The organism is Ruegeria sp. MALMAid1280 (assembly GCF_049195285.1).
Lineage (GTDB): Bacteria > Pseudomonadota > Alphaproteobacteria > Rhodobacterales > Rhodobacteraceae > Ruegeria.
Window position 1 is genome coordinate 670,268 of the sequence record NZ_JBMIRT010000059.1, and the last position, 56,708, is coordinate 726,975.

A 56,708-nucleotide genomic window follows, 5' to 3' on the forward strand; every position below is an offset into this window, starting at 1 on the left:
CCAATGAACATCAAAGGCGTTCTGAACGAATTCGAACGGGCAGGCGAGCAGGTCGATCCGCCCAAGGCGGTGGACCGGCGCGACATGAGCGAGTTTGAGCTGGTCATCGACAACCCTTACGCCATCGACGAAACTTGGGAGCAGGAGCGACCGCGTCTGCCTGCTCCGCATCAGGTGGCCGAGGAGTTGTGGGACACAACGGTTGAGAAGAAGATTACCTCAAAGAGGTCGTTGATCTATCACTCTTGGGTAACACTCAGCGCGACGATGCTAGGTTTTGCGATTGGTACCGGGCTGGGCATTTTGCTGGCGGTCGGGATCGTGCACAGCCGGGTCATGGACCTGTCGGTGATGCCCTGGGCCATTGTCAGTCAGACCATTCCGATCATCGCGCTGGCGCCGATGATCATCGTGGTGCTTTACTCGGTGGGTATTCAGGGGATCATTCCCAAGGCAATCATTTCGGCTTATCTCAGCTTTTTCCCGGTCGTCGTTGGCATGGTCAAAGGCTTGCGTAGCCCGGATGCGATGCAGCTGGATTTGCTGCGGACTTACAATGCCAGCCGGTCTCAGGGATTTTGGAAACTGCGTTTGCCAGCGTCGATGCCGTACCTGTTCACCTCGCTGAAGATCGGTATCGCGGCGTCCCTCGTTGGGGCCATTGTCGGCGAATTGCCGACAGGGGCGGTCGCTGGTCTGGGCGCGCGCCTGCTTGCGGGCAGCTATTACGGCCAGACGGTGCAAATCTGGTCGGCCTTGTTTGCCGCAGCCATTCTGGCGGCCTGCCTGGTCGGGTTGCTGGGATTGGTCGAGCGAACGGTGCTCAAGCGGATGGGGATGGCGCAATGATCCTTGTTTTCTGTGCAATCCTTCTTTGGCTGTTCGGCTGGTGGCTGAACGGGCGTCTGGCCAGCGGTCCTTGTGCTGGTACCCGGATGGTGCGGTTCATAGCGCCGCTGGTGTTTGGCCTGACCGTGATTGGCATCTGGGAGCTGGTGGTGCGGGGCCTCGAAGTGCCTTTGGTCATCCTGCCAGCACCCTCGGTGATCGCGGTGCGCTTTGGCGACAGCCTGCCGACCCTGTGGGCCGATTTCGTGCAGACCATCATCAAGGGCGCGCTGAGCGGCTATGTCATCGGCTGCGGGTCGGCCTTTCTGATGGCGATCGCGGTGGACCGCTGGGATTTCCTGCGCCTCGGGCTGCTGCCGGTCGGAAACTTCGTCGCAGCGCTGCCGATTGTGGGCACGGCCCCAATTCTGGTGATGTGGTTTGGGTTCGATTGGCACTCCAAAGCGGCCGTGGTTGTGGTGATGGTGTTCTTCCCGATGCTGGTAAACACCGTGGCCGGATTGCGCGAGGCCACGGCCATGCAGCGCGACCTGATGGAGACCTACGCGGCGACCTATTGGCAGAGCTTTCTGAAACTCCGCCTGCCTGCTGCGATGCCGTTTGTTTTCAATGGCCTAAAGATTTCTACCACTCTGGCGCTGATCGGCGCTATCGTGGCCGAGTTCTTTGGTTCGCCAACCCTGGGCATGGGGTTCCGGATCTCGACCAGCGTCGGGCAACTCTCGCTGGATATGGTCTGGGCCGAGATCGTCGTGGCCGCATTGGCCGGGACGGCATTCTACGGGGTTGTCGCCATGATCGAAAAGGCGGTGACATACTGGCACCCGTCGCAACGCGGATAACAAGATTTCAACAGACCCCGAAAAGGGGCAGCAACAGCAACTAGGAGATATGAAGATGAACAAGCTACTCAGCGGGGCGGTTGCCGCCTTCAGTCTGGCAGCCAGCGCGGCGCTTGCGGCGGATGAGGTGACCTTGCAGCTGAAATGGGTCACGCAGGCGCAGTTTGCGGGCTATTACGTGGCCAAGGACAAAGGGTTCTACGCAGAAGAGGGGCTGGACGTCACCATTCTGCCCGGTGGCCCCGACATTGCCCCGACGCAGGTGATCGCAGGTGGCGGCGCCGACGTAACGGTCGAATGGATGCCTGCCGCACTGGCCGCGCGGGAAAAGGGCCTGCCACTGGTGAACATCGCGCAGCCGTTCAAAAGCTCGGGCATGATGCTGACCTGCTGGAAGGACGCCGGGATTTCCTCGCCCGAGGATCTGAAGAACCGCACGTTGGGCGTCTGGTTCTTTGGCAACGAATTTCCGTTCATGAGCTGGATGAGCCAGTTGGGTATCGACACTGGTGGCAAAAGCGAAAGCGGCGTCGAGGTTCTGAAGCAAGGCTTCAACGTCGATCCTCTGCTGCAGCGTCAGGCTGACTGCATCAGTACCATGACCTATAACGAATACTGGCAGGTCATCGACGCAGGCGTAAACCCCGATGAACTGGTGACCTTCAAGTACGAAGATCAGGGCGTCGCCACGCTGGAAGACGGTCTGTACGTTCTGGAAGAAAACCTCAGCGATGCGGCCTTCACCGACAAGATGGAGCGCTTTGTTCGCGCCTCGATGAAAGGCTGGAAATACGCCGAGGAAAACCCGGACGAAGCTGCCGATATCGTGCTGGAAAATGATGCCACAGGTGCCCAGACAGAAGAGCATCAGAAGCGCATGATGGGTGAAATCGCCAAGCTGACCGCCGGTTCGAACGGTGCGCTAGACCCGGCGGATTTTGAACGCACGGTTGGTACTCTGCTGGCTGGTGGGTCTGATCCGGTAATCACCAAACAGCCCGAAGGCGCCTGGACGCATCAGATCACGGATGCGGCTCTGAACTGATCCCTTCGCAATCCTTGAACACGCGCGGTCCCATTCGGGGCCGCGTTTTCTTTTTCAAATGTCGGAAACGTGTCTGTACTTGGTGCGCAGGAAAGTTAGTATTATCCTGTAATTAGCGGCATTTCATGCGGAATGCCTATCATTAGGGATAAAATGCAGAATTTTGCATCAGAATTCAATTTGGCCTTGTCTCTGATCTTCCAAGGGGATGCAGAGCTGTGGGCGATTGTACTGTTGTCCCTGAAAGTTTCCATCCTCGCGGTCCTGATCTCTGCGATGATCGGTATGCCGATTGGGGCTGCCCTGGCGGTTGCCCGGTTTCCGGGGCGGCGGGCATTGATCGTTCTGATGAACGCCTTGATGGGGTTCCCACCAGTTGTTGTGGGTTTGCTGGTCTATCTGATGCTGTCGCGCTCGGGGCCGCTGGGCGTTCTGGAACTGCTTTATACGCCGACCGCGATGATCATTGCACAGGTGGTGCTGGTCACACCGATTATCGCCGCGCTGACCCGCCAGGTGGTCGAGATGCTGGCCGAGGAGTATTCGGAACAGTTGCGTTCGTTGGGCGTGTCGCGGCTGGCCTCTGTGCCGGTGCTGCTGTGGGATGCGCGTTTGGCGCTGGTTACGGCATTGCTGGCCGGGTTTGGCCGCGCGATTGCCGAGGTCGGGGCGGTCATCATCGTCGGCGGCAACATCAACCACGTGACGCGGGTGATGACCACGACCATCGCGCTTGAGACGTCCAAGGGCAATCTGGCGCTGGCCTTGGCGCTTGGGGCCATCCTGATTGGCATCGCCGTGGCCGTGAACGCCATGGTAAGCACGCTCAGCCTGCGGGCCGAGCAGGAGGGGTTGCGCCATGCGTGATCTGGTCCATGAAATGGCAAGCTGTCTTTCGGTCGACGGAGTGCGGATCACCCGCAAGGGTAAGGCATTGCTGGAAGTGCCGCATCTTGCGCTTGATGGGCCGGGGCCAAGCTTGATCCTTGGGCCGAACGGCTCGGGCAAAAGTCTGCTTTTGCGCTGCCTGCACGGGCTAATCATGCCCGATCGCGGGCAGGTCCGGCAGGACGGAGTGGTCCTGAATGCCGAACACAAGGCACGTCAAGCGATGGTGTTTCAGCAGCCTGTGTTGCTACGCCGGTCGGTTGCGGCCAATCTGGACTTTGTGCTGAAACGGCAGGGCTTGCCCCGCAGCACCCGCAAATCCCGTATCGAGGAACTGCTGGCCGAAGGCGGGCTGGACGGTAAGGCCCGGCAATCCGCGCGGTCCTTGTCCGGCGGAGAGGCGCAACGGCTGGCCATCCTGCGCGCCCTCGCGTTGAATCCCGAAACGCTGTTTCTGGACGAACCCACCAGCGCGCTTGATCCCAGTGCTACGCAGGTGATTGAACGGATGATCCTGCGCGCCTCGACCCGTGGGGTTCGCATTGTCATGGTCACGCATGATATTGGGCAGGCTCGACGATTGGCTGCCGATATCGTGATGATGCAGGGTGGCCAAGTGGTTGAACATGGGGCCGCCAAACAGATACTGGATGCCCCCGAAAGTGACGCGTTGCGTCGGTATTTGGCCGGTGGGCTGGTTACTTAGTCAAAATAGTGGAGATCGAAATGATCCGGAAAATTGTTCGGGCAGCAGTGGTAGCTCTTGGCCTGACGGCAACGTCAGTCAGCGCCGAAGAGCCGTTTATCGTCGTGCAATCGACCACATCAACCCAGAACTCGGGCCTGCTGGATTACATCCTGCCCGGGTTCGAGGCCGAGACAGGCATTGACGTACGCGTCGTTGCGGTCGGCACCGGGCAGGCGATCCGCAATGCCATCAACGGGGATGGTGATGTGTTGCTGGTGCACGCCAAGGACGCAGAAGAGAAGTTCGTCGCGGATGGTTGGGGCGTTGAGCGGTTTGACGTAATGTATAACGATTTCGTCCTGGTCGGGCCGAAATCGGACCCGGCCAAGATTAAGGGTGGCGCGGATATCGTGGCTGCCCTGAGTGCCGTGGCCAAGGCCCAGGTGCCCTTTGCCTCGCGCGGGGATGACAGCGGCACCCACAAGGCCGAGATGCGCCTGTGGGGTGCTGCCGGTTCCGATCCGACCGAGGCGTCGGGCGAATGGTACCGAGAGACGGGCTCAGGCATGGGGGCGACACTCAACGTGGCCAGCGGGATGGAAGCCTACGTTTTGACGGATCGCGCCACGTGGCAGTCCTTCGGGAACAAAGGCAAACTCGAAGTTCTGGTCGAAGGCGATCCGCGGTTGTTCAATCAGTACGGTGTCATCCTTGTGAACGCCGAAAAACACCCGCGTGTGCGGACTGCTGCGGGGCAGAGGTTCGTCGATTGGCTCATCGGGCCCGACGGGCAGGCGGCGATTGCGTCCTATGAACTGGAAGGCCAGCAGCTGTTCTTTCCCAACGCCAAGTGACCGGGATTAACCGCTTGCGCCGTTGTGGTGGATCGTGCCCAGACCGGACAGATCATATCCGCCAAACTCGGCGGCGCGGGTGGTAAAGCGGTCCGATTGCACGAACCCAAGCAGTTTGAGCATCGGGTCATCGAAATAGGCCCTTCGCCAGATTGCCAGATCCAGACGTTCGGAATGGGTCGGGACAAAGCCCAGATCATAAAGACCCGCCAAAGCGCCCAATCCGAACCCGGCCTCGGCCTTGCTGTCATGCAAGGCTATGGCCAGTTCTTCCTCGGTGCGGGCGCAAGTGGGCAGAGCGTCCAGATCCTCGCGCGTCAGGTCCTGGGTTTCGAGTTGCATGTCGAACAGCCGTTGGCTGGCGGCGCTGTCCTGACGCAGGATCACCCGTCGGCCTTTGAGGTCGGCAAAGTCAGAAATACCGGTGACACCGGAGGCCAGCAGCAGCCCGCGTCGCCGTTGTGCGATTTCGTACAGAACAATCGGTGCCTCGCCTAACTTGTCGTGCAGGGCCTGCGTGTTGAACCCATCTTTTTCGTGGATATGCAATACGGCAGCTTGCGCGCTGCGAACCTTCAGGCGGTTCAGACCATCGAATGAGCCGTCGTAATAGGTTGCCAGACCCGAGCCGCTTTCGCGCAAGGCCCAGTCCAGCAGCGGGTCGTGACTGCCGGCGACAATCGGGGGCAGAGGTGGTTCCGCCACCTGTGGCCCCGTACGAGAGGCGCTCAGCCACGCGATGACCTCGGCGCGGGGGAACAATAGCTTGCCCATGGCGCGCACACAGGGAACTTCGCCTGAGGAAGCGAGGTCATAGGCCTTACGCTCGCCAATGCGTAGCAGGTCGGCCAGCTCTTTGGTCGTCAGGTATTCGGGCATTCAGTCGAGCCGCACCGCCGAACCAGAGCCCGCATCCGCAGCGCTGAACCCGATCTGTTGCAGTGCGAAGGGTGCCGCAACAGTGATAACGACCATTGCGGCCAAAGCGGCAAGAAAGGCTTTCATTGGTCTCCTCCGGTTTCGTTTTCCGGTGCTGTCGCACGGCGCAGAAAGGCGATCATGTCGTTGCGGTCCTGGGCCTGCGTGATCCGCTGCATCGGCATCTTTGATCCCGGAATGTAGTGGTCAGGCCCCTGATCGAAAAGGGCATTTATCGTTTCGTCATTCCAAACGATATCAGAGTCCTGCAGCGTGTCCGAGTAGAAATATCCCGGCAATGTACCCGCCTTGCGTCCAAAGATACCATACAGGGTCGGGCCCGCGCGCCGTTGCCCATCAGGCGTCAGGCTATGGCAGATCGAGCATTTGCGGGCGAACTGACGTTCTCCGTTGCTCATCTCGGCGGGGGTCTTCAGAAAGCTGGGTTCGGCGGCGGCCATCTGCGCCTGATCGCCAAGCGCGGTGACGGGCCAGCTGTACATCGCCTCATCAAGGCCGCCAGCGTGGAGATTCTGGCCGTCGGCAGAAAAGGCCAATGCCCAGACCGGCCCGCGCAGGGTGGCGCGAAAATCCTGCGCGATACGCCACTCGGCGGTGTCGATCACCATGATGTATCCCTGACCATCGCCTACTGCCAACAGGTTGCGATCCGGGCTGAGCGCCAACGCCAGAATCGGACGGCGGTCGAGGGTAAAGTCGCGCACCTCGCCGGTGGCCAGATCCAGAATGCGGGTGACGCCGTCCACCGCGCCATAGGCGATCCAATTGTCCCGGGCGTTCAGAACCAGTTCGTTGATCCCAAAACCGTGTTCGATCAGCCGTCCGGTCTCCTGCCCAGTGTCCACATCCCAAACCCGCAGCGTTCCGTCCATGCCCGCCGAATACAGCGTGGCGCCGTCCGGAGAAAACGTCACCGCGTTCACGCCGCTGCCCGCCTCAAGCACTTGCGGGGCCGAGCCATCCTCGGGCCACAGTCCGATGGTGCCGTCCCAGCTGGCGGTAGCCACATGGGTTTTCGAGGCCGCAAGTCCCACGATTTTGCCCTTGTGCTGGCCGACAACCTCTCCGCCCGGCCAGCGGCGCAGGGTGAAATCATCCCCTGCCGAATAGATCGCGCGCCCGTTGAAGGCGACAGAGTTGACGGCGGCCTCGTGCCCTTGCAGCCATTCCGGCTTGCGGTCCGACCACAGGCCAACCGAATTGTCGAAACTGGCCGTCGCAATCCGCCCATCGGGCGCAGCGGCGATCCCCATGATCGGCCCGCCGTGACCCTTGAGCGTGAAAAACTCGCCCAAGGCGGGCAGGGGCACCAGCGCCAATGCCAGAACCAGCCGGTGCATCTATTCAGCGGGAGAGGCCGCAGCCTTGTCGGCCTCTTTGTCCTGCACCTCTTCCAGCCACAGCGAATGGTGCTCGCGCGCCCATTGCTCTTCGACCTCACCCGAGCCCATCGCGTCAAAGGCGCCTTCCATCCCGACCGATCCCAGGTAGATATGGGCGATGATGATGGCGATGAACACATAGGCGACCATCACGTGCCAGACTTGCGCGTATTGCATCTCTTCTTGCGGTGACATCTGCGTTGGCAGGTTCAGACCGAACATCTGAGGAATGCCGGTGGAGTTGGCGACGTCGAAAGTCTTTGCGAACATCGGCAGCTCGAACGGGAAAAGCAGGGACAGGCCTGACAGGCTGATCGAGACGCCCAGCAGGATGCAGGCCCAGAAGATCACCTTTTGGCCTGCGTTGAACTTCTTGGCGGGCGGGTGGCTGCCCTTGGTGAACAGGCCCCCTCCGGCGGCCAGCCATTTAACGTCTATCCGGTTGGGGATGTTGTGGGCGATCCAGTTCACGGTGACGATGATCAGCCCCAGCATGAAGGACCAGGCAAGGTTGTTGTGTAGCCACTTGCAGCCCTGCGCGATGGTTGCGAAGCCTTCTTTTCCGAAGATCGGGATCAGGAAGTCGCGGCCATAAAGGGTCAGCAGCCCGGTTACCCCGAGCACCAGGAAAGACCCGGCGAACAGCCAGTGGCCAAAGCGTTCAAAGCCATTGAAACGGGTGACAGTACGGCCGGTTTTTTCTCCGTCAATGCGGATTTTCCCGCGGATCAGGAAGAACAGAACGATGATGGCGACCATCCCGCCCAAGATGTAAGTGCCATATTTGCGCAGCGGCCCGGTGCGGAAGTTCAGCCACCACATGCCGCCGTCTTGGATCAGAATGCCCGCTGCGGGGCCTTTGGATGAAACGGTGGTGTCTGCCGAGCCGTATCGTATCGCGCGATAAACGTCGCTGTCCGAGGCAACGCCGCGTGTCCCCAACTGACCCAACAACCCTTCGGCATTGCCCTGACCGGTGTTACCCGAGCGATAGCTGTTGTCCACTTTCTCACCGCGTTGTCGGGCAAGAATATCCTCAAGCGTGGTCGCTCCACCGGTTTGGGCGCGTTCTTCGGTTGTTTTTGCGTCCTCGGTGGACTGCGCCAAGGCGGCGCCGGTTAACCCCAGAGCGAACAGGAATGCGATGAATAAGCGGAACATCTGAACCTCAGTCAAAATTCCAAAGCAGGCGACCCGCGCGGGCGGGTCGCCTGTTTTTCAAACAGACGGGTCAGCCGTCTTTCTGGTCGTAGGCGGTGCCCCAACCCCACGCGCCCGAACCAAACCCGCGCGCGACGACACGCTCGCGGTAGATGGCAGACACCACGTCACCGTCACCGGCAAGCAGGGCCTTGGTGGAACACATCTCGGCGCAGAGGGGCAGTTTGCCCTCGGCGATCCGGTTGCGACCATACTTTGCGAACTCTGCGGTCGAGTGCGTTTCCTCGGGGCCGCCGGCGCAGAAGGTACATTTGTCCATCTTGCCGCGCGATCCGAAGTTGCCCGCCTGCGGATATTGCGGCGCGCCGAACGGGCACGCATAGAAGCAATAGCCGCAGCCGATGCACAGGTCCTTGGAGTGCAGGACGACCCCTTCTTCGTTCTGATAGAAGCAGTCGACCGGGCACACCGCCATACAAGGCGCATCCGAGCAATGCATACAGGCCACCGAGATCGAGCGTTCGCCCGGGTTGCCATCATTGATCGTCACCACCCTGCGGCGGTTGATGCCCCATGGGACCTCGTGCTCGTTCTTGCACGCGGTGACGCAGGCGTTGCACTCGATGCAGCGTTCAGCGTCGCAGAGAAACTTTGCTCTAGCCATTATCGTCCTCCTTACGCTGCCGAGATTTTGCAGAGAGTCGCTTTGGTCTCCTGCATCTGGGTTACTGAATCGTAGCCATAGGTCTGGGCGGTGTTGGAACTTTCACCCAGAACGTAGGGATCGGCGCCTGCGGGGTATTTCTCCCGCAAATCCTGACCCTGGAAATGGCCGCCAAAGTGAAAGGGCATAAAGGCCACCCCGGCACCGACCCTGTTAGTCAGCATCGCCATCACCTTGACCTTGCCGCCTTCGGGACCTTCGACCCAGACCTGTTGCCCGTCCCGGATACCAAGGTTGTTGGCATCTCGCGGGTTGATCTCGACGAACATGTCCTGTTGCAACTCGGCCAGCCACGGGTTCGACCGGGTTTCCTCGCCGCCGCCTTCATATTCGACCAGACGACCTGACGTCAGGATTATCGGGTAATCCTTTGAAAAGTCGTTCTTCTGGATCGACGCATACAGGGTGGGCAGGCGATAGGCCTGACGGTCCTCATAGGTCGGATAATCCTCCACCAGATCCCGCCGGTTGGTATAGAGCGGCTCGCGATGCAGTGGGATCGGATCCGGGAAGGTCCAGACGACCGCGCGGGCTTTGGCGTTCCCGAAGGGTGCACAGCCATGCTCGATCGCGACCCGCTGGATGCCGCCGGACAGGTCGGTCTTCCAGTTGGTCTCGGGCCCCGCGACGGCGTCGATGGCCGCGCGTTCCTCGGAGGTCAGGTCACCGTCCCAGCCAAGGTCCATCAGCATCTGCATCGTGAATTCAGGGTATCCATCCTGAATTTCCGACCCGACGCTATAGACCCCTTCGGCCAGCAGGTTGTCGCCATCGCGTTCCACGCCGAAACGGGCACGGAAAGTCAGGCCACCTTCCGCCACCGGTATGGACATGTCATACAGGTTCGGTGTCCCCGTATGGCCCATCTCAGCCGTTCCCCAACAGGGCCAGGGCAGACCGTAGTACTCGCCGTCATTGGGTCCGCCAATGGCTTGCAGCGTGGTTCTGTCGAACGTGTGTTGGTTGGCCATGTGGCTTTTCAGACGTTCCGGCGACTGACCGGTATAGCCGATGGTCCAGAGGCCCTTGTTGAACTCACGCGTGATGCTTTCAACATTGGGAGTTTCAGGGTCTTCCATCTCGATATTGCGGAAGAACCGATCTGCCCAGCCGAACTTGTTGGCGAACTTGGCCATGATGACCTCGTCCGGCAGGCTTTCGAACAGGGGCTCGACCACGCGATCCCGCCACTGCAACGACCGGTTCGAGGCCGTGACCGAGCCACGGGTTTCGAACTGCGTACAGGCTGGCAACAGGTAGACGCCATCGGTGCGGTCATGCAGAACGGCCGAGACGGTAGGATACGGGTCGATCACGACCAGCATGTCCAGCTTCTCCATCGCCGTCTTCATTTCCGGCCCGCGTGTTTGCGAGTTCGGAGCGTGCCCCCACAGAACCATGGCGCGGACGTTGTTGTCCTGATCCATGTTGGCCGGATCCTCCAGAACACCGTCGATCCAACGAGAGACCGGGATGCCGCGCTCATTCTGCAGCGGTTTGTCCTTGCCGTCCTTGTCCTTGATCGTGGCGAACTGGCCAGCCAGCCATTCGGGTTCTTCACCCCAGACACGTGCCCAGTGGCCCCAGGCACCTGCGGACAGGCCGTAATAGCCGGGCAGGGTGTGGGACAGAACACCAAGATCGGTCGCGCCCTGCACGTTGTCATGGCCGCGGAAGATGTTGGTGCCACCACCCGATGTGCCCATGTTACCAAGCGCTAGCTGCAACACGCAGTAGGCGCGGGTGTTGTTGTTACCGTTGGTGTGCTGCGTGCCACCCATGCACCAGATCACCGTGCCGGGGCGGTTGTTGGCCATGGTACGGGCAACGCGGCGCAGTTGCGAGCCGGGCGTACCGGTGACGCGCTCGACTTCGTCCGGGTTCCACTTGGCAACTTCTTCGCGGATCTGGTCCATGCCCCAGACACGGGTGCGGATGAACTCTTTGTCCTCCCATCCATTGTCGAAGATGTGCCACAGGATACCCCAGATCAGCGCAACGTCTGTACCGGGACGGAAGCGGACATATTCATCCGCATGGGCCGCGGTGCGCGTAAAGCGTGGGTCGCAGACGATCAGCGGCGCGTTGTTCTGCTCTTTCGCGCGCAGAACATGCAGCAACGAGACGGGGTGCGCCTCGGCCGGGTTGCCACCGATGATGAAGATGGCTCGGGAATTGTGGATGTCGTTGTACGAATTGGTCATGGCGCCGTAGCCCCATGTATTCGCAACACCCGCAACCGTGGTTGAGTGGCAGATACGGGCCTGATGGTCCACGTTGTTCGTGCCCCAGTAGGCGGCGAATTTGCGGAACAGATAGGCCTGTTCGTTGTTATGCTTCGCTGAACCCAGCCAGTACACGCTGTCCGGCCCGGATTCCTCGCGGATGCTCATCATGCCGTCGCCGATCTCGTTGATCGCCTCTTCCCAACTGATCCGCTTCCACTCGCCGCCTTCCTTTTTCATCGGATACTTCAGGCGGCGTTCGCCATGGGCGTGCTCGCGGACCGAGGCCCCTTTGGCGCAATGCGCACCCAGATTGAACGGGCTGTCCCAACCGGGCTCTTGCCCGATCCAGACGCCGTTCTGCACTTCGGCAACGACGGTACAGCCGACCGAGCAGTGGGTGCATACGGATTTGATGTTCTCGACGGCCTGATTAGCCGCGGTCTGGGCGCTGGCTTGCGTCACGGTTCCACCCGTGGCGCTGATCGCGGCAAGGCCGCCGATCGTCAGGCCCGAGCCACGCAGGAATGCGCGGCGATCGACGGTTTTTTCGCCGACCTGGGACAGGATACTTGTCCGCTGGGGGCGTCTCGCAACCCCGTTGGTCTTTTTCCTAAGCATTTCTTTCCTCCCTTGCGCGCCGTGTCAGCCACGGCTGGCTTGGTACTGCTGATCCCGACGTCAGGGCCAATCGCAACCGTCAGTCAGGTTTGAAAACGTCCGATTTTAGAACCGGGCGCTTTCCAGATAGGCGCGGGTATGCGCGGTATCCTGCATCCGGGTTTCGTCCGTCGGCAGCTCGGCTGCCTCGGCTTTCCCGGTCACGCTGGCGGCGGCGACGGCAGCGGGGGCTGCGGTCCCGGCCAGTTTGAGGAAGTCGCGGCGCGTGGCGCCTTCTTCCTTGGTCTTGCTCATGGGGTCCTCCTGTCCCAATTGCGGTCTGGCACCCAATGGGCACCGGCGAGTGGCGGTTTACGCCGTCATTCGGAACGCCTCGCGCTCGATCTCCATGAACACTCGACCGGCGGTGCCGACGGAGGCATAGAGAACCGAGTTTTCAGCAGCTTCCAAATCCGAATAGAAATGCGTGGCCCAGGGGCCGATATGTTTGCTCCAGAACGCTTTCTGATCTTCCAACGTGGCAGGCGCCCCAAAGCGGCCGACGATCATACCCGCCATCATCTCCATAAGAGACGCGATGTTGTCTTCGGGTTCGAACACGTTCTGCGCCCGGGTGATCCCGCGGGCGATCATGTCGTTGCGCAGCTGGGCCAGCGGTTTTTCGTTCAGGAAGCCGGTCAGGTAGAAACTGGCGTAAGGCAGCAACTCACCACGCCCCAGTCCGATGAACAAAGCGTTGAACTCACGCTCGGCTGCGGCGGGTTTGGTCACCTTGGCCACCCGCGCCATGGCCCGAATGGCCTGACCCAGATCGGTGTCGTCCCCGGTCAGACCGGCGACCTGGTTCAACAGCATCTGATCCGGCGGAGCTGCCAGCAGTAACCCGAGAAAATTGTAGAAATCCGCGCGCAGGCGATCCTCGGCCGAGACATCGATTTTTTGCGCTTCGCTTGCGGTCATGGGGTTATCCTTCAAACTCAAATTTCATGCGGCGCGGGGTGGGGGGCAGGTCAACCTCTTCGGGGTCTTCCACCTCTGCCATGATAACCGGTTCAGTCATTGGCTCATCCACCGCCTCTGGCTCTGGTTCCTCAGTGAGAGGTTCTGGTTCGATCTCTTCGGCTTCTGCCGCCAGCGCCTCGATATGGGCTAACATGCCCTTGCCGACCTGATAGGCGGTGGGGATGTTTTCAATCACGCAGGCGGCGTCGGTATAATCCTCACCGTAATCGACCAGCCCGTCCACATTGGCCAATACCGGGTTCAGCCGCCACAAACGCCGCAGTGCACGCCGGCGCAGACGGTCGGGCACCGCCTTGGCCATAAAGCCCGAGACATCGTCTCCGGCTTGCAACTTTTCGGGATCGGGCAGGTCGAACTCGGCCAGTATCTCGGCATCCGACTTTTCGTCCAGCTCGGCCCGCTGCGCGGCGATAGCCTGTTCCTCGGTGGCGATGGCCTCAGCCTCGGCTTCGGCCTGAACGGCGGCTTTGCGGCGGGACCAGAAATTGCGGGCCTGGGTCATTGCACGATCCTCCGCGGGGCGCGGTAGACGTCCGAGGTTTGACGGATACGCGCATCGCCCTTGCCGTCCTCGACCAGATCGGTGCGTTTCTTGTCGCGGCGGCGTTTGACAAAGACCTCGTCGCGGTGATGTTCCAATGCGAAATCCCGAACCCAGGCAACCAGCCCTTCGGTCATCGGGATTTTTTCGACGATCTCTTCGCCGGTATCCGCATAATCCTGCCCCTCGAATGGCGACGCCGTGACCAGCACCGCATCCATCGGCCGTTCACCATCCAGAGCGTCGCGCAAAATCAGGTAGATCGAGGGCTGACCGTCTGAGAGGTTGACCATGTAGGCTTCGGTCTCATCGGCCCACAAGGTCAGGGGAAGGGTGGCGGCGTGATACTCCACAGCCTCGCCTTCGCGGCGCAGTTCCTGCCAGTCGGCAGGCCCCGCACCGGGCAACACTGCAACGGCGCGCCAGTTCCACTTCGCCCAGCGGGTGACACCGGGTGTTTTGCGCACGACGACGCCGATTGGCATTTCAATCTGGCTTGCGGCCTTGGCCACTTAGTCCTCCCCGGAAAGCTCTCCCCTGCCTTCCACTGCGTCTACTATGGTACACAAGTTAGCTTTCTGCCAAGCCTGAACTTTTTGGCCACGGACGCGATCACCATTTGTTTATGGGTCCGCGCCAATTCTCTGACCCCGTACGCAGGTAGTTTGACTTGCAGGGATTGCCACTTTTTGCAGACACCCTAATCTGAACCCAACAAGGGAAGGACGTCGGGGAGGGGAGGCCATGGGCACAAAATTTCTGTTATGCGACTGCGCGGGGACGCAGGAACTGGATGCCGAGAAAATTGCATCCGCCTGCGGTACGGCGTGTTCGCGGGTTCATTCGGCCCTGTGTACTTCTGAGCTGGAGGCTGCGGCTTCGTTGATGCGGGACGGGGATACGGTGGTGGCCTGCGGGCAGGAGCAGGAAGTGTTCCGCGCGCTTGCCGAAGAGCTGAATATAGAAACGCCGGGCTTTGTAGACCTGCGCGACCGTGCTGGTTGGTCCGACCAGGGGGCGGATGCCGCACCCAAGATGGCGGCCTTGGCCGCTGAGGCCTTGTTGCCGCAGCCGATCACACCCAGCGTCGACGTGTTCAGCGAGGGCACCTGTTTCATCATCGGACCGGGTGAGCCGTGTTTCGATCTGGCCGAGCGTCTGGCGACCTCGCTGGCGGTTACGGTGCTGGTCACCGATGATGCCCAACCGATCTCGCGGGCCTTTGATGTAGTGCGCGGGAGGGTACGCTCTTTGACCGGCGCGCTCGGAGGGTTCTCGCTGCGGCTGGACGCCCTGCAGCAGATCGAACCGGGCGGGCGCGGCACCTTTGCGTGGTCCGATCCGCGCGACGGCGCGAAATCGGCCTGTGATATCGTGATCGACCTGACTGGAGGAACCCCATTTGTGCTGGCCCCGGCCAAGCGCGAGGGGTACTTGCGCGCCGACCCCAAGGATGCAATCGCGGTGGAACGTCTGACCTATGAGGCAGTGCAACTTGTCGGGACCTTCGAAAAACCGCTCTACGTGCGGATGGAAGAGACGCTCTGCGCCCATTCCCGCGCCGAACAGGTGGCCTGCACCAATTGCCTGGATATCTGCCCGACAGGCGCGATCACTCCGGCTGGCGAGCATGTGACCATTGACCCGATGATCTGCGCCGGGTGCGGGGAATGCGCGGCGGTGTGCCCGTCAACCGCGATCACTTACGAGGATCCGCCGGCCTCGGCCCTGTTGTCTCGGATGCACATTCTTGCGCGCACCTATCGGCGTGCGGGGGGCAGTGCGCCCCGGTTGTTGGTGCATGACGCCCACGGGGCCGAGATGATCCGGTTAGCCGCCCGGTTCGGGCGCGGTTTGCCTGCGGATGTCATTCCGTTGGAGTTGAACGTGATCTCGGGCTTTGGACACTCCGAGATGCTGGCTGCGCTGGCCCATGGTTTTGCGCGGGTCGATGTGCTGCTTGCTCCGACCACCGAACGCGACGCGCTGGAGCGGGAGTTGGAACTGGCGCGGGCGATTGCCGGAGCGGATGCAATTGGGTTGATGGATGAGGCCGACCCGGACGCGATGGCGGATCTACTTTACGCGCAGGATGTTTCGCCGCCTCTGGCCGACCCGGTGCTGCCTTTGGGCAACCGCAGACAAATCGCGCGGTTGTCGGCGCAGGCGCTGAACCCACAGGCAGAAGCTCCGTTGCCCTTGCCCGAGAACGCACCCTACGGGGCCGTGGCGGTGAATACGGATGCCTGCACACTGTGCCTCAGCTGTGTATCGCTCTGCCCTTCGGGTGCTTTGGTTGATAACCCGGACAAGCCGCAGTTGAGCTTTCAGCAGGACGCTTGCCTGCAATGTGGGCTGTGTAGGGGTATTTGTCCCGAGAGCGCGATTGAACTAATCCCACAGCTTGATCTCAGCGATGCGGCCCTGTCGCAGCAGGTGCTGAATGAAGAGGAACCGTTCGCCTGTGTCGAATGCGGCGCCCTGTTCGGCGTGAAATCCACGGTCGAGCGGATCATGGAGAAACTCTCGGGCACGCATCCGATGTTTGCCACATCGGACAAGGCGCGGATGATCCAAATGTGCGACAATTGCCGTGTGAACGCGCAGTTTCAACTGCAGGACAATCCGTTCCAATCCAATCCCAAGCCCAAGGTAGTTACGACCGAGGACTATTTCTCAAAACGAAAGGATCACTGAAGCTGTAGTGGCGCACCCAGATCGGCCGCCTTGATGACCGAGACGAAAGCCAGAATGGCGTCCAATTCTTCCACGGTCATCTCGACCGGATGAATGGGCGAGGGGCGCGCGGGATCAAAAGGCGGGGTCAGCCCGTCGATCTGGGTGAAGGCGGGATGGGGGTTCAGTGCAAAGAAGGCCTCGAATCGTTCCGACCAGTCGGGCATCGCACGCAGCACGGCGAACGAGGGTGTCGAGCCCAATCCGTTCATGCGGTTCTTTGGCCCGACCACGTGGCAGCGCCCGCAATGGGTCATCGACAGCTGTTCGCCACGGGCGGTGTCGCCATCGATCACCGTGTCGGTTTGCGCTGTTGTGGTCTCGAAACGGGCAGAGAAAGGTGGACCTTGTTCCGGGGTAAAGCTCTCAACCGTGTTTTTGCCGATATCGGACAAGAGCCAGTCGCGGAACCGTTCGTGTCTGGCGCCATCTCCGACCCGCAGGTGATAGACGACCCCGTTGCGGGTAAAGACGGGATCGCCGGGCGGCGCGGTTTCCAGCACCAAAACACCCCCATCATCCGCAATAACGCGTATCCCGGTCTTGAGAGAGAAGCGCGGAAGGATATGTTGCAACAGACCAGAGTCTGTAATCTCGGCCGGGGCCGCAAGGCCCAGCGTCTCCTGCGACCAAGTGGGGGTGGCAGAGAGCGTCAGGCTCAGGCACAAGAGGACAAAGCGCATGGCCCAACCTAACGACCCGGCCCCGATTGCGTCAAATGAACTGAATGAGACGGAGACACATGCAATGAAACGCAACCTCGTGGTGGGGCAAGTCAAAGGGGTAATGGCATGAGTGTTCGTGACGCGGTTCTGGCGAACCTTAAGAAGATCACCGACCCTGTGTCCGGTCAGGATATCGTCAGTGCGGGTGTTGTGCGCGCGTTGAACGTCGAAGGCGACACGGTGCGATTTGTGCTGGAGATTGACCCCAAATACGCCGAACAGATGGAGCCGGTGCGCGAGACCGCTGAAAAAGCGGCGCAGATGGTGGACGGGGTGGCCAAGGTCTCGGCCATGTTGACCGCGCATTCCGACAAGGCGCCGCCGGATTTGAAGCCCAAGCCGAAGCCCTCGCAAACCGGGCCGCAGGCCGTTCCGGGCGTGGATCGGATCATTGCCGTGGCTTCGGGTAAGGGTGGTGTCGGCAAATCCACCGTTTCGGCCAACCTCGCCTGTGCGCTGGCGGCTGAAGGCCGTCGTGTCGGTCTGTTGGACGCCGATGTTTATGGCCCGTCGCAGCCCCGGATGCTGGGTGTTTCGGGCCGTCCTGCCAGCCCCGACGGCAAAACCATCCTGCCGCTGCGCAATCACGGCGTCACCATGATGTCGATGGGATTGATGACCAACGAAGGGCAGGCGGTTGTCTGGCGTGGTCCGATGCTGATGGGCGCGCTGCAGCAAATGATGAGCCAGGTGCAATGGGGCGCGCTGGACGTGTTGATCGTCGATCTGCCGCCCGGAACTGGGGATGTGCAACTGACGTTAAGCCAGAAGTTTCAGGTAGATGGCGCCATTGTTGTTTCCACCCCGCAGGACGTGGCTCTGATCGACGCCCGCAAGGGGATCGACATGTTCAACCAGCTCAAGACGCCGATCGTCGGAATGATCGAGAACATGTCCACTCATATCTGTTCCAATTGCGGACACGAGGAACATGTGTTCGGTCATGGCGGTGTCGTGTCCGAGGCCGAGGCGCTGGGCGTTCCGCTGCTGGGGGAAGTTCCTCTGCATCTGGATATCCGGGTGGCGGCGGATGGCGGTGCCCCCATCGTTGTCAGCAAACCCGACAGCCCGCAGGCCGAGGCGTTCCGCAAGATCGCCCGCGACATGATCGCCAAGGGCAACGCATGACCCAGCCGGTCTTTCCCCCCTTGTTGTCAGGCCACCCGGTGCAGGGTGGGGAAGACCCGTTCGAGCGTGCGCAAGCCATGGCAGCGCTGGGCTGTGACGCCGGGTTGGTCGTGTACAACATTCAGGCCGACCGGCTGCGGGTGGCGATCATCTTTGCGCCCGAAGTTCCTTTGCGGGATGCCATGGCGATGTTGCCCCTGTGCGCCGTCGGGTTTCAAAATGCGCTGGGCGCGCTGGCCCCGCCCGAGGTCGCGGTGCATCTGGGGTGGGACGGGCTGATCTGCGTGAACGGTGCGAAATGCGGTGAGTTCCGCGTTGTGGCGTCGTCTGGTGACGCTGAGGCCGAACCGGACTGGCTGGTGGTCGGCTGGGACTTGGCGTTGCTGCAAACCAGCGAGGCACCGGGCAAAACGCCGGATGTCACGGCACTGTATGACGAGGGCTGCGCCGAGGTTTCTTCGGTGCAACTGGTCGAAAGCTGGTCGCGGCACATGCTGACCTGGCTCAACCGCTGGCAGGAGGATGGCAATGCGCCCCTGCACGGCGAATGGATGGGCCTGCTGCGCGGTGTCGGCGAACCCTGCGAGACCGGCGTATTTCTGGGCACGGATGAACGGTTCGGGATGCTGACCCGCGATGGGGCCGAAACCCGCCTGCGCCCCCTGACCGAACTGTTGGAGAACGGATGATGAAACTGGCCCGCGCGATCCATTTCGACGAAAGTGACATCAATGTCTTCCATTCCCCGGCCCGGACCGGAGAATGGTGCATCTCGGGCGGGTTTGAGTTTTCAAACTGGGGGCAGGCCGATCTGGAGGGCAAGGCGCGGCAGGCCTTTTCGAACGGCTGGCTGGGGGTCGAGACCTTCGGGCGGGTGACCTTCGTTGCCGTCACCCAGATCGAACAGGCCGAGATGGACCATATCACGCAGAACCTGGCTGAGCATTTCGTACAATTCTACGGCGCACCTTCGGTAGAGGCTGCGTTAGGTGTTGCGCAGACCGAGCTCGCCCATATGGCCGAGCTGTGTGAGGAGCACGCGCCCAATACCCTGCTGACCGTCGCGCGCGAATTGTCCGACACCGGCGTGCATGAGGCGTTTCGCATCATCACACCGCAGGAAACGCAGCTTGAGGCGCTGGCCGTTCACGGCTCGTTGGATGACTAAAGCAGGTCCGCGAATCCGCCGAATTGCCCACGCTTGAAGATCAGGCCCTTGCCGGTGCGGTACATCACCTGTTCGACCTCACCAACCAGGATCAGGTGATCCCCGGCCTCGTGTTTGGCATGAAGCTGGCAGTCGAACCGCGCCAGACAATTGGCCAACTGAGGTCGGCCCTTGTGATCGGTTTCCCAAACGGCATGTGAGAAATCCAACCCGTCGCGCGCAAAACGCAACGCCTGATCTTGCTGTTCCTCGGCCATTACGTGAATGGAATAGTGCTGGCAGGCATTGAAGGAACCGAACCGGTGTGAATCCTTGGCCAGGCACCACAACACCAGCGGCGGGTCCAGCGACACGGATGAAAACGAATTGACGGTAATCGCACGCGGTCCGTTTGCCGAACTGGTCGTGACGACCGTGACCCCGGTTCCGAAACACCCCAGTGCTTCGCGAAACGCGGGGCTTTGATCCGGGGTGGGGGTGAAGGTCTTTTCCGTCATGACGCGCTCGTGCAGTGGCCGGGCATCAGGTGCCACGGCCAACCGGGATTGTCCATGAAAAGCTGAATTCTGTCTGAATATTTTGCGGTTAGTTCAGATCTTCCAGCAGGCGGCCATGCTGCCGCGTGGCCTCAATGACGGCGCCAAAGGTCGTCATGCCGCGTGCCTGCAGCATCGGCAGCATCTTTACCAGCGCCTGCGCAGTAGCAACCGCATCCCCAAGCGCCGTGTGGCGCAGCTCGTGCGGGATGGTGATTTCCAATCGGTCGCACAGAGCATCCAGCGTGTGTTTGTCGCTGGCGCCGAACAGAACGGCGGACAACAGGACTGTGTCCAGAATGGGGTGATCCCATTCTACATCCATACGTTTGGCGTGGCGCCGCAGAAAGGCCATGTCGAAGGGTGCATTATGCGCGACGATCACCGCATCCCGTGCGAACTGGTGAAAGGTGCGCCCGGCCTCGGCAATATCCGGAGCGCCTTCAACCATGCGGTCGCTGACCTTGTGAACCTTGGTCGAGGCCGGTGGGATCGGCATTCCGGGATTGACCAGCATGTCCAGTTTCTCGCCATCGATAATCCTGCCGTTCACCACCCGAACTGCGCCAATCTGGACAATCTCGTCCTTGTGCGGCAGCAACCCGGTGGTTTCGGTGTCAAAGACGACAAAGCACAGATCCTGCAGGGCAAGAGTTTCGAATTGCCCACCGGTCGCGCTGTTCAGCAGGTCGAAATCATAGACCAGAGGCCGCGCGGCCTCGGGTTCGATATTGGCGGCGCTTTCGTCGAAAATCAGCAGGTAACCGGGCGCGTCGCCCAGTGGTTTCATCCGGGCGGAATAGGTTTGCGCGCCGTCGATGCTGATCAGGGTACAGGTGACTTCCAGCCCTGTTTTGCCCAGTTTTTCATAGGCGTCTTGCAGGGCTGTCGGCTGCAGATATTCGAAGAGAGAGGCATTCAGGCGGGGATGTGCGATCTGGGCCAGAACCCCGGCAGCCTGACCGTCGTAGAGAACGATTTTATGGGTCGGACTGGCAAGAACCATCGCCACCGGGATCTCGGTCAACAGTGCCGTCAGCCTTTGCTTCTCGGCGGCCAGATGCGCGGTTTCCGCCGCTACGGCCTCGGCAACGTCCATCGTCTTGCCCGACAATTGATCGGCCAACCCTGCTGCGGCCGGGGCCAGATCGCCCAGATAGCGCGCAGCCTGCATGTCGACATCGGTGCTGACCCCGGCATGAGCGCGGGCGCGCAACTGGGCCGACAAACGTTCGATCGGTTTGGCGACATTATCGTCAAACAGCAGCCACACGCCGACGATCAAACCGACAATACCGAATGCCATGAGGATTTCGGCAAAGATGAAGGCATTTGCCAGAGCCGGATCCGCCGCGCGCCTGTAGCTGATCCACAGCGCCAGAGAGCTGACCGCGACACCCCCAAGGGCCAGCAGGCAGAAGAACAGGAAAATACGTATGCGCAGGCTTAGCCGAGTCAGCATGTCACACTCCGCAGGTTGCCTCGATGATTGGGTCACCGTCACTGACGCTCAGCCAGTCGACATTCAGCAGATGGCCGTCATCGCCGAACTCAACACCGTCGGCCAGGCTGGCGCGGCTGTTCGCGTCGCAATCGACGGCCACCGGAAGTTTCGAAATCGGTGCCCAGCGGCCAAAGAAATACAAGTCCACAAGACGTTGCTGGGGAACCTGTTCGTTGGTGCGGACCGACACCGTATCAATGGCCGCAAACCGGTCGATGAAAGGCACCGCATACGTCCACGGACGATAGAAGGCCCGGCTTTCGACCTCTTGCACGATCTCCATGCCTTCGGGCAGGGTTTCGACGGTGCGGTCATACCAGGAATATTCGCTGGCGATGGTCATGCCGATCATGCCCAGCCCGGCGGCGACCGGGGCCGCCCAGCGGGGCAGGCGGCCGCCTGACAGTTTGTTCACTACCATCACCACACCTGCAAAGGCGAAGCCTGCAAAGATGGTGCCGATCAGTTCCAGAAACATGTGTCTCTCCGAATTTCAGACGTTTGCGTCCGTTTAGCTTTTTTTTTCTGACTTAGCCGAGCATACCTTTGTCATGGCCCACCGCCGATTGCATCGTTTTTACGACAACGAAGGCGTCGCGCAGGTGGCTTCGCTCAAAGTCCGACAAGGCGGATGGAGGAAGGTAATTGTCGGGCTTTTCACCGGATTTGACCAACCTTACCTGATGTTCCAGCCGGGTTTCGGCAATCAGGTCATAGGCGTCAAGAATATCCCGCGCGCCTGCGGGGCTGAGCACTCCGGCGGCTTCGGCGGCTTTCAGGCGGGCGCGGGTGTTGGCCTCGGTCAACTGGCCCTGCAGGCTGTAGACGCGGGCCAGATCGACCACTGGAACCACGCCGTTGTGCTTGAGGTCCAGCGTGTTGCGGTGCTCACCCGAGCGGATGGTGGCGAAGCCGCGCAACAGGCCAAGCGGCGGCGTGTGTTTCAGCGAGTTCGAGATCATATGCGCCACAAAGATCGAATTCGCATTGGCGGCAGCCAGCGTATCGGCCTGAAGATCGGTAAACAGCTCGAATGCGCCGCCGATCGGGCGCAGGTCGAACATGACCGAGGCCAGCATCTGTGCTTCGGGGTTTGGTTTGGCGATCCAGCCCTTGAAATAGTCGCGCCAGACGCGCACCGGCTGACACCAGCGCGGATTGGTCGCCATCATGTCGCCGGGGCAATAGAAGTATCCGCAGGTGTCCAGCCCGTCTGACACGAATTTCGCCAGCTCTGTGAAATAGGCCCTATCCGCGTCGGTTACCCTGTCATCCAGCACCAGACAATTGTCTTGATCCGACACGCCGGTCTGTTCCTGACGCCCTTGCGAGCCGCAGGCCAGCCAAAGATAGGGCACCGGTGGCGGGCCCAGCTTCTTTTCCGCCAATGCCAGCAGTCGCCGGGTGGCGGTGTCGGCAATGTCGGTGATCAGACGGGTTACGATTTCGTGCCGGTTGCCAGCTGCAACCAGCTGCACCAGCAATTGCGGAATTTCGGCGGTGACCTTTGCCATTTCAGCCGCCGAATTGGCAAGGGCGATCTGACGGACCAACTCGGCCGAACTGACGGCCTGATAATGGGTCAGGTCGGTTTGTGTCACGATGCCGACAAGCTTGCCGCCTTCGGCTATTGGGATGTGGCCAATCCCGCGCTCCATCATCACATGCAGCACATCCGAACCGATGTCAGACGGAGACAGAGTGATCGGATCAGCGGTCATGATCGCGGAAACCGGCGTGGTCTCGGGCATGGCATCCGCCACGTATTTGCCCGAGATGTCGCGCAGCGTGGCGATGCCCAGCAGGGTCTCGCCCTCGGTCACGCACAGGCTTGAGATATGCCGGTCACGCATCAGCCGCGCGGCCTCCTGAACTGGCATCGCCGCGGGGCAGGTGGCCGGGTTGCGGGCCATCAGGACATCGATCGAGCTGGTGGCCAGGCTTTGCGGGCCGGGACGCTCGCCGCGCGTGCGGTCAAAGAACCTGGCGACGAAGTCATGGTTGTCGATCAGGTTGCGCACCACAGCCGGAGGCAGAACAAAAAGAACAGCCGGAGTACCGGCGTGCGCATGCGTTGCGGCTTTTCCGTCTTTCAGCAGGCCGCGCTCGCCAAAAGAGTTTCTGAGCCCGAGATGAGAGACTACTGCGCCATTTTCATCGGTGATTTCGACCTGACCTTCGTAGATCAGGAAAACGCCGGGCAGGGTGTGGCCAAGCTGGTAAACGGCAGAACCCTCGTCCACCTCCCAGACCTCGATCTGTTTGGCCAGATCGTCCAGCGTTTCGGGGGGCAGGGCGTCATAGGGGTGTACGGATTTCAGAAACCGGGTGATCTGGTCATGTGAAAGGGGCATCACGAAATCCTGGGTCTTTGGTTGAAAAATCCCGCCCGGTGGTGTGCCGGACGGGAGTAGTAGATCGAAAAATGCGGCACATGGAAGTTAGCCAGATGCCGCATCATGCTCATTTGTTCTGAGCTGCGCCCGCGCCACGGGGAATACGAACGCTTTCGACCAGTTCCACGATCTCCGGCGGGGTCTCTTTTGTCATACCGGCGACAACATATGCGACTGCAAAGTTGATCATCGCACCGATGGCACCGAACGAGGTCGACTTGATCGGACCCAGCAGCGGGTCAGCATCGGTGAACGAGTTGGTGCCCGGAATGAACAGCCAGCCCTTGTGCAGGAAGATGTAGACCAGAGTAACGGTCAGACCTGCCAGCATACCAGCAACCGCGCCGGTGTTGTTGATGCGGGTCGAGAAGATCCCCATCATCAGCGCCGGGAAGATCGAGGCAGCCGCCAGACCGAAGGCCAAGGCCACGGTTTGCGCCGCAAAGCCCGGTGGGTTCAGACCCAGATAGGTTGCAACAACGATTGCTACGGCCATTGCGACCCGTGCCGCCATCAGCTCGCCTTTTTCCGAGATCGACGGGTTGATCGCGCCTTTGACAAGGTCATGGGACACAGCCGACGAAATCGCCAGCAACAGGCCCGCAGCGGTCGACAGGGCAGCCGCAAGACCACCGGCAGCGACCAGACCGATCACCCAACCCGGCAGGTTGGCAATCTCGGGGTTGGCCAAAACCAGGATGTCGCGGTTGAACTTAGTCAGCTCGTTGCCAACCCAGCCTTTTTCTTCCGCGATGACCTGCATGGCTTCGGACTTGTCGTTGTAGTACTGGATCTTGCCGTCGCCGTTCTTGTCTTCCCAATCCAGAAGACCGGTTTTCTGCCAGGTTTTCATCCAGTCGTAACGCGGATCTGTGTCGATTTCCTCGACCGAGACAGCGCCACCTTCGATGCCGCCGTTGGGCCACATCATGTCGGTGATGTTCAGACGGGCCATTGCGCCAACCGCAGGGGCGGTCAGGTACAGCAGAGCGATGAAGACCAGCGTCCAGCCAGCCGACCAACGTGCGTCAGACACTTTCGGCACGGTGAAGAAGCGCATGATCACGTGCGGCAGACCGGCGGTACCGATCATCAGCGACAGCGTGAACAGCACCATGTTCAGCGTGTTCGAGTGGTGCGCCGTATAGTCGGCAAAGCCCAGCTCGGTGACGATCGCGTCCAGCTTGGTCAGCAGGGGTTCACCGCTGGCGGTGTCGCCGAACAGACCCAGGGCCGGGATCGGCGTGCCGGTCAGCTGCAGCGAGATGAAGATCGCCGGGATGGTGTAGGCCGTGATCAGCACGCAGTACTGAGCAACCTGGGTGTAGGTCACACCCTTCATCCCGCCGAACACCGCGTAGGCAAACACGACACAGGCACCGATCAGCAGACCGGATGTGTTCGAGACCTCGAGGAAGCGGCCAAAGGCCACGCCCACGCCGGTCATCTGACCGATAACGTAGGTTACCGACGCGACGATCAGACAGATCACAGCAACGATACGTGCGGTCTGGCTGTAGAAGCGGTCGCCGATGAATTCCGAGACGGTGTATTTGCCGAACTTACGCAGGTAAGGCGCAAGCAGCAGAGCCAGCAGCACGTAACCACCGGTCCAACCCATCAGGAAGGTCGAGTTGTCATAGCCCGTAAAGGCAATCAGGCCCGCCATCGAGATGAACGAGGCCGCAGACATCCAGTCCGCCGCTGTCGCCATGCCGTTGGTGACCGGGTGAACGCCGCGACCGGCGGCGTAGAATTCAGATGTGGAACCCGCGCGGGCCCAGATCGCGATGCCGATGTATAGCGCGAAGGATGCGCCAACAAACAGCAGGTTGATGGTAAACTGATCCATTATCCCCGCTCTCCCTTACTCTTCGTCCACGCCGTGTTCGGCGTCCAGCTTGTTCATGCGCCAGGCGTAGTTGAAGATCAGCACCAGAAAGACCAGAATCGATCCCTGCTGAGCGAACCAAAAGCCCAGATCGGTACCGCCTACGGCGATGCCCGACAGTAGCGGACGCAGCAGGATGCCGAATCCAAACGACACCAGCGCCCAGATCGCGAGGCTGATGTAGATAAGGCGCAGGTTGGCCTGCCAATAGCCCTTGTCGGCTTCGGCAGTCTGCGCGGAGTTTGTTGAATGATCCGCCATTGCGGGTTCCTCCTTGCTTCCTCGTTGGGCGGCCCGTCACCCAACTCCTCCAGTGCGTCGGGCCGCTTCTCGATTGTGCCGAACACCGGTTGGCGTCAGGCAAAACTTCACCGGTCCGCCAAGGCGGGTCCTTTGAAGTATTCCGTTGTAGGATCAAAGCCCTGGGGGGCTTATCTCCTCCCCTTAATTCATGACTTCGCGCACGAGCCCTTGCAGGTCGATTGCGATGTCGTCGATCTGGCCCATGGCGTCGATGCCTTTCAGCACGCCCTGGGTCCGATAGTAGTCAATCAGCGGCGCCGTCTGCGCGTGGTACGCGGCAAGGCGCGAGGCCACGGTTTCCGCATTGTCATCCGCGCGACGCTTGAATTCGGTGTGGCCACACTTGTCGCACTTGCCCTCCTCGGCAGGTTGCTTGAACTGGTCGTGATAGCCTTCACCGCAGCCGGCGCAGGTGTAACGGCCCGAAATACGGATCACCATTTCGGCGTCCTGAACTTCAAGGCTGATCGCGGCGCTGATCTTTTGACCGGCCGATGCCAGCAAACCATCCAGCGCCTCGGCCTGAACCGTGGTGCGGGGAAAGCCGTCCAGAATGACGCCCTTGGCGCAATCTGGTTGGGCCATGCGGTCCCGCAGGATGGCGATGACGATCTCATCACTGACCAGTTCACCGGCTTCCATGACAGCCTTGGCGGCCAGGCCAGCTTCGGTGCCTGCAGCAACTGCTTCGCGCAGCAGGTCACCAGTGCTGAGCTGAACCAGCCCGAACTGGTCTTCCAGCATACGCGCTTGCGTGCCCTTCCCGGCGCCCGGAGGGCCGAGAAGGATCAGAACGGCGGGGGTAGTGGTAGCGGCAGCGTCCATCACATCCTCACTCACTTGTTCGCGCGGTTTGCGATCAGGTCATCGACCACCGACGGATCGGCCAGGGTCGAGGTGTCACCCAGCGAGCCAAAGTCGTTCTCGGCGATCTTGCGCAGGATACGGCGCATGATCTTGCCCGAGCGGGTCTTGGGCAGGCCCGGGGCCCACTGAATTACATCCGGTGAAGCGATCGGACCAATCTCGGTCCGGACCCAGGTGCGCAGCTCTTTCAGCAGCTCATCCGAGGGCTCGCGGTCATTCATCAGAGTGACATAGCAATAGATGCCTTGCCCTTTGATTTCATGGGGATAGCCCACCACGGCGGCCTCGGCCACGGCGGCGTGCGCCACCAGTGCGCTTTCCACCTCGGCCGTGCCCATACGGTGACCCGAGACGTTGATCACGTCATCAACACGGCCGGTGATCCAGTAGTCGCCATCCTCGTCGCGACGGCAGCCGTCGCCGGTGAAGTAATAGCCTTTGTAATCCGAGAAATAGGTCTTCTCGAACCGCTCATGATCGCCCCAGACGGTGCGCATCTGACCGGGCCAGCTGTCCTTGATGCACAGAACGCCTTCGACGCCGTTACCATTAATCTCGACACCCGATTGCGGGTCCAGAACCACGGGTTGAACACCAAAGAAGGGTTTCTGGGCCGAGCCTGGCTTGAGCGCATGGGCGCCGGGCAGAGGAGTCATCATGTGGCCACCGGTTTCGGTCTGCCACCATGTGTCGACGATGGGGCAATTGCCCTTGCCAACCACCTCATTGTACCAGTTCCAGGCTTCAGGGTTGATCGGCTCACCGACTGTACCCAGCAGGCGCAGGTCACTCAGATCGTGCTTTTCCACCCATTCGTTGCCCTGACCCATCAGGGCGCGAATGGCGGTCGGAGCGGTGTAGAACTGGTTGACTTTGTGCTTGGCGCAGACTTCCCAGAAACGACCGGCATCCGGATAGGTCGGGACGCCTTCGAACATGACCGTAGTCGCGCCATTGGCCAGCGGGCCGTAGACGATATAGCTGTGCCCGGTGACCCAGCCTACGTCAGCCGTACACCAGTACACGTCACCTTCGTGGTAGTCGAACGTGATTTCGTGGGTCAGCGCGGCATAAACCAGATAACCGCCAGTGGAGTGAACAACACCTTTCGGCTGACCAGTCGAGCCCGAGGTATAGAGGATGAACAGAGGGTCTTCGGCATTCATCTCAGCGGGTGCGCAATAGTCATCCGCTTCCAGCGCCATTTCGTTGTAATCGTAGTCCCGGCCGGACACCCAGGTGGTTTGACCGCCCGTCCGTTTGACGACCAGGCATTTCACCGTGTCCTTGCAGTGCAGCAGTGCGGCATCCGCATTGGATTTCAACGGCGTTTTGCGGCCACCGCGCGGCGCTTCGTCGGCGGTGATGATAACTTTGGCGTCGCTTCCGTTTACACGTGCGGCAAGAGCATCAGGAGAGAAGCCGGCGAACACGATCGAATGGATCGCACCAATGCGTGCACAGGCCAGCATCGCATAAGCGGCTTCGGGGATCATCGGCAAATAGATGACGACCCGGTCACCTTTGCGCACGCCCATTGATTCCAGAATGTTGGCCATCCGGCAGGTACGGCGGTGCAGTTCGGCATAGGAGATGTGCTGCGCCGCGTCAGACGGATTATCCGGTTCCCAGATGATGGCGGTCTGATCGCCACGTGTTTTCAGGTGCCGGTCCAGACAGTTGGCGGAAACGTTCAGCGTGCCGTCGGCGTACCAGTTGATATTGACCGATCCGACGTCATAGTTGACATCTTTGACCTGGGTGTACGGCTTGATCCAGTCGATCCGCTTGCCTTGCTCATCCCAGAACGCGACGGAATCTTCGATCGAGGCCGTGTACATTTCGTTGTACTTGTCGGCATCGACATGCGCGCGCGCAACGGTTTCGGCGGACGGCGGATAAACGTTGGCATCTGCCTGGGCAGCGGTTGTCATACTGAGGCTCCTCCCTCTGGACTGAAATTTCTGGACCAATACTTGCCCGCGGTACGAGCGCTATTGATCCGTTTCCTCCCCAAGCTGGATAATACGGAGAACTGAAAACAATGAAATAAATTACCGAAATCTCAGCATTTGTTTGTAAAAAAATTTTACCGCCTTGAGCAAATCGGTAAATTTTGGTGACGATGAGTTGAAAAAAGTAATATATAACAAAATTATAGATGTCACGAATATGTCAGGCGCCTCGATGGAGTGGTTTTACATTTTTCTGCACAATCGATTCATCTTTCGGTTGTTAGCGCTTGCGGGCTGCGATGCGGTGGCCTGTCCGGGGTTGGCACATTTCAATGTTGGCGCTAGCTTGAAACTCAAGCGCTTGAACAAGAAGCGCAGCAAAGGGAGAACTCATCATGAAAAAGATATTGAGCGGCGCTGCCGTCGCCGCCTTGGGTGTTGCCTTCGTCTCAGAGGCCGCAGCAACCGAATGGAATGCGTCTGTTTGGGGCAAGCGGCGCGCCTTTACCGAACATGTGGAAAAGTTGGCTGAACTGGTCAGTGAAAAGACCGGTGGCGAGTTCACCATCAATGTCAGCTATGGTGGCCTGTCCAAGCCCAAGGAAAATCTTGACGGGATCGAGATCGGCGCTTTTGAGATGGCCCAGTTCTGCGCCGGCTACCACCGCGACAAGAACCGCGCCATCACGGTGCTTGAACTGCCGTTTTTGGGCGTGAACACTTTGGAAGAAGAGGTGGCCGTCAGCCACGCCGTTTATGATCACCCGGCGGTCAAGGACGAAATGGCGCAGTGGAACGCGCGCATTATCATGACTTCGCCCATGCCGCAGTACAATATCGTTGGCACCGGTGAACCGCGCGATGAACTGGCCGAGTTTGATGGAATGCGCGTCCGCGCCACGGGCGGTCTGGGCCAGGCATTCGAAGCGGTCGGCGGGGTGCCGACCTCGGTTCCTGCAACCGAAGCCTTCAATGCAATGGAATCCGGCGTTGTCGATACGGTCGCCTTTGCCCAGCACGCCCACCTGTCCTTTGGCACCATCAACGAGGCCGATTGGTGGACCGCCAACCTGAACCCCGGCACGGTCAACTGCCCGGTTGTGGTCAATATCGAAGCCTATGAGGCTTTGCCCGCCGAACATCGCGAGGCGCTGAACAGCTCGATCAGCGAAGCGATTGACCACTACCTCGCCAACTACGGCGGGCTGCTTGAGAAATGGGACAGCGTTCTGGACGAAAAGGGTGTTCAGAAAGTTGAGATCGACGACGCCGTGATCGAAGAGTTCCGCACCAAGGCTGCCGATCCGATCCGCGAACAGTGGATTGCGGACATGTCCGCCCAGGGTCTTCCGGCTCAGGATCTTTATGATCTGGTTCAGACAACGCTGAAGCAGCAGCGCGGCGGCAACTGAATGCCAGATCCGGGTGCCTGACCGGGCACCCGGACACCAATACCAAAACAGGGGATCACCGGAATGGCAGGACAGGCCACGGTGCTAGAGGATGGCAGCCACCTCAGTCGGCTGGACCGCCATCTGTTGAAGTTAGAGCGGTTTCTGGCGCTGATCAGCGGTCTGGCAGTTTTCGGGCTGATGGTGCTGGCCGTGATCTCGGTCAGCGGGCGCAACGCGATAAATGCGCCACTGCCGGGCTATGTGGATTGGATCGAGCAGGCCATGCCTTTGATCGCCTTTCTGGGCATTTCCTACGTGCAGCGCAGCGGTGGTCATATTCGCATGGACATCGTCATCTCGCGCCTGCATGGCCGGGCGCTTTGGTTGTTCGAACTGATCTCGGTGATCCTGATCCTTGTGCTGATGCTGGCGCTGGTCTGGGGCGGTTGGTCCCATTTCCTTCGCTCCTTCAGTTTTGACGCGCCAAGGTGGAGCCTGGACAGTTCGATTGACATCAATATTCCGCTGTGGCCTGCCAAGCTGCTGGTGCCGATAGCATTTTCCGTACTGTGCACGCGGCTGGTGCTGCAGGTCTGGGGATATGGACGCGCCTTTGTGTTGGGGCTGGAACACCCGGTGGCGGTACCCCTGATCCAGGACGCGGCCGCTCAGGCCGCCGCCGAAGCCGAGCAATTCGAAGGGCAGGACTAGCGCATGGACTCGATAGACATCGGCCTGTGGGTCACGGGTGGCCTGCTGCTTTTGGTCGTTACGGGAATGCGCGTGGCCTTTGCTGCGGGTCTTGCGGGGTTGGTGGGGCTGATCTGGATTTTCTGGGCCAAGTCCGGGTACGATCCCAGCCGTTTTGGAAAGGCGTTGACGGTCGCGGTCAAAACAGCCGGGCAGGTGCCGCATTCCAAAGTGGCCGCCCATACGCTCAGTCTGATCCCAACCTTCATCCTGATCGGTTATCTGGCCTATTACGCGGGCCTTACCCGCGCGCTGTTCGAAGCTGCCAAACGCTGGGTGGCGTGGGTGCCAGGTGGGCTGGCGGTCTCGACCGTGTTTGCAACCGCCGGGTTTGCCGCAGTGTCGGGCGCGTCGGTCGCCACCTCTGCAGTTTTTGCCCGCATCGCCATCCCCGAGATGCTGAGCGTCGGCTACAACAAGCAATTCGCTGCCGGCGTGGTCGCCGCCGGGGGTACGCTGGCTTCGCTGATCCCACCATCGGCCATCCTTGTGATCTACGCCATCATCGTTGAACAGGACGTGGGCAAGTTGCTGTTGGCTGGTTTCATTCCGGGCGCATTCTCGGCGGTGATTTATGGTTTGCTAATCGTCGGCATCGCTGTGTTCTTTAAATCCGTCGGCCCTCCGGTCACGGGTTTTACCTGGAAACAGCGCTTCGCCTCTTTGCCCGGAGCTTTCCCCATCGTTGCGGTGATCCTGATCATCATCTGCTTTGTCTATAACCCGTTTGGCGAAAAAGCCTGGGGCACGCCGACCGAAGGCGGTGCTATCGGAGCATTCATCGTGTTCTGCTTTGCCCTGTTTCACGGAATGCGGTGGGCCGAGTTGAAATCCGCACTTCTGGAAACCGCCAAGCTGACGGCGATGATCTTTACGATCATCTGGGGCGTTTTGATCTATGTTCGGTTTCTTGGATTCGCCGACCTGCCGGGGGCGTTTTCGGACTGGATCACTTCTTTGGATATGTCCCCGATGCTGATCCTGATCTGCATCCTGCTGGCCTATGCTGTGCTGGGCATGTTCATGGACGCGATTGGAATGCTGTTGCTGACATTGCCCGTGGTCTACCCAGCGGTAATGGCCCTCAACGGAGGGGAAGCGGTCAGCGCCGCAGAGAGCACATTCGGAATGTCCGGCCCGATGTGCGCGATCTGGTTTGGGATATTGGTGGTCAAAATGGCCGAGTTCTGTCTGATCACGCCGCCCATCGGTCTGAACTGCTTTGTGGTCGCTGGTGTGCGCCCGGACCTGAGCGTTCAGGACGTGTTCAAAGGTGTAACCCCGTTCTTCATCGCGGACGGAGTAACCATTGCGCTGCTTGTGGCGTTCCCAGGCATCGTTCTTTACCTGCCGTCCCTGGCCGGATAGAAAAAGCCCCCGGGGTTAACCGGGGGCGAGGTACTGCTATTTGCGGGTTCTTTAGCTTGCCCGCATCAGCATCCCATACAGATCGCGCGGGTCATCCGGGTCTGCCAGCATGTCCAAAGGTTCAAAGAAGTCAGTGCTTTCGATGGCAGTCTTTATGTACCGCAGAGCCGAGAAGTCCTCGATCGCAAAGCCCACGCTGTCGAACAAGGTGATCTGACGATCGTCGCGGCGACCCTCGGCCTGTCCGGTCATGACCTGCCACATCTCGGTCACAGGGTGGTCGTCATCCAGCGCCTGAATTTCACCTTCGACCCGAGTTTGTTCCGGGTATTCAACAAAAATGTCCGAGCGCAAGAGGATATCGCGGTGCAGTTCCGTCTTGCCCGGGCAGTCGCCGCCAATGGCGTTGATGTGCACGCCGGGGCCAACCATGTTGTCGGTCAGGATCGTGGCATTTTTCTTGTCAGCCGTGCAGGTTGTGATGATGTGCGCGCCTTCAATGGCCTCTTCGGGGGTTGAGCAGGGTACGATGGTCAGACCGGCTCCCTGCAGGTTGGCGGCGCATTTCCTGGTGGCGTTGCTGTCAGTGTCATAAAGACGCACAGTGGTGATCCCGCACATTGCCTTGAAAGCCAAACATTGGAATTCAGACTGTGCGCCGTTGCCGATCATGGCCATGACCGAGGATGACTTGGGCGCCAGATAGCTGCCGACCAGCGCCGAGGTTGCCGCTGTTCGCAGCGCGGTCAGCATCGTCATTTCGGTCAGCAGGGTGGGGTATCCGGTGTAGACATCCGCCAGCAGACCAAAGGCGGTCACCGTCTGTAATCCTTCGGACGTGTTCTTGGGGTGGCCGTTGACGTATTTGAAGCCGTAAGCCTCACCATCCGAGGTCGGCATCAGTTCGATCACGCCATGCGGTGAGTGTGCGGGAATGCGCGGGGTCTTATCAAAGCTTTCCCAGCGTTTGAAATCGGATTCGATCTGGGCTGCGATCTGGGTGATCATCCGTTCGACCCCGACATGGTGCACCAGACGCATCATGTTGTCGACGGACACGAAGGGCACAAGCGCCTTGTCAGAAGGTTGCATCGGGGTCTCCTATCGGCGGGACAGGTGGATGCCTGCAATCATGCAGCGCACGGATCCACCAGCAGTTTCAATTGTCGGAACCGAGAGCGGCAGCGGCGTTGCGCTGGCCTCGATCGTGGCGATTTGTTCAGGGGTAAGTGCGGCCAGCGCCCGGCTGGACAGAGCCAGTACCAGACCGTCACGACCGCTGAGTTCGATGGCGTTGCCGGCGAACTCGGCGATTTGCTCATGGCTCAAATCAATGACAGTACGACCGCTTTCCTCAAGCCGCGCCTTGACCGTCGCGCGCCGCTCCGGGTCGGTAATCATGTCCAGACAGATCAGCGCGTAGTTGGTGCCGATGCCCATCAGAACATTGGTGTGATAGACATCGCGCCCTTCTGCATCCTTTGCCTCGAACACGATGGGCTCATAGTTGAAGTGGGTGCAGAACCGCTCTAACAGCACGGGGTCGGCGCGGTTGGACCTGACCGTATAAGCCACGCGACCGATGTGATCCAGGACCATCGCGCCGGTGCCTTCCAGCGCCAGCTTGTCCTGTTCCAGACCGGAATAGTCGATCACATCCTGAACGCGGTATTCCTGTTTCAACAGTTCGATGACATCCGCCCGGCGCTCGCGTCTGCGCGACGGGACATACATCGGATATATCGCGACATGCCCGCCGGGATGGGTCGAGAACCAGTTGTTCGGAAAAACGCTGTCGGGCGTGTCGTGGTCGCCGTGATCGTCAAAGACGTGAACCTTCACACCGGCGTCGCGTAACTGAGCTACTGCCGAGTCATGTTCCGCGCGCGCCGCGACCGAGGGCGCGGACGAATGTGTGGCGAGTGTCTGGAACGCATTGTCACCATGAGTCTCGGGGTTCGAGGTAAACGCATGAGGCCGGATCATCACGACGGCCGAGGGGGCTTGCAGGGACTGCATCAGAAACTCCGGGTTGGGCGGTCGAAGATGCGGCGGCCCAGCAATGAGGCGGCCAGATCGACCATGAGTTTTGCGGTGCGCCCGCGCTCGTCGAGGAACGGGTTCAACTCGACCAGATCCAGCGAACAGACCAAGCCGCTTTCGTGCAGCAGTTCCATCACCAGATGCGCCTCGCGCTCGGTCGCGCCACCGGGGACGGTGGTGCCGACAGCGGGGGCGATGGAAGGGTCGAGGAAATCGACATCCAGCGAGACATGCAGGATGCCGTTGGCCGCCCGAACCCGATCCAGAAACGCCATCAGAGGGGCTTTGATCCCGTGCTCGTCTATGCTGCGCATATCGGCCAGCATGGCGTCGTCCTGCTCCAGCCGCGCGCGTTCCGCCGGATCGACCGAGCGCAAGCCGATCATGCCAACGCGGTCGGTTGGTACTGGGGCGGGCACGGGCGGAAAGGCGTCAAATCCCGTCTGACCGGTGAAATAGGCGACGGGTGTGCCATGCAGGTTGCCGCTGCCGGTACTGTCCGGCGTGTGAAAGTCGCTATGCGCATCCAGCCAGAGCACGAACAGTGGGCGCCCGATCTGCTCAGCATGGGCGGCCATTCCCGCGACAGTGCCCATAGAAAGGGCATGATCGCCGCCCATGAAGATCGGCAAACCCTGTGGCGCTGTGTCCTGTGCCGTGCGGCTCAAGGCGCTGGTCCAGCCGATCACCTCGGGCAGGGCGAACAGATGTGTGTGTGCGGGTGTGTCCGTATCGTCCGGGCCGATATTGCCAAGGTCGGATACCTGATACTCCAGGTCCGCCAAAGCCTGATCCAGACCTGCCACGCGGTATGCGTCCGGTCCCATCCGGCAGCCCTGACGCCGTTTGCCTGCGTCCATCGGAATGCCGACCAATATTACGTGTTTGTTGTCCATATGTCTGTTTAGGGCTGCGGGTCGGGTTGCGAGAAGAGGGCAAATTGTTCAAAATGAAACTCAGATACGCAAAGTGAGAAATCATCATGGACGATTTGGACAGCAGATTGTTGAATGCCCTGCACCGGGACGCGCGGGCCTCACTGTCCGAACTGGCCGAAACGCTTGGAGTCACTCGCACGACGGTGCGCAGTCGGCTGCAGCGCCTGAAGCAATCGGGCGAGATCGTGGGCTTTACTGTCCTCACCCGGCTGGACGTGGCCGAAAGCCCGGTCCGCGGGTTGATGATGCTTGAGATCGAAGGACGTGGCACCGAACGCACAATGGCCCGCATCGCCGCTCTGCGTCAGGTGCGCGCCGTGCACACGACCAATGGCAGCTGGGACCTGATCGCCGAAATCGGAACCGAGACCCTGGCCGAGCTGGACGAGGTCCTGTTCCAGATCCGGCGGATGGAGGGGATCACCAAGTCCGAGACCAATCTGTTGTTGTCCACGCGCAAGGGCCGCGTCTGACCCGCCCATAGCGCTTTGAGGTTCAAGGAAAATGTGCAAGAGTTCCCTCGCGCGACCCGTACGCGCGCGGGATCATTGCAGCACCTCAGAGCAGGGAAAAAACATGACCACGCAGGAGACAGGCGAAGAACTCTGGGCCGTACGCTGGGCCGGGCGGGTCACCGGTTTTCTCGAAAAGCCCTTGGTCAGGATTGCGGTGCCGATCCTGGTCACGCTGATCGCGCTGGTGGTGCTGCACGAGCTGTCTCATCACGTGAAATGGGGGGATGTGCAGACGGACGTGGCGAATACCTCGTGGACGTTGCTGTTCGTTGCCTTCTGCTGGACTTGCTTTAGCTTTCTGTCGCTGTCCATGTACGACGTGCTCGCCGTGCAAAGCGTGGCGGATGGAGAGGTGCCTTTGCCGGTCGCAGGCATGGCCGGGGCCAGCGGTTATGCCGTGTCCAATTGCCTTGGGTTTTCTTACATCACCGGCACGGCGATCCGGTATCGAATCTACGCCTCGCTTGGGCTGGACCTGAGCCGGGTCGCGGGCGTCATCGCGACCTCGTGGATCGCGTTCTGGTCAGGGCTGGTTCTGTTGCTGGGCATACTGCTGACCCTGCATCCCGACGGGATTTCCAACGTTCTGCCCATTAGTGACACCACCGAAACCGTGATCGGTCTGTGCCTGCTGGCGGCGCTCGTTGCTCTGTTTCTCTGGCTCGCAAAAGGGGGGCGCAGGCTGGCCTATGGCGGGATCGGGTTCAATTTGCCCGGTGGCAAGCTGGCTGGCTTGCTGACCCTGGCCGCGATCGGAGACCTGTTTGGCGCCTCAATGGTGCTGTATACGCTGATGCCCGATGACCTTGGGGTCGGTTACCCCTATTTCTTCACGATCTATATCGGGGCGATTGCCGTCGGAATTGTCAGCCACGCACCGGGTGGGATCGGAGCGTTCGAGGCGACGCTGATCGCCGGGCTGGGCGCCTCGGGCCGGTCGGATGTGATCGCGGCCTTGCTGTTGTATCGGCTGGTCTACACCTTCTTGCCCTTTGCCATCGCCAGCCTGTCGATCGCGGTCGCCTCGGTGCTGACGCACCGCCACCATATCAGCGGCGCGGCGACATGGGTCTATCGCGCGATCCGTCCGATTGTGCCGATGGTGGCTGCAGGCGTGACCGCGGTGGCGGGGATCATCCTGCTGGTCTCGGGGGCGTTGCCGTCCAGCAGCCAGAACCTCGGCGTGTTGCGGGACTTCCTGCCGTTGTCATTCGTCGAGGCCTCGCATTTGGCGGGCAGCGCGGTTGGCGTGCTGCTGATCCTTGTGTCGCGCGGGCTGTTCCGCAAGCTCTATCGCGCGTGGATCGTTGCGATGTTGCTGATGGTGGCAGGCTTCATTGCCTCGCTCACCAAAGGATTGGATACGCATGAGGCGCTTGGAATGCTGGCCTCGATCGCCGTGCTGGCCGCGTTCCGGGGGGCGTTCTACCGCGTCAGCGGCGCCTCGATCTTTCGCCTGAACATTCCGTGGCTGGTCAGTGTCTTCGCCTTGCTGGCGGTCATCTTCTGGATTGGGCTATTCGCCTATTCCCACGTCGAATACCAGAATGCGCTGTGGTGGGAGTTCGCGTGGAACGGCGACGCCTCGCGTTTCTTGAGGTCCAGCCTTGTGGTGGCCGTCATCCTTGGTGTGGTGGCCGTGAACTCTCTGTTCGGACGGGAAATTCCTCAGTTGCAGCGCACCGAAATCCCTGCTGCCGTGGAACGTCTGGCGCTGGAAAGCGAAGATACCGAGGCGCAGATTTCACTGACCGGGGACAAGCAATTCCTGCTCGCACCGGACGAAAGCGCGTTTCTGGCCTATGCCGATACCGGCAACGCGCTGATCACCAAGGGCGAGCCGGTTGGCGATGAAAAGGCCGGTCGGCAACTGATCTGGCAACTGCGCGAAATGGCGGATCGTGAGGGCAAGCTGTGTGCGTTCTACAGTGTGTCCACCAAATACCTGCCGACCTTCCTGGACCTCGGCCTGTCGATTCTGAAAATCGGTGAGGTCGCACGGGTGCCGCTGAAAGATTTCTCGCTGGATGGCAAGTCCCGCAAGCGGTTTCGGCAGGCCAAGAACCGGGCCGAGCGTGAAGGCTATGTGTTTGAGGTCATCCCCAAAGAGGACTTGGCCCCGGTCTTGCCCGAACTGCGCAAAATATCCGATGACTGGCTGGCGCAAAAGGCGGGCGAAGAGAAGGGCTTTGCCCTTGGTGGGTTTGACGAGAAGTACCTGTCGTATTTCGATCATGCCGTGCTGCGAAAGGGCGATACGGGCGAGATTGTCGCCTTCGCCAATCTGTTCCAGGGCGGACATAAGTCCGAATTGTCGCTGGACCTGATGCGGTATGAGCCGGACGGCTCGAATTTCATCATGGACGCTTTGTTTGCCGAGATGATGTCATGGGGTGCAGAGCAGGGGTTCCACTGGTTCTCGCTGGGGGCCGCGCCGTTTTCGGGGATCGAGAACCGCCAGTTGGCCTCATTCTGGAACCGCGTCGGCGGGTTTGTCTATGAGCATGGCGAACAGTTCTATCACTTCGAGGGGCTGCGGTCGTTCAAACAGAAATTCGATCCGGAATGGAGCCCGAACTATCTGGCCAGCCCCGGCGGTCTGGCTGCGCCGCGCATCCTGTATGAAGTGAACATCCTGATATCCGGCGGGCTACGCGGACTTACCAAATAGCTTAGTTCAGGCTCGCCCGCGTCGGGGTTTCCTGCAGCAGATCGCCCCAATCGGTGCGATAGGCCATTTCGGCCAGAACGGTTTCGGGCAGGAACTCCTGATTCTGGCGGATTTGCCAGCCGCCGCCCAGACCCTTGTAGACAGCCACCAGATTGCTGGACACCTGCTGACGCGCCTCGATCAGATTGGCCTGGGATCGTAACAACGCAGTCTGCGTGTTCAGGATACGGGAATAGTCGGCAATGCCGTCGCGATATTGATCCACCGCGATCTCGGCTGCTTTGCGCGATGCGGCCACGCTGTTTTCGTAGAACCCGACCTGCTTACGCGACTGGGTATAGGCAACCATGGCGCTTTCGACCTCGGAATAGGCGGTCAGAACGGTGTTCTGATAATTGGCGATCAGCGCCTGATAAGCCGCGTCCTGCGCGCGGACGTTATTCTTGATCCGGCCATAGTTCAGCACGTTCCAGACCACCCCGGCATTGGCCAGACCGGTGGTGCTGGCCGTCGAAAACAAATCACGCCCCCCCGAGGCCTGCAGGCCAATGGACCCAGACAAAATGAACTGCGGGTAGAGATCAGCCATCGCGATCCCCACCTGCGCCGATTGCGTGGCCGCTGCCAGCTCGGCTGCACGCACGTCCGGGCGGCGGCGCAGCAGTTCCGCCGGAACACCTACGGCCACGTTAGAGCGGGCCGAGGGGATGCGCCCGGAATTGCCCAGCAGGCTGGTCATCCGCGAGGGTGTTGTGCCCAGCAGAACGGCCAGCGCATTCTTGGCCTGCTGGATGTCGCTCTCGATCTCGGGCACCAGAGCCTTGGTGTTGTTCAGCAGGGCGGTGGATTCCTGTACGTCCAACTCGGTCGTCACGCCGTTTTTGAAACGCAATTCTGTCAGGTCCGCAGAAGCCTGTTGCAGCTGAATGTTCTCGCGCGCGACCCTCAAAGATTCCTGCAGCGCCCGGATATTCACATACAGCGCCGCAACGTCTCCAGTCAGTGTTACCAGCGCGTCGTCGTAGTTGGCCACCTGCAACGCCAGATTGGACCGCGCCGCCTGAACGCCACGCCGTTGCTGGCCCCAAACGTCCAACTCCCATTGCGCATCGAACCCGACTTGCGAGGTCGAAAACTCGGTATCCAGAGGTATGATCCGGTTGATATCCGAAATCGGCCCCAGATTCTCACTGATCTGTCGCCGCTCGATCGACCCGCCGATGGCCTGCGACTGCGGGTAAAGCTCTCCGAACGCGATGCCCAACTGCGCGCGGGCTTGCAGGACACGGGCACCGGCAACCTGCAGATCAAGGTTCTGGGCATAGGCTTGGGCGATCAGCTTGTTCAGGGTGGGGTCGTTGAACGTCTCCCACCATTTTACCACGGGCGCGCTGCGCGAGGTCAGGCCGCTGGGTCCGGCGCTGGGGCTGTTGACCTCGATCCATTCCTTCACGACCGGAGAGTTCGGGCGCACAAAATTCGGGCCGACTGGGGTGCAGCCGACCAGCAAAGCCGCGCATAGGGCGGTGCCGATCAGGTGGCGGTGAATCTTGGCCCGGGTCATGTCATGCGTCCTCAGATATCCAGTGGTCGGATGAAGTTGGCGAAGGAATAAAGGCGGATATTGATGCGCCGCAGGAACTCAAAGCTTTTGCCCTGACCGGTATAGATCGCCACCGCCGCGTGACCACCGGCAGGGAAGGTGTGACCGTCCGGAATATCGACCGAGATTTGTACAGCGATACGGCCGGGCAGTTTTGGCAGTTCAAAGCCGGGCAGACGGCCAGAAGGCAGGTACTGACCCTGACGAGTCGCCCACCAGATCGCCTCGACCTTGCCGTTCAGAATTTCGCCGGGATAGAGATCAAGCGCGACCTCAACCGGCTGTCCGACTTCGACAAACTTCAGGTTCTGCTGGCGATAGGTGGCCAGAATGTAAGGGTTGTCCTTGGTGACAAAGCTGGCGATTGCCCCCAGACGGATATCCCCGACAACCAGACCCGGTCGGGCCTGTTGCGACACAATCATGCCGTCTTCGGGCGCGTAAATTGTCGTGTTATCAAGGAAGTACTGGGCTTTTTCCAGCTGCGCCTGCGCCTGCAGGATGCCCGTGTTCACCCCGTCAATCTGAGAATCCAGCGCCAGTTGTGCCTTCTCCAGATTGGCTTCGGCCTCTTTGATCTGCGCCTGATCCTCGGTGACCTGTTCGTTCCAGCGGTCCAGCTCATCCTGACGTGCGCCGCCCGCCGGCACCAGATTTTCATAGCGCGCCTGTTGAGTCAGCGCGTAGGCCAGTTGCGCGTTTGCGCGTTCTACGTTTTCACCCGCGACAATGACATCCTGTTCCAAGATCTTGGCATTCTGTTCGGCAGCAACCAGCTGCGCGGTGGCCTCCTCGACCTCAAGCGAGAATACGGTGTCGTCAAAGCGGTAGAGCGGGTCGCCCTTTTTGACCTCGGTATTCGGCTCGACCAGCACCTCGGTCAGGATGGTCGGTTCGGTCAGACGGGGCACGATCTGGATGGTCGAGCGGACGACGTGGCTGTCGATTGAAAAGGGCTGAAAGAACCGCAGCGCCACCAGAAACACCAGCAACAGGTGCGCGCCAATCCAGAAGGTGACGATCCCCCAGGTGATGTTGAATTTCAGCCATTGGACTTTGAAAAAAATGAACCAGACAAAGATGATGTAGAACAGCGTAATGCCGAGGGCGACGAACATAGTCAGTGAATTCCTTTGGCCTTAGCTCTTCTGGGTTCCGTCAGGGTCCAGCGGGTCGCGGTATTCTTCGTTTACCGACCCACCCAACCGCTTGATTTCCTTGCGAATGGCATCTTTTTCGTCATCAGGCGTGCGGCGAATGTCGACCGTGACGCCATCGTGGAACGCCCACATGAAGGCATGAACCCAAGGGACAACGGCCAGAAACCCCATCCAGCCCATGATCTTGACGGCTTCGGCGTGAGGGTGATTGCGTTTGATCGCGATCCGCCCCGGCAGCCCCATGATGAACAGAAACAGAGCCATCACCGCCGCCAGCAGCAATATCAGTGCCACGAATGTCAGATAGTCGTAAAAGCCAAGCGGCTGTCCCAGTAATCCCATGCTCGTGCCTCCTTTTGGGAAGGTTGTCCCATCCTCAGCCGTTGCCACCCACTTCGTCAATCAATTTGTAGCTGGTGGGAGGGTCCGCGCAAATGCCCGGCCCGCATTCCACCAAGGTCGAGACCGCATTCAGGGCGGCCAGACCAAACATGATGAAAAACGCGGTTTTCGCCAGTGCACTGCCGCCAAAGCGGGGCTGAGGCTCGCCGTCATACTGACGGTCAAACATCAGCATCAGCGCCGTGCCCAGCAGGATCAGGAAAAAGCAGATCGCCGCCCAAGTGTAATAGTGCAGCCCCAGCACGGGCGACCCGTAATGTCCGGTGCCCGGAACGATGTGCAGCAGGATTTGCCGTACGGCGACGCTGCCGCCAAACAACGCGCCAAGCAGCATTATGCCGTAGTGCCGGGGGCGGGCTCCATATAGCAGGTTCAGACCCAGACCCACGCCCACGGCGACAAAACCAACCCGCTGCAACAGGCACAAAGGGCAGGGCAGTTCGTAGAGTTTCAATTGATAGAAAAAGGCAAGCAACAGCACCAGACTTACCGCCAACATGCCAAGTGCGTTCAGGGTGCGTGAGAGTTCAGGTGTCATCCGGACTCTCCTACAACTGGATCGTCAATTGGCTGGTGGCGTGAAATTTCAGCCAATACACACTCAACGCCAGCGTGAAAAAGAACAGCACGTTGGCGGCTGTCGTACGATTAAAGTAGTTCAGCCCCATCGTGGCTGTAAGTAACGCAAATAAAAGCGCTATCATGGACCGGATTTCCCCTCCCGTGCGACGATTGCAATATGCGCAAGTGTGTCAGGCGACGGCCAATCTGGCAAGAACTCGTGTCAGGGATTCACCTTTAGTGCGAATTACTTGACGTCAACTGCAGAGCTTTACCTGCGTGTTCCACTCATTGCATTTTCGGGCCAGCTCCTTGGGCAAGGCGTGATCAGTATAGAACACGTCCACCTCGGACAGCGAGGCAATTCGCGCCGGGGCGGTACGCTGGAACTTGGACTGATCGGCCACCAAGCAGGTGCGGCGTGCCTGCGCGATGATGGTTTGACTGACGCGCACTTCCTGGAAATCAAAATCCAGTAGGTCTCCGTTTATGTCCAGCGCCGAGCAGCCGATGATGGCATAGTCAAACTTAAACTGTTCGATGGTCGAGATCGTCAGGTTGCCGATCAGCCCCCCATCCGAACGGCGCAGCACGCCCCCGGCCACGACGATCTGACAATCCGGGTTGTCGACCAGGATGTTCGCGACATTCATGTTGTTGGTCACCACCATCAGGTCTTTGTGGCCCAGCAATTGCCGCGCGACGGCCTCGGTTGAGGTGCCGATGTTCAGAAACACGGACGCTCCATGAGGGATATCTTGCGCGCAGGTCTGAGCGATGCGTGCCTTGATATCGGCGTTCAGGGCGCGGCGGTCCTCATACCCGATATTGGACACGCCCGAGCGCAGAACAGCGCCCCCGTGGACGCGGTCGAGTTTGCCCATGTCGGCCAGTTCGGACAGATCGCGGCGGATGGTCTGAACCGTGACCTCGAACCGCGCCGCCAGGTCTTCGACCATCACGCGGCCGTCCTGTCTGGCGATATCCAGGATGTCTGACTGGCGAAAGGATAGGGACACGGTTGGCTCCAAATTGGGTGTGTTCGTTTTTGTTCTATTTTCCTGAACATTCAACAGCGTGACATCGGAAGACGCAATAATTGGTGAGTTCTGTGACAAAACGAACATAAACGAAAACAAATGTTGACGAAGCGAGTGCCTCCAATGTTAATGAGCGCGCGTTTTCCACCAATGGGGAATCATCCGGATATGAAACAGGCACAGGATCAGATCTCTGATCTTTTCATCATCGGCGGCGGCATCAACGGGTGCGGCATCGCACGCGATGCGGCGGGGCGGGGGCTGTCGGTAACTTTGGCCGAGATGAACGATCTGGCTTCGGCGACGTCTTCGGCCTCGACCAAACTGTTTCACGGCGGGTTGCGGTATCTGGAGTATTTCGAGTTCCGCCTTGTGCGTGAGGCGCTGATCGAACGCGAAACCCTGCTGCGGGCGATGCCTCATATCAGCTGGCCGATGCGGTTTGTCCTGCCGTATCACGACGATATGCGGTTTGACTCGGAAACCCCGACCTCGCGCCTGCTCAGCACGGTGATGCCGTGGATGAAGGGGCGGCGCCCGGCATGGCTGATCCGTCTCGGCCTGTTCATGTACGATCATCTGGGCGGGCGTAAAATCCTGCCGGGCACGGACGCGCTGGATTTGAAAACAGCACCCGAGGGGCGGCCGCTGCAGGACAAGTTCGAGACGGCCTATGAGTATTCGGATTGCTGGATCGAGGATTCCCGGCTGGTTGTCCTCAACGCCCGCGATGCCGAGGCGCGCGGGGCGAAGATCATGGTCCGTACCGAGGTTCTTTCCGCGGAACGTGTGGGCGATCTGTGGGAGGTGACGGTCCGGGATTGTGACAGCGATGAGACACGTGTGGTTCGGGCCAGAATGCTGATCAACGCCGGCGGCCCGTGGGTCGGCGACATTATCCAGACGAAAATCCACGTAAACTCGCGCGAAGGCGTCCGGTTGGTGCGCGGCAGTCATATCGTGACCCGCAGGCTGTTCGACCACGACAAATGCTATTTCTTTCAGGGTGAGGATGGCCGCATCATTTTTGCCATCCCGTATGAACGTGACTTCACTCTGATCGGCACCACAGATCAGGACCATCCGGATCCGTCTGAAACTCCGGTCTGTACCGAGGTTGAGCAGGACTACCTGTGCGCCTTTGCGACGAAATACTTCAAGAAACCGGTAACTCGTGGGGATATTGTCTGGACCTATTCCGGAGTGCGCCCCTTATACGATGACGGGGCCAGCAGTGCGACCGCTGCTACGCGGGATTACACGCTGAAGGTCGACGCGCAGGGCGGGGCGCCCGTTCTGAATGTCTTTGGCGGCAAGATCACAACCTACAGGCGGCTGGCCGAGAGTGCGCTGGAAAAAGTGGCCGAGCATTTCGCCGACTTGCCCGGCCCCTGGACTGCGGGTATTGCACTGCCCGGTGGGGATTTCCCTGTCGATGGGGTGCAGGATCTTGTGGCCGGGCTCGAGGCTGAATACAACTTTCTGGATCGCGCCTGGGCTGAACGTCTTGTGCGCGCCTATGGTACCGAAGCCCGTGCTATTCTGGGGGATGCGAAATCATCGGATGAATTGGGCGAGGATTTTGGCGCCACGTTGACCGCGCGGGAACTGGAATGGCTGATGGACAAGGAATACGCGCGCAAGGCCGAGGACGTGATCTGGCGCCGCAACAAACTGGGTCTGCGGCTGACTGCCGGTCAGATTGCCCGGATCGAAGACTGGATGTCGCAGCGCAGCGCGCAAGCTGCTGCCTAAGATAAAAGCCCCGCCGGTCTGGCGGGGCTTTACTTTGATTTATACCGCTTCCTCAGAAGGGCCGGGATCGTTCTTGGTACCCTTGATCCATTCCCTGAGGCTTTGCATCAGAGCATAAAGTACCGGTACCAGAATGACGCCGACCAGCGTGGCCGCCAGCATGCCTCCGAACACGGCGACACCGATGGCTTTTTGGCTGGCTGCCCCCGCACCACTGGCCGCCAGCAGAGGCACAACACCAAGCAGGAAGGACAGCGCGGTCATCATCACCGCGCGGAAACGCTGGTAAGCAGCCTCTGCTGCGGCGTCCTTGATCGACAGGCCATTGGCCCGCTGCTCAATCGCGAACTCGACGATCAGAATGCCGTTTTTCGACGCCAGGCCCACAAGCATGATCATCCCGATCTGCGTATAGAGGTTGATGTCACTGCCCACGATGGCCACGGCGGCCACCGCCCCGAACAGGGCGACGATCACCGATAGCAGGATCGAAACCGGCATCGTCCAGCTTTCATATTGCCCGACAAGGAACAGATAGCCGAACAGGATCGCCAGCCCCAGAATGACGATCACGAGGCTGCCGGAAGCCAGCTGCTGCTGCGCGGTCCCGGTCCATTCGAACGCATAGCCCGGGGGCAGGGCGGTGGCCGATTCCTCGGTCATGACGTTGATCGCATCGCCGGTCGACAGCCCCAGCGCGGGAACCGCCGTAACAGTTGCCGAGCGGAACAGGTTGTGGCGTTTCAGCAAGACTGGACCCAGCACGTTTTCAACATCGATCAGCGTGCCCAGAGGAACCATTTCCCCCTTTGTCGAACGCACGTAAAGGTTCGAGATGTCCTCGACGTTATCGCGATAGCTGCCGTCTGCCTGGATCATCACGCGATAGACCCGACCGAACAGGTTGAAGTCGTTCACGTAGTACGATCCCAACTGTGCCTGCATGGTCTGGAACACCTCGGCCACGGACACCTGCAGCGTCTTGGCTTTTTCGCGGTCCAGATCGACGAACAATTGCGGCACGTTTGCGCGGAAGGTGGTATAGGCCTGCCCGATCTCGGGCCGCTGGTTCGCCGCATAGACGAACGATCCCACGGCCGACGCCAGATCCTGAGGTGATCCACCCCCGGTCTGCTGGACCTCCATCTCGACACCAGCAGACATGCCCAGGCCCTGAATGGGCGGCGGGTTGAAGGCCACGATCGAGGCGGCGGACTCGCCATAAGCGATGGCCAGGACCTTTTGCAGGATCGCGTCGGCGCTCAGGTCGTCTTCCTGACGCTCATCCCAGTTGTCGAGGTTCACAAAGATCGCGGCGCCGTTGGTCGTGGTGCCGTTCAGGATCGAGAAGCCATTGACCAGAACGGTACTGGCCACGCCGGGAATTTGCTGAATCTGCTCGTCGACCCGCGCCGAGACGACCTCGGTACGTTCGAGTGTCGCCGCGTCGGGCAGCTGAATATCGACGAACAGATAGCCGTTATCCTCCAGTGGCAGGAACCCGCTGGAGGTGTTGGACATGATGGTCCCGGTGCCCATCGCCAGCGCGGCAATGACCCCAAGGCCAATGACCGGCAGGATCAGCAGCTTGCGTACGATGGCCACATACCCGCCGCGGACGGCGCCGATGAAATTCTCAAACACCGCCAACAGCCCCTTTGGCGGACCCGAGCGGGCACGCAGAACCAGCCCGCACAAGGCCGGTGACAGGGTCAGCGCGTTGATCGACGAGATCACAACAGCGGTCGAGATTGTCACCGCGAATTGCGAATACAGACGCCCCGAGATTCCCGGCATGAAGGTCACCGGCACGAACACGGCCAGCAGAACCAGCGTGGTCGCAATGACGGGGCCGGTGATCTGACCCATGGCCTTGCGGGTGGCCTCGGCAGGGGGCAGCCCCTCGTCGGCAATGATCCGTTCGACGTTTTCAACCACAACAATGGCGTCATCCACCACGATCCCGATGGCCAGGACCAGTGCGAACAATGAGATCGTGTTCAGCGACATGCCGAAGATCAGCAGGAAAGCGAACGTCCCGATCAGAGAAACCGGGATCGCAACGGCCGGAATGATCGTTGCACGCCAACTGCCAAGGAAGATGAATACAACCGTTATCACCAGGGTGAAGGTCATGATCAGGGTCGTGACCACGTCATTCAGGGATTGTTCCACAAAGTCGGTGGTGTTGAATGGGACGGCAAATTCCACATCCGTGGGGAAGCTGCGCGACAGGCGGTCAAGTTCTGCCTGGACCCGATCGGACACCGCCAGCGCGTTGGCGCCGGGGGCCTGATAGATGCCGATGACAGTAGCAGGAACACTGTCAAAGAAACCGGAGGCCGCATAATACTCCGCACCCAGTTCCACCCGAGCGATATCCTTGACCCGCACGATTGAACCAGCCTCACCGGTCCGAATGACAATCTCACCGAACTCATCGGCCGAGGTCAGGCGACCCTTGGTCTTGATGGTGTACTGAAATGTCTGCCCTTCGGGTACCGGGGGCGCACCGATCGAGCCGGCTGATACTTCGACGTTCTGCTCGCGAATGGCGTTGATCACGTCGCCAGGGGTGATGGAAAGGGCAGCCATCTGATCCGGGTCCATCCAGATCCGCATGGCGTATTCCAGATTGGTCAGAACGTCCGCGCGACCGACACCCTGAATCCGCGCCAGCGCGTCTTTCAGGTTGATCGAGGCATAGTTCGACAGAAACACGCTGTCATAGGTGCCGTTGGGTGAGGTCAGCGTGACCAGCAACAGCATGTTGGTCGACGCCTTCTGCGTGACCACGCCCGAGGATGTCACCTCGGTCGGCAGCGAGGACATCGCCTGCGCCACGCGGTTCTGCACGTTGACCGAGGCGATATCGGGATCGGTGCCAACCTCGAACGTGATATTCAGCGAATAGGACCCGTTATCTGACGAGGTGGACGTCATATAGATCATGTCGTCCACACCGTTCACCTGCGCCTCGATCGGGGCGGCGACGGTGTTTTCCACGGTCTCGGCATTGGCGCCGGTATAGGTGGTGGTCACACTGACCACTGGTGGCGTGATGTCCGGGAACTGGGCGACCGGCAAGACCAGATACCCGATCCCGCCCATGATGGTCAGAACAAGCGAAATAACAAGCGCCAGCTTGGGCCGGCTGATGAACAGGGCAGAGAACATCTGTTACTCTCCCGGCTGTTCAGAGGCCACGACCGCATCCACGGCCACGCCCGGACGAACCCTTTGCAGGCCTTCGACGATGACGCTTTCGCCCTCGCGCAATCCTTCCTTGACGATAATCGCCGAGTCGACGGTGTTGCCGGTCGTGATATAGCGCTGTTCGACCATCTGCTTGTCATTCACAACCAGCACGAATTCGCCTCTCTGGTCACGTTGCAAGGCGGCCTGAGGGATCAGGACCTCGAGCGTGGGTTCCAGCGCTTCGATGCGCACGTTCAGAAAGGCTCCGTCGACGATCAGCCTGTTGGCGTTGTCGAATTCGGCCCGCATCGTGATGGCGCCGGTCAGAGGGTCAATCCGGTTGTCGACAAAGACGATCTTGCCGGTCTCACCCAGTTCCGTTCCGTTCGGCAGGGTCACGCGGACATTCGGGCTTTGTTCGCTCTCAGCCAGAGATGAGGCGTTTTCGCCAACAGTTTGAAGAATCGTCGTAAACTGCTTTTCGTTTAGGGAAAAGTTGACATAGATCGGAGCCTCGCTGACGATATTGACCAACGGAGGATTGGTTGGCCCGACCACGTCGCCGACACTGATTGCAACCCGGCCGATGCGGCCCGAAAAAGGCGCGTGGATCTCAGTGTAGCTCAGGTCCAGCTGTGCCTGCTGGATGGCGGCCTTGGCGGCTTTGACCTCGGCCTCGGCGACCAGTTCGTTGGCGCGGGCGATGTCCCGTTCGGACTCCGGCGTGGCGTCGCGTTGGTATAGTTCTTCCTTTCGGGCCAGTTCGACCTTGGCAAGTTCCAGACTGGCTTCGGCCCTGTCCAGATCGGCATTGCGGGCTTCCAGCGTTGCCTCATAAAGGTCCGGCTCAATGGTGAACAGGATATCGCCTTGTTGTACCAGCGCACCGTCTTCGACGTCCTGGCTTTCCAGAAAACCGCTGACGCGCGCCACGATGTCGGCTTTGTCCAGCGCTTCGGCCCGCCCGATGAATACGGCCTCATCGGTGATTTCCTGCGTATAGGCCGCAGCGATGGACACTTTGGGCGGTGGCGCGTCGCCTTGATCCTGTGCGAGGGCCGCATGTGCCATGCCCATATAGACCAAGGCCGCAACGGCTGGCCCCAAGAGGCGGGATGTAGAATTCTTCAATGCAAGGGACATGGCAGGCGCCTCGTTAGAATTGCGGATTTTGCGCCAAGGCAGACTTACCGCCCCGACGAGTCGACTGAATTCTTGGTCAGGATGGCGGTTTTGCGCGTATATCTCAAGCTTCTTGAATGCGAATTAACAGTTCTGCTTTGGAGAATTTTTCGCGCCATAAGGCGAACTTAGGCCGATTTTCTTAAGTTCGTTTCACCAAGATTTGGCCGCTGCAACGAAAACGGGGGCCGCGCGGGGCCCCGTTTCCTTGTTCCACTATGAGCGTTCGATCAGTCGCGTGTTCCGGCAAATCGGGTCTGCCAATCTTCGCGCTGCTCGTCAGTGATTTTGGCGAACAGAACGTCCGGCACCGAGAATTCATGACCGGCGGACAGGGCGCTGAGTGCGGCCGCGACATCCTCGGGCCAGCTTGTATCCAGCGTGTTCATCGCGCTCAGCATTTTGGCCGAAGTTTCGGGGATGAACGGGGCGCTGAGAACGGCATAGAGACGGATCAGGTTCAGGCCCAGACGCACCTGCGCCGCAGCCTGTTCCGGGTCGGTCTTGAAGGTCGACCAAGGGGCCGCGGCCTGCAGGTATTCGTTGCCAGCCACCCAGATCGCCCGCAATTCCTGCGCGGATTTGCGAACATCCATCGCCTCCATGTGCCCTTCATAGGCGCGGACGCGGCGGGTGAGTTCCTCGATCAGCGTCTGTTCACGCTCACCATAACTGCCGCCTTCGGGCACGGTTTCACCGAATTTCGAACGGCAGAACTTGGTGATCCGGCTGACAAAGTTGCCCAACACGTCAGCAAGGTCCTTGTTCACCGATTGCTGGAAGTTCTCCCAGGTGAATTCGCTGTCGCTGCTTTCGGGCGCATGGCTTAGCAGCCACCAGCGCCAGAAGTCGGCGGGCAGGATTTCCAGCGCCTGATCCATGAACACGCCGCGCCCCTGACTGGTCGAGAACTGGCCACCGTCATAGTTCAGATAGTTGAACGATTTCAGGTGATCCACCATCTTCCACGGCTCGCCCGAGCCCAGAATGGTGGCCGGGAAGGACAAGGTGTGGAAAGGCACGTTATCCTTGCCCATGAACTGGACATAGCGCACATCGTCGGCGCCCTTGTCGGTGCGCCACCAGCGTTCCCAATCTGCGTCGGTCTTGCCGTTCGCGTCGGCCCATTCCTTGGCGCAGGCAATGTACTCGATGGGCGCGTCGAACCAGACGTAGAAGACCTTGCCTTCCATGCCGGGCCAGTCCTGATCGCCTTTCTTGACCGGAACACCCCAATCCAGATCGCGGGTGATGCCACGATCCTGCAGGCCGTCGCCGTCGTGCAGCCATTTCTTGGCGATGGATGTGGTCAGGATCGGCCAATCGGTCTTGGAGTCGATCCAGGCATCCAGTTGATCCTTCATTGCGGACTGGCGCAGATACAGGTGCTTGGTCTCGCGCACCTCCAGATCGGTCGATCCGCTGATCGCGCTGCGGGGTTCGATCAGATCGGTCGGGTCCAACTGCTTGGTGCAATTCTCGCACTGGTCGCCACGCGCGCGGTCATAGCCGCAGTTGGGGCAGGTGCCCTCGATATAACGGTCGGGCAGGAAACGGCCATCGGCGTTGGAATAAACCTGTTTTTCGCTGACCTCACGGATCAAGCCCGCGTCATCCAGCTTGCCCGCGAAATGCTGTGTCAGTTTCTTGTTCTGCTCGCTGGACGACCGGCCAAAGTGATCGAAGCTGAGGCCGAAGCGGTTGGCGATATCGGCCTGCACCGCATACATATCGGCGCAATACTCGGCCACCGGTTTGTTAGCCTTGGCAGCGGCCAGTTCGGCCGGCGTGCCATGCTCGTCCGTGGCGCACAGAAACATGACCTCGTTCCCCCGGCCACGCTGGTAGCGGGCATACAGGTCGGCAGGCAATTGCGAGCCGATCAGGTTGCCGAGGTGCTTGATCCCGTTGATGTAAGGGATTGCCGAGGTGATGAGAATCCGAGCCATTTTGCGTTTCCACCTATCTATCTGCGCGCCCGTCTACCTTATGTCACCGGCCAGCAAAAGCCCGGTTTCGCCGGTAAACGCCCGAATCGACGGATAAGTGTATGACCGGCGTGATCTTCGCGTGATGATCCCTGACCGTGTATGATGGGCGTGCATGTTTTTCAGGGGGAAAATGAAGCAATTCTTGATTCATCGCCTGATGCAGGTGTCCTCAATTTTCATTCTGCCTATGGTCCTGATGCCGCGCGTAGCTTCGCCAGTACGGCGGTGCAGCGCGGGCCGAGCTTTCCGCGTTACACAGGGCCGTGGCTGGCGTGCGTGCAGCAGTCAGTGAAAAGGTATGGGACGAAATGTATGTCGTTTACCACGGCAGGCCCAATGTGACCGGGGCCAATGTCGCCGAACTGTAACTGGAGCGTGATGCCGCAGAAAGTTGCGGCAGGTTAGATTAAGTTGCTGAAAATGCGCAACGCAACAAAGCGATGACCGGTTTCGTCGGCTATGAAAGAATGCAACGTCTTGCAGGGGTTTGGGCGTTTGGGGATGCGGGGCGTATGGAAGGTGGCCTTTGGGGATATGAAGCGGGCGCACTCCTCGATGAAATGATCCCGTCCTCTCCATTGCCGGAATAGCATTCGGGGCTCTATTCCTCGCGCGATCGTTTCAGCAGCCGCCCAATGGTGAACGAGGTGCGCGGCGCATAGACGTAATTGGTCCGCTCGTCCGGCGTTGGGCGCGAGCGCATTCGGGCCACCCCGAATACGATCAGCCCCAGATGACCAATGGCCACAAAGGCAAACAGCGCGCCCGGACCAAATTGCTGGATCAAGTTAGAGGACACATAGGGCGAGGCAATTGCCCCTAGCGCGTACCAGAACATCAGTGCTGCCGACAGTTCGACGCGCTGTTCGGTGGTGGCAAAGTCATTTGCGTGCGCTGACGAAAGGGAAAAGATCGGAAAAGTCGTCAGTCCAAATAACCCGGCAGCCAGCATCACGCCCAACGTACCCGCGCCGCTGGCGGCCATCGTCACACCACAGCTCAGCACTGCGGCTGCAGAAAGCCAGATCAGCACCCAGCGCCGGTCATATTTGTCCGCCAGCCATCCCAGCGGGTATTGCGCCAAGGCACCGCCCAGAACAAATGAGGCCAGGAAGAACGCGATCTGATCCACGCCCAGACCGACCTCTTGCCCGTAGACCGGACCGACCATTCGGAAAGACGCGGAACTGAGCGCCGCGACAATCACTCCAGCCACGGCCAGGGGTGAACACTGCCATGCCAGCCGGGGGCGCAGCCTGGGCGCGTTTGGGGTTTTGGGTTGGCTGGCACGGGTCAGTGTCAGCGGCAATAACGAAGCGCAACACAGGATCGCCAACAGGTTGTAGGACACGTACGAGGCGGGCGGCAGCACGGCGATGATCAACTGCGCCCCCAGCGATGCCCCCATATCGACGAACCGATATGTCCCCATGGCCCGTCCGCGGTTTTCGTTGGTGACTTTGGCGTTCAGCCAGGCCTCGATCACGGTATAGCTGCCGGCAACGCAAGTGCCCGACGCGATCCGCAACAGGGCCCATAGATAGGGGTTGTCGGTCAGCGTGTGCCCGATCAACCCCATCGCCCCCAGGGCTGTACAGACGGCAAAGGCCCGCGAGTGACCAACATTCCCCATCAACCGCGGGGCCCACCAGCAGCCAATGAAAAAGCCAAGGAAATGCGATGATCCCAGCAGACCGATCTGCTCGGTCGTGAATTCCAGTGTAAAGCCTGAAATGGCATCCAGCGGTCCGACGCCGCCGGTGGAAAGCTGCAGCAGAATGACGGAAAGAAAAAGGGCGGCAAAGGAAATGATCGTGCGCATGATGGGCTTAGCTTTACCCAATATGCCGGTAATGCGCGCGCCTTATCGACGCCGCGGCGTCGTTTTTTGGCTATCCGGCCCGTTTGATTTCCGCTCGGATGTCCAGCCCGACGGTATCCTGCACCAGATCGGCATATCCCGAGGCGCCGAAATCGTGACGGTTCAGCGCGCCGGTCAGGCGGATGGACAGCATGTCCAGATTGTCCGAGGCGCTGCCCGAGGGGCGGAAGAGATCGGCTTGCAGGGCGATCGGTTTCGTGACGTCGCGCAGGGTCAGGTCGCCGGTGATTTTCGCCCCGCGCGAGATCCGCCCGCCTTCACCCAACTGCACCCCGGTCGATACGAAATGAATGGTTGGAAATCGCGCGACATACAGAACACCTGCGCTCAGCATCGCGTTTCGGGCAAACGGCAATCTGGTGCGGGCTTCGGCGGCGTTCAGGGTGACGCTGACGCGACTGTTGGTCAGATTGCTCAGATCGATCCGGATATCCGCGGACTGGATCGGCATGGTGCCGGATTGGGCAAGGCCTGAAAGGTCGAAGGTAAAGTCAACGGATGTGCCCTTGGGCACCAGAACATAGGGGCTGAGGTCGGCATGGGCCGGGTGGGTCAGGGGCAGGGCGGCAAACCCGGCCAGAAGCGTGCGCCGGGTCAGGCGGGTCATGCTGCGGCCTCCTGCCTGCGCGGGCGCGAACGGTTCAGCAGCATCAGGAGGATGGCAATGTTCAAGCCGTTCCACAGAATGCCGTTGACGAAGGCCAGTTGGTAATTGCTGGTCACGTCGTAAATCCAGCCGGACATCCAGCCGCCCAAGGCCATACCCATGATGGTCATCATCATGACGAAACCCACGCGGGCGCCGGCCTCTTGCGGGGGCATGTATTCGCGGACCACAAGCGCATAGCTTGGCACGATGCCGCCCTGCGCCAGCCCGAACAGCAGGCTGATGACGTAAAGCGAGACCATCCCGTCATATGGCAGGAACAGGAATAGGGCGATACATTGCAGGACCGAGCCGATCAGCAGGGTCATCACCCCGCCCAACTTGTCGGCCACCAGCCCCGAGATCACGCGGCTGACCACGCCGCCCAACAGCATTAGTGACAGCATCTCGGCCCCGACTGCCGGACCGTATCCCAGACCGACGCAGTACGAGACGATGTGAACTTGCGGCATCGACATGGCCACGCAGCACCCGATCCCGGCCAGACCCAAAATGTATTGCAGGGCACGCGGTGAAATCCCGACGCTGCGGGCGTTGATCTGCGCGTTGGCGGCGGCGGTGCTGTGGGCCTCGACCGGGACCTGGCGGCGCAGAAGAAGGGATAGAGGGATGACGACTGCCAAGGTTATGACCGCCAGCGTCAGATAGACCTGCTGCCAGCCGTCGCGGGCCAGAATGCCGGACAGGAGGGTGGGCCAGATCGCGCCGGACAGGTAATTCCCGCTGGCCACAAGTGCGACGGCAATCCCGCGCCGCCGCATGAACCAATGTGAGATATCAGCGATCAGCGGCCCGAACCCGATGGACGTTCCCAGCCCCAGCAACAGATGCGCCACCGACAGCAGCAGAATGTTCGGCGCCCATGTTGCCAGCAGGTAGCTGACTGCGCTCAGCATGGCGGCGGCGATCAGCGCTTTGGTTACGCCCAGCCGGTCGACCACCTGCCCCAGCCACATGTTCCCCAGCGCAAAGCCGATCATCGCCAGCACATAGGGCAGGGACGCCTCGGCCCGTCCGGCCCCGAACTGTGCCTCGACGGCGGGCATTACCACGATCACCGCCCACATGCCTACATTCGCCACCGTGGCGATGGCGAGCGTGATCAGAAGGCGAAGCCAGGAATAGCGGCTGTCATGGATCGGGTGGCTCATTCGGAAACGCTAGGGCCGGGGCCGGGCTTTGGCCAGTCACATGTTTTGTGATCGGCGTGAGGTGTCACACCAATACATCTTGCGTTTCGATCCGGGTCAGGTTCAGCCCGGCGCGCGGTTTGGTCTGGGTTGCCTGCCAACTGACCGGGGGCAGGGCGCGGGCGCGGCGGCGGGTCAGGGTCCAGCGGCGGACCTCTGCCTGATGGGTCGCGGCCATGTGCCAGCGGGTCTCAACCCCTTGCGCGCCGCCATCGCCGGGCGTCAGCAACAAGCCCAGCGGAGCCCGCCCCAGCGCGCCGCCGTGTTCTGCGGCCAAATGCATCCGCCGCACCGGTGTCAGGCCGGGCGCGCCGGGCAGGTCGCCGATCACCAGCGGTATGGCTCCACTGCGCAGCGCCTCTTCCATGCACCACAGCAGATCCTCGGCGCGGGTGGGGCGGACGAACAGGAACCGGGCCGGATCGGCAAAGGGCATCATCCCGTCGGGGTTCAACTGGCCGGGCTCCCACGCGGGCGAAATCCACAGCACCGGCCCTTGTGCCTGACCGGCCAGCCACATGGAAAAGCTGCGTCGGGCGGGGCCGCAGGCCTCGTGCACACGACCCAGTTGCAGGGTGATCTGCGGATGCAGGGCCAGCCCGGGCACCTCACGCGCGGGTTTGCGGCCAAGAAGGTTTGTAGACATGCGCCCAGTCTAGCGTGTTCTCATTTTGTTCTCAATACGGGAATACCGTTGCGGACCCTTTATCGAGACAGGATCAGGCGGCCATCTGTGAACTGGATACTCGAGAACCGGTGCAGGTAATCCATGCCCAACAGAGACTGACGCAAATCGCCTTCGTTGACCCAGGCTGCAACGCCGCGGTCGGTGATCGGACCCAGCTCAAGAGTGTCCAGCCGGATAGGTGCGGTGCGGACCTCTCCGTTCGCGGTCGACGCACGGCCGAGGTAATTCAACTGGTCGGGGTCGACCCCAATACGCCGGGCATCCTGTTCGCTGAACACAATCTGGCTGGCACCGGTATCGACGAGGAAGGTGATCGGCTCTCCGTTCACCAGAACGGACAGGTAGTAGTGGCCGTCATAGGCGCGGGGAACTTCGATGGTCTCGCCAGTGACGGTCATCTGCGGGACAGGACCCATGGTCGAGCGGATGTCTCCCCACAGGCCGACAGCCGCGATGGCACCAATGAAGATGAACACCCAGGCCATGGCCTGTTGCAGGGTTTTGTTCAGGGATTGGCGGTTTTGCGAGATAAACCATGCAACAACAGCCGTGCCAAGCACGACCAGATAAACCACCCGTCCAATGTTGTCGCCGTCCATACCATTACCCTTACCGAATTCACTTTAAGGTATATGGGGATTTACGAAGCAAAGCCAAAGGCTTTGAGGCCATCCAAAATGAACTGAACCGAAAGTGCGGCCAGAAGCATTCCCAGCAGC

53 protein-coding genes (2 of these 53 running past the window's edge) are annotated in these 56,708 nt (G+C 60.3%); 16 read left to right on the forward strand and 37 right to left on the reverse strand.

What is annotated here, in order from left to right; all coding sequences use genetic code 11:
- The 6 genes from ACOQFT_RS20235 to ACOQFT_RS20260 form a co-directional block, all read left to right on the forward strand.
- Positions 1–849: the 3' portion of an ABC transporter permease gene (locus ACOQFT_RS20235; protein ID WP_421599649.1), read on the forward strand. Its footprint begins 84 nt before the window's first position; only the last 849 of its 933 coding nucleotides appear in the window; the start codon falls outside the window, past its left edge; the stop codon is at positions 847–849.
- The gene (locus ACOQFT_RS20240; protein ID WP_421599650.1) at positions 846–1,691 is read left to right on the forward strand and encodes an ABC transporter permease; all 846 of its coding nucleotides are present in this window, start codon (positions 846–848) and stop codon (positions 1,689–1,691) included. The genes ACOQFT_RS20235 and ACOQFT_RS20240 overlap by 4 nt, the downstream gene beginning before the upstream one ends.
- A 55-nt stretch (positions 1,692–1,746) precedes the next feature.
- Positions 1,747–2,736: an ABC transporter substrate-binding protein gene (locus ACOQFT_RS20245; RefSeq protein ID WP_421599651.1), complete on the forward strand. Its 990-nt coding sequence runs from the start codon at positions 1,747–1,749 to the stop codon at positions 2,734–2,736.
- Positions 2,737–2,889: 153 nt separating this feature from the next.
- The gene (locus ACOQFT_RS20250) at positions 2,890–3,603 is read left to right on the forward strand and encodes an ABC transporter permease (protein ID WP_421599652.1); all 714 of its coding nucleotides are present in this window, start codon (positions 2,890–2,892) and stop codon (positions 3,601–3,603) included.
- Complete coding sequence (locus tag ACOQFT_RS20255; RefSeq protein WP_421599653.1) at positions 3,596–4,330, forward strand: ATP-binding cassette domain-containing protein; 735 nt, start codon at positions 3,596–3,598, stop codon at positions 4,328–4,330. Before ACOQFT_RS20250 ends, ACOQFT_RS20255 begins: the two co-directional genes overlap by 8 nt.
- Before the next feature lie 20 nt (positions 4,331–4,350).
- A complete protein-coding gene (locus ACOQFT_RS20260; protein ID WP_421599654.1) occupies positions 4,351–5,166 on the forward strand; it encodes an extracellular solute-binding protein in 816 nt (271 codons plus the stop codon).
- A gap of 6 nt (positions 5,167–5,172) precedes the next feature.
- Here the strand turns inward: ACOQFT_RS20260 and ACOQFT_RS20265 are convergent, their stop codons facing one another.
- The 10 genes from ACOQFT_RS20265 to ACOQFT_RS20310 form a co-directional block, all read right to left on the reverse strand.
- Positions 5,173–6,045 (reverse strand): substrate-binding domain-containing protein, encoded by an 873-nt coding sequence (locus tag ACOQFT_RS20265; protein ID WP_421599655.1) that lies wholly within the window; start codon positions 6,043–6,045, stop codon positions 5,173–5,175.
- Positions 6,046–6,171, reverse strand: a complete 126-nt coding sequence (locus ACOQFT_RS20270) for a hypothetical protein (protein ID WP_421599656.1) — start codon at positions 6,169–6,171, stop codon at positions 6,046–6,048. It lies immediately after the preceding gene.
- Positions 6,168–7,445 (reverse strand): c-type cytochrome, encoded by a 1,278-nt coding sequence (locus ACOQFT_RS20275; protein ID WP_421599657.1) that lies wholly within the window; start codon positions 7,443–7,445, stop codon positions 6,168–6,170. The genes ACOQFT_RS20270 and ACOQFT_RS20275 overlap by 4 nt, the downstream gene beginning before the upstream one ends.
- Entirely contained in the window at positions 7,446–8,648 is a 1,203-nt protein-coding gene (locus ACOQFT_RS20280) for a formate dehydrogenase subunit gamma (RefSeq protein WP_421599658.1), read from the reverse strand. It abuts the gene before it with no gap.
- A gap of 70 nt (positions 8,649–8,718) precedes the next feature.
- Positions 8,719–9,312: a formate dehydrogenase FDH3 subunit beta gene (gene fdh3B, locus ACOQFT_RS20285; protein WP_170324620.1), complete on the reverse strand. Its 594-nt coding sequence runs from the start codon at positions 9,310–9,312 to the stop codon at positions 8,719–8,721.
- A gap of 11 nt (positions 9,313–9,323) precedes the next feature.
- Positions 9,324–12,218, reverse strand: a complete 2,895-nt coding sequence (locus ACOQFT_RS20290) for a formate dehydrogenase subunit alpha (protein ID WP_421599659.1) — start codon at positions 12,216–12,218, stop codon at positions 9,324–9,326.
- 105 nt (positions 12,219–12,323) lie between these two features.
- Positions 12,324–12,512 (reverse strand): ubiquinol-cytochrome c reductase iron-sulfur subunit N-terminal domain-containing protein, encoded by a 189-nt coding sequence (locus tag ACOQFT_RS20295; protein ID WP_421599660.1) that lies wholly within the window; start codon positions 12,510–12,512, stop codon positions 12,324–12,326.
- 57 nt (positions 12,513–12,569) lie between these two features.
- Positions 12,570–13,178, reverse strand: a complete 609-nt coding sequence (locus ACOQFT_RS20300) for a TorD/DmsD family molecular chaperone (protein WP_421599661.1) — start codon at positions 13,176–13,178, stop codon at positions 12,570–12,572.
- A 4-nt stretch (positions 13,179–13,182) separates the two neighbouring features.
- Positions 13,183–13,743 carry a DUF3306 domain-containing protein gene (locus ACOQFT_RS20305; protein ID WP_421599662.1) on the reverse strand — a complete coding sequence of 187 codons (561 nt, stop codon included), beginning with the start codon at positions 13,741–13,743 and terminating at the stop codon, positions 13,183–13,185.
- Positions 13,740–14,294 (reverse strand): DUF3305 domain-containing protein, encoded by a 555-nt coding sequence (locus tag ACOQFT_RS20310; RefSeq protein WP_421599663.1) that lies wholly within the window; start codon positions 14,292–14,294, stop codon positions 13,740–13,742. The genes ACOQFT_RS20305 and ACOQFT_RS20310 overlap by 4 nt, the downstream gene beginning before the upstream one ends.
- 232 nt (positions 14,295–14,526) lie before the next feature.
- Here ACOQFT_RS20310 and ACOQFT_RS20315 point away from each other — a divergent pair, with 232 nt between their 5' ends.
- Complete coding sequence (locus tag ACOQFT_RS20315) at positions 14,527–16,479, forward strand: 4Fe-4S binding protein (RefSeq protein WP_421599664.1); 1,953 nt, start codon at positions 14,527–14,529, stop codon at positions 16,477–16,479.
- Here the strand turns inward: ACOQFT_RS20315 and ACOQFT_RS20320 are convergent.
- The gene (locus ACOQFT_RS20320) at positions 16,473–17,201 is read right to left on the reverse strand and encodes a c-type cytochrome (protein WP_421599665.1); all 729 of its coding nucleotides are present in this window, start codon (positions 17,199–17,201) and stop codon (positions 16,473–16,475) included. The genes ACOQFT_RS20315 and ACOQFT_RS20320 overlap by 7 nt on opposite strands.
- Before the next feature lie 108 nt (positions 17,202–17,309).
- Here ACOQFT_RS20320 and ACOQFT_RS20325 point away from each other — a divergent pair, with 108 nt between their 5' ends.
- From ACOQFT_RS20325 to ACOQFT_RS20335, 3 genes are read left to right on the forward strand one after another with little or no spacing between them, the layout of a single operon-like run.
- Entirely contained in the window at positions 17,310–18,371 is a 1,062-nt protein-coding gene (locus ACOQFT_RS20325) for an Mrp/NBP35 family ATP-binding protein (protein ID WP_421599666.1), read from the forward strand.
- On the forward strand, positions 18,368–19,060 hold the full coding sequence (locus ACOQFT_RS20330) for a DUF4444 domain-containing protein (RefSeq protein WP_421599667.1): 693 nt from the start codon (positions 18,368–18,370) through the stop codon (positions 19,058–19,060). Before ACOQFT_RS20325 ends, ACOQFT_RS20330 begins: the two co-directional genes overlap by 4 nt.
- The gene (locus ACOQFT_RS20335) at positions 19,060–19,539 is read left to right on the forward strand and encodes a DUF6505 family protein (protein ID WP_421600075.1); all 480 of its coding nucleotides are present in this window, start codon (positions 19,060–19,062) and stop codon (positions 19,537–19,539) included. Before ACOQFT_RS20330 ends, ACOQFT_RS20335 begins: the two co-directional genes overlap by 1 nt.
- On the opposite strand, the gene ACOQFT_RS20340 is transcribed toward ACOQFT_RS20335, so the two are convergent.
- From ACOQFT_RS20340 to acs, 8 genes are all read right to left on the reverse strand, one after another.
- Positions 19,536–20,036, reverse strand: coding sequence for a flavin reductase family protein (locus ACOQFT_RS20340; RefSeq protein WP_421599668.1), 501 nt, complete (start codon positions 20,034–20,036; stop codon positions 19,536–19,538). The genes ACOQFT_RS20335 and ACOQFT_RS20340 overlap by 4 nt on opposite strands.
- Before the next feature lie 88 nt (positions 20,037–20,124).
- Complete coding sequence (locus ACOQFT_RS20345) at positions 20,125–21,537, reverse strand: PolC-type DNA polymerase III (RefSeq protein ID WP_421599669.1); 1,413 nt, start codon at positions 21,535–21,537, stop codon at positions 20,125–20,127.
- A gap of 1 nt (position 21,538) precedes the next feature.
- Complete coding sequence (locus ACOQFT_RS20350; protein ID WP_421599670.1) at positions 21,539–22,057, reverse strand: hypothetical protein; 519 nt, start codon at positions 22,055–22,057, stop codon at positions 21,539–21,541.
- 52 nt (positions 22,058–22,109) lie between these two features.
- Positions 22,110–23,933, reverse strand: coding sequence for a DUF294 nucleotidyltransferase-like domain-containing protein (locus ACOQFT_RS20355; protein WP_421599671.1), 1,824 nt, complete (start codon positions 23,931–23,933; stop codon positions 22,110–22,112).
- Positions 23,934–24,042: 109 nt separating this feature from the next.
- The gene (locus ACOQFT_RS20360) at positions 24,043–25,827 is read right to left on the reverse strand and encodes a sodium:solute symporter family protein (protein WP_421599672.1); all 1,785 of its coding nucleotides are present in this window, start codon (positions 25,825–25,827) and stop codon (positions 24,043–24,045) included.
- A gap of 15 nt (positions 25,828–25,842) precedes the next feature.
- On the reverse strand, positions 25,843–26,127 hold the full coding sequence (locus tag ACOQFT_RS20365; protein WP_010439512.1) for a DUF4212 domain-containing protein: 285 nt from the start codon (positions 26,125–26,127) through the stop codon (positions 25,843–25,845).
- 183 nt (positions 26,128–26,310) lie between these two features.
- On the reverse strand, positions 26,311–26,994 hold the full coding sequence (locus ACOQFT_RS20370) for an adenylate kinase (RefSeq protein ID WP_421599673.1): 684 nt from the start codon (positions 26,992–26,994) through the stop codon (positions 26,311–26,313).
- An 11-nt stretch (positions 26,995–27,005) separates the two neighbouring features.
- Entirely contained in the window at positions 27,006–28,970 is a 1,965-nt protein-coding gene (acs, locus tag ACOQFT_RS20375) for an acetate--CoA ligase (protein WP_421599674.1), read from the reverse strand.
- Between the two features lie 416 nt (positions 28,971–29,386).
- Here acs and dctP point away from each other — a divergent pair, with 416 nt between their 5' ends.
- The 3 genes from dctP to ACOQFT_RS20390 all read left to right on the forward strand — a co-directional run bounded on the left by dctP (position 29,387) and on the right by ACOQFT_RS20390 (position 32,503).
- Positions 29,387–30,403 (forward strand): TRAP transporter substrate-binding protein DctP, encoded by a 1,017-nt coding sequence (gene dctP, locus ACOQFT_RS20380; protein ID WP_421599675.1) that lies wholly within the window; start codon positions 29,387–29,389, stop codon positions 30,401–30,403.
- Positions 30,404–30,466: 63 nt separating this feature from the next.
- Positions 30,467–31,096, forward strand: a complete 630-nt coding sequence (locus ACOQFT_RS20385; protein WP_421599676.1) for a TRAP transporter small permease subunit — start codon at positions 30,467–30,469, stop codon at positions 31,094–31,096.
- Between the two features lie 3 nt (positions 31,097–31,099).
- Positions 31,100–32,503, forward strand: a complete 1,404-nt coding sequence (locus tag ACOQFT_RS20390; RefSeq protein WP_421599677.1) for a TRAP transporter large permease — start codon at positions 31,100–31,102, stop codon at positions 32,501–32,503.
- A 51-nt stretch (positions 32,504–32,554) separates the two neighbouring features.
- Here the strand turns inward: ACOQFT_RS20390 and ACOQFT_RS20395 are convergent, their stop codons facing one another.
- From ACOQFT_RS20395 to rocF, 3 genes are read right to left on the reverse strand one after another with little or no spacing between them, the layout of a single operon-like run.
- Positions 32,555–33,595, reverse strand: coding sequence for an ornithine cyclodeaminase (locus tag ACOQFT_RS20395; protein WP_421599678.1), 1,041 nt, complete (start codon positions 33,593–33,595; stop codon positions 32,555–32,557).
- A gap of 9 nt (positions 33,596–33,604) precedes the next feature.
- The gene (gene ctlX, locus ACOQFT_RS20400) at positions 33,605–34,522 is read right to left on the reverse strand and encodes a citrulline utilization hydrolase CtlX (protein WP_421599679.1); all 918 of its coding nucleotides are present in this window, start codon (positions 34,520–34,522) and stop codon (positions 33,605–33,607) included.
- The gene (rocF, locus tag ACOQFT_RS20405) at positions 34,522–35,442 is read right to left on the reverse strand and encodes an arginase (RefSeq protein ID WP_421599680.1); all 921 of its coding nucleotides are present in this window, start codon (positions 35,440–35,442) and stop codon (positions 34,522–34,524) included. The genes ctlX and rocF overlap by 1 nt, the downstream gene beginning before the upstream one ends.
- 86 nt (positions 35,443–35,528) lie before the next feature.
- Between rocF and ACOQFT_RS20410 the strand changes: the two genes are divergently transcribed.
- Both ACOQFT_RS20410 and mprF read left to right on the forward strand, forming a co-directional pair.
- A complete protein-coding gene (locus ACOQFT_RS20410; RefSeq protein ID WP_170671123.1) occupies positions 35,529–35,957 on the forward strand; it encodes an Lrp/AsnC family transcriptional regulator in 429 nt (142 codons plus the stop codon).
- A gap of 103 nt (positions 35,958–36,060) precedes the next feature.
- Positions 36,061–38,670, forward strand: coding sequence for a bifunctional lysylphosphatidylglycerol flippase/synthetase MprF (gene mprF, locus ACOQFT_RS20415; RefSeq protein WP_421599681.1), 2,610 nt, complete (start codon positions 36,061–36,063; stop codon positions 38,668–38,670).
- A gap of 1 nt (position 38,671) precedes the next feature.
- Here mprF and ACOQFT_RS20420 read toward each other — a convergent pair whose 3' ends face one another.
- From ACOQFT_RS20420 to ACOQFT_RS20445, 6 genes are all read right to left on the reverse strand, one after another.
- On the reverse strand, positions 38,672–40,234 hold the full coding sequence (locus tag ACOQFT_RS20420; protein ID WP_421599682.1) for an efflux transporter outer membrane subunit: 1,563 nt from the start codon (positions 40,232–40,234) through the stop codon (positions 38,672–38,674).
- An 11-nt stretch (positions 40,235–40,245) separates the two neighbouring features.
- Positions 40,246–41,391 carry an HlyD family secretion protein gene (locus tag ACOQFT_RS20425; RefSeq protein WP_421599683.1) on the reverse strand — a complete coding sequence of 382 codons (1,146 nt, stop codon included), beginning with the start codon at positions 41,389–41,391 and terminating at the stop codon, positions 40,246–40,248.
- Positions 41,392–41,412: 21 nt separating this feature from the next.
- Positions 41,413–41,775, reverse strand: coding sequence for a DUF3302 domain-containing protein (locus ACOQFT_RS20430; protein WP_170442085.1), 363 nt, complete (start codon positions 41,773–41,775; stop codon positions 41,413–41,415).
- Between the two features lie 34 nt (positions 41,776–41,809).
- Positions 41,810–42,373, reverse strand: coding sequence for a disulfide bond formation protein B (locus ACOQFT_RS20435; RefSeq protein WP_421599684.1), 564 nt, complete (start codon positions 42,371–42,373; stop codon positions 41,810–41,812).
- A 10-nt stretch (positions 42,374–42,383) separates the two neighbouring features.
- Positions 42,384–42,539: a DUF5993 family protein gene (locus ACOQFT_RS20440; RefSeq protein ID WP_170331252.1), complete on the reverse strand. Its 156-nt coding sequence runs from the start codon at positions 42,537–42,539 to the stop codon at positions 42,384–42,386.
- A 114-nt stretch (positions 42,540–42,653) separates the two neighbouring features.
- Positions 42,654–43,415: a DeoR/GlpR family DNA-binding transcription regulator gene (locus ACOQFT_RS20445; protein WP_421599685.1), complete on the reverse strand. Its 762-nt coding sequence runs from the start codon at positions 43,413–43,415 to the stop codon at positions 42,654–42,656.
- Positions 43,416–43,604: 189 nt separating this feature from the next.
- On the opposite strand from ACOQFT_RS20445, the gene glpD reads away from it, so the two are divergent.
- Positions 43,605–45,191 carry a glycerol-3-phosphate dehydrogenase gene (glpD, locus tag ACOQFT_RS20450; protein WP_421599686.1) on the forward strand — a complete coding sequence of 529 codons (1,587 nt, stop codon included), beginning with the start codon at positions 43,605–43,607 and terminating at the stop codon, positions 45,189–45,191.
- A gap of 39 nt (positions 45,192–45,230) precedes the next feature.
- Here the strand turns inward: glpD and ACOQFT_RS20455 are convergent, their stop codons facing one another.
- The 9 genes from ACOQFT_RS20455 to ACOQFT_RS20495 all read right to left on the reverse strand — a co-directional run.
- Positions 45,231–48,368 carry an efflux RND transporter permease subunit gene (locus ACOQFT_RS20455; protein WP_421599687.1) on the reverse strand — a complete coding sequence of 1,046 codons (3,138 nt, stop codon included), beginning with the start codon at positions 48,366–48,368 and terminating at the stop codon, positions 45,231–45,233.
- 3 nt (positions 48,369–48,371) lie between these two features.
- Positions 48,372–49,532 (reverse strand): efflux RND transporter periplasmic adaptor subunit, encoded by a 1,161-nt coding sequence (locus ACOQFT_RS20460; protein ID WP_421599688.1) that lies wholly within the window; start codon positions 49,530–49,532, stop codon positions 48,372–48,374.
- Positions 49,533–49,801: 269 nt separating this feature from the next.
- On the reverse strand, positions 49,802–51,520 hold the full coding sequence (gene metG / locus ACOQFT_RS20465) for a methionine--tRNA ligase (protein WP_421599689.1): 1,719 nt from the start codon (positions 51,518–51,520) through the stop codon (positions 49,802–49,804).
- A 643-nt stretch (positions 51,521–52,163) separates the two neighbouring features.
- Positions 52,164–53,384, reverse strand: coding sequence for an MFS transporter (locus tag ACOQFT_RS20470; RefSeq protein ID WP_421599690.1), 1,221 nt, complete (start codon positions 53,382–53,384; stop codon positions 52,164–52,166).
- A gap of 70 nt (positions 53,385–53,454) precedes the next feature.
- On the reverse strand, positions 53,455–54,051 hold the full coding sequence (locus tag ACOQFT_RS20475) for a YceI family protein (RefSeq protein WP_421599691.1): 597 nt from the start codon (positions 54,049–54,051) through the stop codon (positions 53,455–53,457).
- Positions 54,048–55,262, reverse strand: coding sequence for a CynX/NimT family MFS transporter (locus ACOQFT_RS20480; RefSeq protein ID WP_421599692.1), 1,215 nt, complete (start codon positions 55,260–55,262; stop codon positions 54,048–54,050). The genes ACOQFT_RS20475 and ACOQFT_RS20480 overlap by 4 nt, the downstream gene beginning before the upstream one ends.
- A gap of 64 nt (positions 55,263–55,326) precedes the next feature.
- A complete protein-coding gene (locus ACOQFT_RS20485; RefSeq protein WP_421599693.1) occupies positions 55,327–55,947 on the reverse strand; it encodes an ImuA family protein in 621 nt (206 codons plus the stop codon).
- A 59-nt stretch (positions 55,948–56,006) separates the two neighbouring features.
- Complete coding sequence (locus ACOQFT_RS20490) at positions 56,007–56,588, reverse strand: retropepsin-like aspartic protease family protein (protein WP_421599694.1); 582 nt, start codon at positions 56,586–56,588, stop codon at positions 56,007–56,009.
- A gap of 41 nt (positions 56,589–56,629) precedes the next feature.
- Positions 56,630–56,708, reverse strand: partial view of a MarC family protein gene (locus ACOQFT_RS20495; RefSeq protein ID WP_421599695.1) — the 3' end only. 545 nt of this gene lie beyond the right edge of the window; only the last 79 of its 624 coding nucleotides appear in the window; the start codon falls outside the window, past its right edge — the gene reads right to left on this strand; the stop codon is at positions 56,630–56,632.

Excerpts from the sequence above, each read along its gene's own strand:
- ACOQFT_RS20240 (WP_421599650.1), top strand. The coding sequence starts at position 846 with ATGATCCTTGTTTTCTGTGCAATCCTTCTTTGGCTGTTCGGCTGGTGG.
- ACOQFT_RS20245 (WP_421599651.1), top strand. The coding sequence starts at position 1,747 with ATGAACAAGCTACTCAGCGGGGCGGTTGCCGCCTTCAGTCTGGCAGCC.
- ACOQFT_RS20250 (WP_421599652.1), top strand. The coding sequence starts at position 2,890 with ATGCAGAATTTTGCATCAGAATTCAATTTGGCCTTGTCTCTGATCTTC.
- ACOQFT_RS20255 (WP_421599653.1), top strand. The coding sequence starts at position 3,596 with ATGCGTGATCTGGTCCATGAAATGGCAAGCTGTCTTTCGGTCGACGGA.
- ACOQFT_RS20260 (WP_421599654.1), top strand. The coding sequence starts at position 4,351 with ATGATCCGGAAAATTGTTCGGGCAGCAGTGGTAGCTCTTGGCCTGACG.
- ACOQFT_RS20265 (WP_421599655.1), bottom strand. The coding sequence starts at position 6,045 with ATGCCCGAATACCTGACGACCAAAGAGCTGGCCGACCTGCTACGCATT.
- ACOQFT_RS20270 (WP_421599656.1), bottom strand. The coding sequence starts at position 6,171 with ATGAAAGCCTTTCTTGCCGCTTTGGCCGCAATGGTCGTTATCACTGTT.
- ACOQFT_RS20275 (WP_421599657.1), bottom strand. The coding sequence starts at position 7,445 with ATGCACCGGCTGGTTCTGGCATTGGCGCTGGTGCCCCTGCCCGCCTTG.
- ACOQFT_RS20280 (WP_421599658.1), bottom strand. The coding sequence starts at position 8,648 with ATGTTCCGCTTATTCATCGCATTCCTGTTCGCTCTGGGGTTAACCGGC.
- fdh3B (WP_170324620.1), bottom strand. The coding sequence starts at position 9,312 with ATGGCTAGAGCAAAGTTTCTCTGCGACGCTGAACGCTGCATCGAGTGC.
- ACOQFT_RS20290 (WP_421599659.1), bottom strand. The coding sequence starts at position 12,218 with ATGCTTAGGAAAAAGACCAACGGGGTTGCGAGACGCCCCCAGCGGACA.
- ACOQFT_RS20295 (WP_421599660.1), bottom strand. The coding sequence starts at position 12,512 with ATGAGCAAGACCAAGGAAGAAGGCGCCACGCGCCGCGACTTCCTCAAA.
- ACOQFT_RS20300 (WP_421599661.1), bottom strand. The coding sequence starts at position 13,178 with ATGACCGCAAGCGAAGCGCAAAAAATCGATGTCTCGGCCGAGGATCGC.
- ACOQFT_RS20305 (WP_421599662.1), bottom strand. The coding sequence starts at position 13,743 with ATGACCCAGGCCCGCAATTTCTGGTCCCGCCGCAAAGCCGCCGTTCAG.
- ACOQFT_RS20315 (WP_421599664.1), top strand. The coding sequence starts at position 14,527 with ATGGGCACAAAATTTCTGTTATGCGACTGCGCGGGGACGCAGGAACTG.
- ACOQFT_RS20320 (WP_421599665.1), bottom strand. The coding sequence starts at position 17,201 with ATGCGCTTTGTCCTCTTGTGCCTGAGCCTGACGCTCTCTGCCACCCCC.
- ACOQFT_RS20325 (WP_421599666.1), top strand. The coding sequence starts at position 17,310 with ATGAGTGTTCGTGACGCGGTTCTGGCGAACCTTAAGAAGATCACCGAC.
- ACOQFT_RS20330 (WP_421599667.1), top strand. The coding sequence starts at position 18,368 with ATGACCCAGCCGGTCTTTCCCCCCTTGTTGTCAGGCCACCCGGTGCAG.
- ACOQFT_RS20335 (WP_421600075.1), top strand. The coding sequence starts at position 19,060 with ATGAAACTGGCCCGCGCGATCCATTTCGACGAAAGTGACATCAATGTC.
- ACOQFT_RS20340 (WP_421599668.1), bottom strand. The coding sequence starts at position 20,036 with ATGACGGAAAAGACCTTCACCCCCACCCCGGATCAAAGCCCCGCGTTT.
- ACOQFT_RS20345 (WP_421599669.1), bottom strand. The coding sequence starts at position 21,537 with ATGCTGACTCGGCTAAGCCTGCGCATACGTATTTTCCTGTTCTTCTGC.
- ACOQFT_RS20350 (WP_421599670.1), bottom strand. The coding sequence starts at position 22,057 with ATGTTTCTGGAACTGATCGGCACCATCTTTGCAGGCTTCGCCTTTGCA.
- ACOQFT_RS20355 (WP_421599671.1), bottom strand. The coding sequence starts at position 23,933 with ATGCCCCTTTCACATGACCAGATCACCCGGTTTCTGAAATCCGTACAC.
- ACOQFT_RS20360 (WP_421599672.1), bottom strand. The coding sequence starts at position 25,827 with ATGGATCAGTTTACCATCAACCTGCTGTTTGTTGGCGCATCCTTCGCG.
- ACOQFT_RS20365 (WP_010439512.1), bottom strand. The coding sequence starts at position 26,127 with ATGGCGGATCATTCAACAAACTCCGCGCAGACTGCCGAAGCCGACAAG.
- ACOQFT_RS20370 (WP_421599673.1), bottom strand. The coding sequence starts at position 26,994 with ATGGACGCTGCCGCTACCACTACCCCCGCCGTTCTGATCCTTCTCGGC.
- acs (WP_421599674.1), bottom strand. The coding sequence starts at position 28,970 with ATGACAACCGCTGCCCAGGCAGATGCCAACGTTTATCCGCCGTCCGCC.
- dctP (WP_421599675.1), top strand. The coding sequence starts at position 29,387 with ATGAAAAAGATATTGAGCGGCGCTGCCGTCGCCGCCTTGGGTGTTGCC.
- ACOQFT_RS20385 (WP_421599676.1), top strand. The coding sequence starts at position 30,467 with ATGGCAGGACAGGCCACGGTGCTAGAGGATGGCAGCCACCTCAGTCGG.
- ACOQFT_RS20390 (WP_421599677.1), top strand. The coding sequence starts at position 31,100 with ATGGACTCGATAGACATCGGCCTGTGGGTCACGGGTGGCCTGCTGCTT.
- ACOQFT_RS20395 (WP_421599678.1), bottom strand. The coding sequence starts at position 33,595 with ATGCAACCTTCTGACAAGGCGCTTGTGCCCTTCGTGTCCGTCGACAAC.
- ctlX (WP_421599679.1), bottom strand. The coding sequence starts at position 34,522 with ATGCAGTCCCTGCAAGCCCCCTCGGCCGTCGTGATGATCCGGCCTCAT.
- rocF (WP_421599680.1), bottom strand. The coding sequence starts at position 35,442 with ATGGACAACAAACACGTAATATTGGTCGGCATTCCGATGGACGCAGGC.
- ACOQFT_RS20410 (WP_170671123.1), top strand. The coding sequence starts at position 35,529 with ATGGACGATTTGGACAGCAGATTGTTGAATGCCCTGCACCGGGACGCG.
- mprF (WP_421599681.1), top strand. The coding sequence starts at position 36,061 with ATGACCACGCAGGAGACAGGCGAAGAACTCTGGGCCGTACGCTGGGCC.
- ACOQFT_RS20420 (WP_421599682.1), bottom strand. The coding sequence starts at position 40,234 with ATGACCCGGGCCAAGATTCACCGCCACCTGATCGGCACCGCCCTATGC.
- ACOQFT_RS20425 (WP_421599683.1), bottom strand. The coding sequence starts at position 41,391 with ATGTTCGTCGCCCTCGGCATTACGCTGTTCTACATCATCTTTGTCTGG.
- ACOQFT_RS20430 (WP_170442085.1), bottom strand. The coding sequence starts at position 41,775 with ATGGGATTACTGGGACAGCCGCTTGGCTTTTACGACTATCTGACATTC.
- ACOQFT_RS20435 (WP_421599684.1), bottom strand. The coding sequence starts at position 42,373 with ATGACACCTGAACTCTCACGCACCCTGAACGCACTTGGCATGTTGGCG.
- ACOQFT_RS20440 (WP_170331252.1), bottom strand. The coding sequence starts at position 42,539 with ATGATAGCGCTTTTATTTGCGTTACTTACAGCCACGATGGGGCTGAAC.
- glpD (WP_421599686.1), top strand. The coding sequence starts at position 43,605 with ATGAAACAGGCACAGGATCAGATCTCTGATCTTTTCATCATCGGCGGC.
- ACOQFT_RS20455 (WP_421599687.1), bottom strand. The coding sequence starts at position 48,368 with ATGTTCTCTGCCCTGTTCATCAGCCGGCCCAAGCTGGCGCTTGTTATT.
- ACOQFT_RS20460 (WP_421599688.1), bottom strand. The coding sequence starts at position 49,532 with ATGTCCCTTGCATTGAAGAATTCTACATCCCGCCTCTTGGGGCCAGCC.
- metG (WP_421599689.1), bottom strand. The coding sequence starts at position 51,520 with ATGGCTCGGATTCTCATCACCTCGGCAATCCCTTACATCAACGGGATC.
- ACOQFT_RS20470 (WP_421599690.1), bottom strand. The coding sequence starts at position 53,384 with ATGCGCACGATCATTTCCTTTGCCGCCCTTTTTCTTTCCGTCATTCTG.
- ACOQFT_RS20475 (WP_421599691.1), bottom strand. The coding sequence starts at position 54,051 with ATGACCCGCCTGACCCGGCGCACGCTTCTGGCCGGGTTTGCCGCCCTG.
- ACOQFT_RS20480 (WP_421599692.1), bottom strand. The coding sequence starts at position 55,262 with ATGAGCCACCCGATCCATGACAGCCGCTATTCCTGGCTTCGCCTTCTG.
- ACOQFT_RS20485 (WP_421599693.1), bottom strand. The coding sequence starts at position 55,947 with ATGTCTACAAACCTTCTTGGCCGCAAACCCGCGCGTGAGGTGCCCGGG.
- ACOQFT_RS20490 (WP_421599694.1), bottom strand. The coding sequence starts at position 56,588 with ATGGACGGCGACAACATTGGACGGGTGGTTTATCTGGTCGTGCTTGGC.